At 68.3% G+C, this 57,671-nt stretch carries 43 protein-coding genes, 1 tRNA gene and 1 pseudogene (1 of these 45 running past the window's edge); 21 read left to right on the top strand and 24 right to left on the bottom strand.

The genetic code is table 11. The features are described 5' to 3' along the window. Positions 1 to 255, bottom strand: the 5' portion of a protein-coding gene (locus ACP93_RS08900) for a hypothetical protein (protein ID WP_048490339.1). 18 nt of this gene lie to the left of the window's left edge; only the first 255 of its 273 coding nucleotides appear in the window; its start codon is at positions 253 to 255; the stop codon falls past the left edge of the window. 203 nt (positions 256 to 458) lie between these two features. Between ACP93_RS08900 and ACP93_RS08895 the strand changes: the two genes are divergently transcribed. After that, entirely contained in the window at positions 459 to 797 is a 339-nt protein-coding gene (locus ACP93_RS08895; RefSeq protein WP_048490338.1) for a Rieske (2Fe-2S) protein, read from the top strand. Positions 798 to 827: 30 nt separating this feature from the next. On the opposite strand, the gene ACP93_RS08890 is transcribed toward ACP93_RS08895, so the two are convergent. From ACP93_RS08890 to thiS, 4 genes are all read right to left on the bottom strand, one after another. Continuing rightward, on the bottom strand, positions 828 to 2,696 hold the full coding sequence (locus tag ACP93_RS08890; protein ID WP_048490337.1) for an SLC13 family permease: 1,869 nt from the start codon (positions 2,694 to 2,696) through the stop codon (positions 828 to 830). 122 nt (positions 2,697 to 2,818) lie between these two features. After that, positions 2,819 to 3,571, bottom strand: a complete 753-nt coding sequence (trmB, locus tag ACP93_RS08885) for a tRNA (guanosine(46)-N7)-methyltransferase TrmB (protein WP_048490336.1) — start codon at positions 3,569 to 3,571, stop codon at positions 2,819 to 2,821. Positions 3,572 to 3,581: 10 nt separating this feature from the next. Beyond that, positions 3,582 to 4,376 carry a thiazole synthase gene (locus ACP93_RS08880; protein ID WP_017910410.1) on the bottom strand — a complete coding sequence of 265 codons (795 nt, stop codon included), beginning with the start codon at positions 4,374 to 4,376 and terminating at the stop codon, positions 3,582 to 3,584. Positions 4,377 to 4,440: 64 nt separating this feature from the next. Further along, the gene (thiS, locus tag ACP93_RS08875; RefSeq protein WP_017914741.1) at positions 4,441 to 4,641 is read right to left on the bottom strand and encodes a sulfur carrier protein ThiS; all 201 of its coding nucleotides are present in this window, start codon (positions 4,639 to 4,641) and stop codon (positions 4,441 to 4,443) included. 172 nt (positions 4,642 to 4,813) lie between these two features. Here thiS and ACP93_RS08870 point away from each other — a divergent pair, with 172 nt between their 5' ends. Further along, positions 4,814 to 6,634 (top strand): autotransporter domain-containing esterase, encoded by a 1,821-nt coding sequence (locus tag ACP93_RS08870; protein WP_048490335.1) that lies wholly within the window; start codon positions 4,814 to 4,816, stop codon positions 6,632 to 6,634. Positions 6,635 to 6,899: 265 nt separating this feature from the next. Beyond that, positions 6,900 to 6,973: transfer RNA gene (locus ACP93_RS08865), tRNA-Gly, on the top strand. A gap of 242 nt (positions 6,974 to 7,215) precedes the next feature. Here ACP93_RS08865 and ACP93_RS08860 read toward each other — a convergent pair. Beyond that, positions 7,216 to 7,836, bottom strand: coding sequence for a histidine phosphatase family protein (locus ACP93_RS08860; protein WP_048490334.1), 621 nt, complete (start codon positions 7,834 to 7,836; stop codon positions 7,216 to 7,218). Between the two features lie 229 nt (positions 7,837 to 8,065). On the opposite strand from ACP93_RS08860, the gene ACP93_RS08855 reads away from it, so the two are divergent. Continuing rightward, positions 8,066 to 10,090, top strand: a complete 2,025-nt coding sequence (locus ACP93_RS08855; protein ID WP_048490333.1) for a phosphocholine-specific phospholipase C — start codon at positions 8,066 to 8,068, stop codon at positions 10,088 to 10,090. A 255-nt stretch (positions 10,091 to 10,345) separates the two neighbouring features. Here the strand turns inward: ACP93_RS08855 and ACP93_RS08850 are convergent, their stop codons facing one another. Then, complete coding sequence (locus ACP93_RS08850) at positions 10,346 to 12,655, bottom strand: TonB-dependent receptor family protein (RefSeq protein WP_048490332.1); 2,310 nt, start codon at positions 12,653 to 12,655, stop codon at positions 10,346 to 10,348. A gap of 281 nt (positions 12,656 to 12,936) precedes the next feature. On the opposite strand from ACP93_RS08850, the gene rimK reads away from it, so the two are divergent. The 4 genes from rimK (at position 12,937) to ACP93_RS08830 (ending at position 16,558) form a co-directional block, all read left to right on the top strand. Further along, positions 12,937 to 13,830: a 30S ribosomal protein S6--L-glutamate ligase gene (rimK, locus tag ACP93_RS08845; RefSeq protein ID WP_048490380.1), complete on the top strand. Its 894-nt coding sequence runs from the start codon at positions 12,937 to 12,939 to the stop codon at positions 13,828 to 13,830. A gap of 262 nt (positions 13,831 to 14,092) precedes the next feature. After that, complete coding sequence (locus ACP93_RS08840; protein WP_048490331.1) at positions 14,093 to 14,539, top strand: hypothetical protein; 447 nt, start codon at positions 14,093 to 14,095, stop codon at positions 14,537 to 14,539. A gap of 14 nt (positions 14,540 to 14,553) precedes the next feature. Then, complete coding sequence (locus ACP93_RS08835) at positions 14,554 to 15,231, top strand: response regulator transcription factor (RefSeq protein WP_010340533.1); 678 nt, start codon at positions 14,554 to 14,556, stop codon at positions 15,229 to 15,231. Beyond that, entirely contained in the window at positions 15,224 to 16,558 is a 1,335-nt protein-coding gene (locus ACP93_RS08830) for a sensor histidine kinase (RefSeq protein WP_048490330.1), read from the top strand. The genes ACP93_RS08835 and ACP93_RS08830 overlap by 8 nt, the downstream gene beginning before the upstream one ends. Positions 16,559 to 16,644: 86 nt before the next feature. Here ACP93_RS08830 and coaE read toward each other — a convergent pair whose 3' ends face one another. The 3 genes from coaE to ACP93_RS08815 are packed head-to-tail and all read right to left on the bottom strand — an operon-like array spanning position 16,645 to position 19,411. Continuing rightward, positions 16,645 to 17,268, bottom strand: coding sequence for a dephospho-CoA kinase (gene coaE / locus ACP93_RS08825; RefSeq protein ID WP_048490329.1), 624 nt, complete (start codon positions 17,266 to 17,268; stop codon positions 16,645 to 16,647). Positions 17,269 to 17,281: 13 nt separating this feature from the next. Beyond that, the gene (locus ACP93_RS08820; RefSeq protein ID WP_010342233.1) at positions 17,282 to 18,145 is read right to left on the bottom strand and encodes a prepilin peptidase; all 864 of its coding nucleotides are present in this window, start codon (positions 18,143 to 18,145) and stop codon (positions 17,282 to 17,284) included. Between the two features lie 6 nt (positions 18,146 to 18,151). Further along, on the bottom strand, positions 18,152 to 19,411 hold the full coding sequence (locus ACP93_RS08815) for a type II secretion system F family protein (protein WP_048490328.1): 1,260 nt from the start codon (positions 19,409 to 19,411) through the stop codon (positions 18,152 to 18,154). Positions 19,412 to 19,769: 358 nt separating this feature from the next. Between ACP93_RS08815 and ACP93_RS08810 the strand changes: the two genes are divergently transcribed. Continuing rightward, the gene (locus ACP93_RS08810) at positions 19,770 to 20,177 is read left to right on the top strand and encodes a pilin (RefSeq protein WP_048490327.1); all 408 of its coding nucleotides are present in this window, start codon (positions 19,770 to 19,772) and stop codon (positions 20,175 to 20,177) included. A 200-nt stretch (positions 20,178 to 20,377) separates the two neighbouring features. Then, positions 20,378 to 22,108 carry a type IV-A pilus assembly ATPase PilB gene (gene pilB, locus ACP93_RS08805; protein ID WP_048490326.1) on the top strand — a complete coding sequence of 577 codons (1,731 nt, stop codon included), beginning with the start codon at positions 20,378 to 20,380 and terminating at the stop codon, positions 22,106 to 22,108. A 158-nt stretch (positions 22,109 to 22,266) separates the two neighbouring features. On the opposite strand, the gene ACP93_RS08800 is transcribed toward pilB, so the two are convergent. Together ACP93_RS08800 and ACP93_RS08795 are read right to left on the bottom strand one after the other, a co-directional pair. Continuing rightward, positions 22,267 to 23,655, bottom strand: a complete 1,389-nt coding sequence (locus ACP93_RS08800) for a sigma-54-dependent transcriptional regulator (RefSeq protein WP_048490325.1) — start codon at positions 23,653 to 23,655, stop codon at positions 22,267 to 22,269. An 82-nt stretch (positions 23,656 to 23,737) separates the two neighbouring features. Next, positions 23,738 to 25,351 carry a sensor histidine kinase gene (locus ACP93_RS08795; protein WP_048490324.1) on the bottom strand — a complete coding sequence of 538 codons (1,614 nt, stop codon included), beginning with the start codon at positions 25,349 to 25,351 and terminating at the stop codon, positions 23,738 to 23,740. Positions 25,352 to 25,741: 390 nt separating this feature from the next. Between ACP93_RS08795 and sucC the strand changes: the two genes are divergently transcribed. From sucC to ACP93_RS08775, 4 genes are all read left to right on the top strand, one after another. Beyond that, positions 25,742 to 26,911, top strand: a complete 1,170-nt coding sequence (gene sucC / locus ACP93_RS08790; RefSeq protein ID WP_010342227.1) for an ADP-forming succinate--CoA ligase subunit beta — start codon at positions 25,742 to 25,744, stop codon at positions 26,909 to 26,911. A 24-nt stretch (positions 26,912 to 26,935) separates the two neighbouring features. Beyond that, positions 26,936 to 27,811: a succinate--CoA ligase subunit alpha gene (sucD, locus tag ACP93_RS08785; protein ID WP_026144653.1), complete on the top strand. Its 876-nt coding sequence runs from the start codon at positions 26,936 to 26,938 to the stop codon at positions 27,809 to 27,811. A 377-nt stretch (positions 27,812 to 28,188) separates the two neighbouring features. Continuing rightward, the gene (locus tag ACP93_RS21090; protein WP_048490323.1) at positions 28,189 to 30,246 is read left to right on the top strand and encodes a pyrroloquinoline quinone-dependent dehydrogenase; all 2,058 of its coding nucleotides are present in this window, start codon (positions 28,189 to 28,191) and stop codon (positions 30,244 to 30,246) included. Positions 30,247 to 31,012: 766 nt separating this feature from the next. Continuing rightward, on the top strand, positions 31,013 to 32,650 hold the full coding sequence (locus ACP93_RS08775) for an NAD+ synthase (RefSeq protein ID WP_048490322.1): 1,638 nt from the start codon (positions 31,013 to 31,015) through the stop codon (positions 32,648 to 32,650). A 196-nt stretch (positions 32,651 to 32,846) separates the two neighbouring features. Here ACP93_RS08775 and egtD read toward each other — a convergent pair whose 3' ends face one another. Further along, positions 32,847 to 33,830 (bottom strand): L-histidine N(alpha)-methyltransferase, encoded by a 984-nt coding sequence (gene egtD / locus ACP93_RS08770; protein WP_048490321.1) that lies wholly within the window; start codon positions 33,828 to 33,830, stop codon positions 32,847 to 32,849. Further along, entirely contained in the window at positions 33,827 to 35,116 is a 1,290-nt protein-coding gene (egtB, locus tag ACP93_RS08765) for an ergothioneine biosynthesis protein EgtB (RefSeq protein WP_048490320.1), read from the bottom strand. Before egtB ends, egtD begins: the two co-directional genes overlap by 4 nt. A 70-nt stretch (positions 35,117 to 35,186) precedes the next feature. Here egtB and ACP93_RS08760 point away from each other — a divergent pair, with 70 nt between their 5' ends. Further along, positions 35,187 to 36,395, top strand: a complete 1,209-nt coding sequence (locus tag ACP93_RS08760) for an aminotransferase class V-fold PLP-dependent enzyme (RefSeq protein ID WP_228135982.1) — start codon at positions 35,187 to 35,189, stop codon at positions 36,393 to 36,395. A 251-nt stretch (positions 36,396 to 36,646) separates the two neighbouring features. Here ACP93_RS08760 and ACP93_RS08755 read toward each other — a convergent pair whose 3' ends face one another. The 4 genes from ACP93_RS08755 to ACP93_RS08740 all read right to left on the bottom strand — a co-directional run bounded on the left by ACP93_RS08755 (position 36,647) and on the right by ACP93_RS08740 (position 41,098). Continuing rightward, positions 36,647 to 38,113: an ABC transporter permease/substrate-binding protein gene (locus ACP93_RS08755; protein WP_204243662.1), complete on the bottom strand. Its 1,467-nt coding sequence runs from the start codon at positions 38,111 to 38,113 to the stop codon at positions 36,647 to 36,649. A gap of 32 nt (positions 38,114 to 38,145) precedes the next feature. After that, positions 38,146 to 38,883 carry an ATP-binding cassette domain-containing protein gene (locus tag ACP93_RS08750; RefSeq protein WP_048490379.1) on the bottom strand — a complete coding sequence of 246 codons (738 nt, stop codon included), beginning with the start codon at positions 38,881 to 38,883 and terminating at the stop codon, positions 38,146 to 38,148. Positions 38,884 to 38,935: 52 nt separating this feature from the next. Then, a complete protein-coding gene (locus ACP93_RS08745) occupies positions 38,936 to 39,886 on the bottom strand; it encodes a glycoside hydrolase family protein (protein WP_106407079.1) in 951 nt (316 codons plus the stop codon). 336 nt (positions 39,887 to 40,222) lie between these two features. Next, complete coding sequence (locus ACP93_RS08740) at positions 40,223 to 41,098, bottom strand: outer membrane protein assembly factor BamD (protein ID WP_048490317.1); 876 nt, start codon at positions 41,096 to 41,098, stop codon at positions 40,223 to 40,225. A 116-nt stretch (positions 41,099 to 41,214) separates the two neighbouring features. Between ACP93_RS08740 and rluD the strand changes: the two genes are divergently transcribed. The 5 genes from rluD to ACP93_RS08715 all read left to right on the top strand — a co-directional run bounded on the left by rluD (position 41,215) and on the right by ACP93_RS08715 (position 45,067). After that, positions 41,215 to 42,222: a 23S rRNA pseudouridine(1911/1915/1917) synthase RluD gene (gene rluD, locus ACP93_RS08735; protein WP_048490316.1), complete on the top strand. Its 1,008-nt coding sequence runs from the start codon at positions 41,215 to 41,217 to the stop codon at positions 42,220 to 42,222. Positions 42,223 to 42,334: 112 nt separating this feature from the next. Continuing rightward, positions 42,335 to 43,108 carry a peptidoglycan editing factor PgeF gene (gene pgeF / locus ACP93_RS08730; protein ID WP_048490315.1) on the top strand — a complete coding sequence of 258 codons (774 nt, stop codon included), beginning with the start codon at positions 42,335 to 42,337 and terminating at the stop codon, positions 43,106 to 43,108. Further along, positions 43,093 to 43,635, top strand: coding sequence for a DUF4166 domain-containing protein (locus ACP93_RS08725; RefSeq protein ID WP_048490314.1), 543 nt, complete (start codon positions 43,093 to 43,095; stop codon positions 43,633 to 43,635). Before pgeF ends, ACP93_RS08725 begins: the two co-directional genes overlap by 16 nt. Further along, on the top strand, positions 43,622 to 44,065 hold the full coding sequence (locus ACP93_RS08720) for a thiol-disulfide oxidoreductase DCC family protein (RefSeq protein WP_048490313.1): 444 nt from the start codon (positions 43,622 to 43,624) through the stop codon (positions 44,063 to 44,065). Before ACP93_RS08725 ends, ACP93_RS08720 begins: the two co-directional genes overlap by 14 nt. Positions 44,066 to 44,314: 249 nt before the next feature. Next, complete coding sequence (locus ACP93_RS08715; RefSeq protein WP_048490312.1) at positions 44,315 to 45,067, top strand: hypothetical protein; 753 nt, start codon at positions 44,315 to 44,317, stop codon at positions 45,065 to 45,067. A gap of 37 nt (positions 45,068 to 45,104) precedes the next feature. On the opposite strand, the gene ACP93_RS08710 is transcribed toward ACP93_RS08715, so the two are convergent. The 6 genes from ACP93_RS08710 to ACP93_RS08685 form a co-directional block, all read right to left on the bottom strand. After that, a complete protein-coding gene (locus ACP93_RS08710) occupies positions 45,105 to 46,961 on the bottom strand; it encodes a methyl-accepting chemotaxis protein (protein WP_048490311.1) in 1,857 nt (618 codons plus the stop codon). A gap of 319 nt (positions 46,962 to 47,280) precedes the next feature. Then, complete coding sequence (locus ACP93_RS08705; protein WP_204243661.1) at positions 47,281 to 49,713, bottom strand: membrane-bound PQQ-dependent dehydrogenase, glucose/quinate/shikimate family; 2,433 nt, start codon at positions 49,711 to 49,713, stop codon at positions 47,281 to 47,283. A gap of 342 nt (positions 49,714 to 50,055) precedes the next feature. After that, the gene (otsA, locus tag ACP93_RS08700; protein WP_048490309.1) at positions 50,056 to 51,426 is read right to left on the bottom strand and encodes an alpha,alpha-trehalose-phosphate synthase (UDP-forming); all 1,371 of its coding nucleotides are present in this window, start codon (positions 51,424 to 51,426) and stop codon (positions 50,056 to 50,058) included. Continuing rightward, on the bottom strand, positions 51,423 to 53,204 hold the full coding sequence (locus tag ACP93_RS08695) for a glycoside hydrolase family 15 protein (RefSeq protein ID WP_048490308.1): 1,782 nt from the start codon (positions 53,202 to 53,204) through the stop codon (positions 51,423 to 51,425). The genes otsA and ACP93_RS08695 overlap by 4 nt, the downstream gene beginning before the upstream one ends. Before the next feature lie 76 nt (positions 53,205 to 53,280). Continuing rightward, positions 53,281 to 54,033 carry a trehalose-phosphatase gene (otsB, locus tag ACP93_RS08690; RefSeq protein ID WP_048490307.1) on the bottom strand — a complete coding sequence of 251 codons (753 nt, stop codon included), beginning with the start codon at positions 54,031 to 54,033 and terminating at the stop codon, positions 53,281 to 53,283. Positions 54,034 to 54,451: 418 nt separating this feature from the next. Next, entirely contained in the window at positions 54,452 to 56,890 is a 2,439-nt protein-coding gene (locus ACP93_RS08685) for a TonB-dependent receptor plug domain-containing protein (protein ID WP_048490306.1), read from the bottom strand. A 244-nt stretch (positions 56,891 to 57,134) separates the two neighbouring features. On the opposite strand from ACP93_RS08685, the pseudogene ACP93_RS08680 reads away from it, so the two are divergent. After that, positions 57,135 to 57,506 (top strand): annotated as a pseudogene (locus ACP93_RS08680) (DUF3574 domain-containing protein); the annotation flags it as partial. Positions 57,507 to 57,671 lie beyond the last annotated feature (165 nt).

The following is a 57,671-nucleotide window of genomic DNA, read 5'->3' as shown; positions in this document are numbered from 1 at the left end:
CTTGCGCACCACGCGGTACTCGCCATTGACGACATGGCGGCGCGAGGTGGCCGGGCGCTTGCCGCGCTGGCTCAGCAGCTTCATGGCGATGCCACCCAGGATCATCGCCGCGCCGACGAACACGCTGACGAACACCAGCCCGGCGAGGATCGCCAGGCCGAGCAGGCCGACCGCCAGCTTGACCAGCGGGTGGCGCGGCTTGCGCGGCGCGAAGACGTGCCGGAATTGGTCGAAATTGAAGAGGCGAGCACGCATGGCAGAACTCTGTTTCAGTTTGAACCGAAGGGGCGCAGTATCGGCGCTGTTTTATGTGACGGAGTGAAAACTTCGTTAAGCGAAAAATTAACACTTTGCGTTCAACCGCTTGCATGTCCTCACGAAGTGAAGCATCGCGCCGGCGCGGGCCACGCGGGTCCGTGCCAGAATTGCGGCCCCATCGCCGTGCGTGCCCGTAAGCCATGACCGAATCTTCCGCCGTGCTGGCGTCCTTGCACGACCTCGTTTCCGGCGAACTGGCCGAGGCCGAGGCGCTGATCGGCGGCGAATCCGAGTCGCTGCTGCTGTACCGGGAGGGCGACAGCGTGCGCGCGTGGTTGAACGTGTGCCCGCACGCCGGGCGGCGCCTGGACTGGGCGCCCGGGCAGTTCCTGAAGAGCCGCGAGGGCCACGTGGTGTGCGCCGCGCACGGTGCCGCGTTCGAACTGCAGGGCGGCGAGTGCGTGTCCGGCCCGTGCCGCGGCCAGAGCCTGCATGCGGTGTCGGTGGAGGTGCGGGCAGGGCAGGTGGTGCTGGTCTAACGCGTAGGCAGAGGCTTGCGGGACGGCGCGCTACAGCGCGTGCCACCAGCTCATCGACATCAGGTTGACCATCAGCACCACCACCAGGGTGTAGACCAGCGACAGCGGGCCGCCGACGCGCCACAGTTCGCGCGGCTGGTAGTTGGCCGGGCCGGTGATCATCGAGATCACCGGATTGGAGGCGGTCATCAGGTTGTTGGACGCCGACAGCGCCACGATCAGCGCGAATGCGGTGGGGTTGCCGCCGGCCGCCAGCGCCAGGTTGACCGCGATCGGCACCATCACGATGGTCGCGCCGACATGGCTGATCACCAGCGAGAACGCGGTGGTCAGCAAGCCCAGTGCGATCTCCAGCGCCCACACCGGAATGCCCTCGGGCAGCCGCGCGATGGTGTGGCCGGCGACCCAGGCCGCCGCGCCGCTGCTGTCCATCGCCCAGCCCAGCGGGATCAGCCCGGCCATCAGGAACACGGTCTTCCAGTTGATCGAGGCGTAGGCCTCGTCCATGCGCAGCACGCCGGTCAGCAGCATGCCGGCCACACCGGTCATCAGGGTCAGCGCCACCGGCAGCCTGGAGGTGAGCGCGATCAGGATGGTCAGGGCGAAGATCGTCATCGCGATCTTGAACTTGTGCGGACGGTGCTCGCCCTTGGGGTAGTCGGTGACCACCACGAAATCGCGGCTTTCCGAGGCCTGCGCCAGGTCCTGCCAGATGCTGTGGAACACCAGCATGTCGCCGGCGCGCAGCGGCACCTTGCGCACGTCCTCGCGGATCACCTGCTTGTCGCGGTTGATCGCCAGCAGGCTGATCCCGGCCTGCTTGCGCAGGCGCAGTTCGGCCGCGCTCTTGCCGATGAAGCGCGAGGTCGGCGGGATCACCGCCTCGGAGATGCCGGCGCGGCTGGGATTGAACAGGTCGCCGAGGTTGCGCAGGCGCGAGGACAGGCGCAGGAACTGGTTCTGCGCGAAATCGGCCACCTGCTGGCGCGCGCCCATCACCCCGAGCACGCTGCCGACCCAGATGCGCATGTCCGCCGGCGGCGCCAGGCGGGTGTCGTTGCCGGTCTTCAGGGCGAGCAATAGCGGTGCGTTGTGCACGGTCTCGGCCTCGCCCAGGGTCATGCCGACCAGCGGGCTGTCGGCGCTGACGATCAACTCGAACACGTCGCCCTCAATGCCGTAGGTGCGGGCGAAGTAGCTCTCGGTGCGCGCCGGGGTGACGCCGTCGTTGATCAGCCGCTCTTCTTCGGCCAGCGCCTTGTCGCCACGCACGCGGAAGTAGATCAGCGAGGCCAGCAGCAGCGCCACGCCGATCGGCAGCGGCGCGAACATGCGCAGCGGCTCGATGGTGGCCATGCCCGAAGGCAGGTTGTTGTTGGCCGACTGCAGCAGGTCGTTGAGCAGGATCAGCGGCGAGTTGCCGACCATGGTCAGCGCGCCGCCCATCACGATGGCCGCGGCGATCGGCAGCAGCAGCCGCTGCAGCGTCAGCCCGGTGCGCCCGGCCAGGCGCGAGGCCACCGGCAGGTACAGCGCCATCACCGAGGGGTTCTGCATGAACGAGGAATTGAGCCCGGCGATGGCGGTGGTCAGCAGCATCAGCCGTTCCTCCACCCCGCGCGCACGGCGCAGCAGCCACGACGCCAGCCGGTTCAACGCGCCGGTGCGCTCGAGCCCGGCGCCAAGGATGGTGGTGGCGATGATGCTCATCACCGCGTTGCCGGAGAAGCCGCTGAACAACTCCTCCGGCGCGATCAGGCCGGTCACCCCCAGCACCACCAGCACCACCAGCGCCACCACGTCGGCGCGGATCCGCTCGAACACGAACATCGCCATGGTGAAGCCGACCAGCCCGAGCACGAGCTTCATATCGGTGGTCAGCGTCAGCGCGGTATCCATTGGCGGCCGGGAGTGGGGATTGGGGATTGGGGATTAGCTGACAGCGGCAATCGGGGCCGGCTGCCGCAATGGCGTGCCGTGGATGCATCTGCTGCGGATGGTGGCAGATTCGCTCCTCATCCCTAATCCCCAATCCCCAATCCCGGCTTGTCATACAGCAAATCCCACACCCCATGCCCCAGGTTCTGGCCGCGGGTCTCGAAGTGGGTCTGCGGGCGCCAGTCCGGGCGCGGTACGTGGCCGCGCGGGCCGGCGCGGTTGACCAGGCCGGGGGTGGCGTCGAGCACGTCCCACATCTGCTCGGCGTAGTCGGCCCAGTCGGTGGCGCAGTGCAGGCGGCCGCCGTCGCGCAGCTTGCGCACCAGCAGCGCGGCGAAGGCCGGCTGCAGCAGGCGCCGCTTGTTGTGGCGCTTCTTGTGCCAGGGGTCGGGGAAGTAGATGCGCACCTCGTCCAGGCTGCCGTCGGCGATCTCGTGCTGCAGCACCTCCACCGCGTCGTGGTGGTACAGGCGCACGTGGTCGGCGCCGTCCTCGGCCAGCGCGTTGAGCAGACGGCCCACGCCGGGCGCATGCACCTCGATGCCGATGTAGTCGCGGTCCGGGTCGTGCTGCGCAGCGTGGCGCAGGGCCGCGCCGTTGCCGAAGCCGATCTCCAGCACCTTGGGCGCGTTGCGGCCGAAGGTGGCATCCAGGTCGCGCGGCTGGCCGCTGTAGTCCAGACCGAAGCGCGGCCACAATGCATCGAACGCGCGCTGCTGGGCCGGAGTGAAGCGGCCCTGGCGCAGCACGAAGCTGCGCACCTGGCGGTGGCCTTCCTCGACGGTGAAGGGTTTCGGCGGGGTCTTGGCGCCGGCGCTGGAGAACGGATCGGTCATGCCTGCGGCCTCACCCGATCAGTCCGTCGACCGGCGAGGAGGCGCTGGCGTAGCGCTTGCGCGGGATGCGCCCGGCCAGGAACGCCTCGCGGCCGGCCTCCACCGCCTTGCGCATGGCGCTGGCCATCAGCACGGGGTTGCGCGCGCCGGCGATCGCGGTATTCATCAGCACGCCGTCGCAGCCCAGCTCCATCGCGATCGCCGCGTCCGAGGCGGTGCCGACGCCGGCGTCGACGATGATCGGCACCTTGGCGTTGTCGATGATCTCCAGCAGGTTGTAGCGGTTCTGGATGCCCAGGCCGGAGCCGATCGGCGCGGCCAGCGGCATCACCGCCACGCAGCCGATCTCTTCCAGGCGCTTGGCCAGGATCGGGTCGTCGCTGGTATAGACCATCACCTCGAAGCCGTCGGCGACCAGGATTTCGGCGGCCTTGAGGGTCTGCACCACGTCCGGGAACAGGGTGCGCTGGTCGCCCAGCACTTCCAGCTTGGTCAGGTTGTGGCCGTCGAGCAGTTCGCGCGCCAGCCGGCAGGTGCGTACCGCGTCCTCGGCGGTGTAGCAGCCGGCGGTGTTGGGCAGGATGGTGTACTGCTCCGGCGGCAGCACGTCGAGCAGGTTGGGCTCGCCCGGGTTCTGGCCGATGTTGCTGCGGCGGATCGCCACGGTGACGATCTGCGCGGCGGCGGCCTCGGTGGCCAGGCGGGTCTGTTCGAGATCGGCGAACTTGCCGGTGCCGGTGAGCAGGCGCGAACGGTAGGGTTTGCCGGCGATCACCAGCGCATCGTGGGGGGCGGGAGCGTTCATCGGCGGATTATCGCCCATCGCACCGGCCCTGCCGAGTCCGCGTACCTGCGCGCGGCGGCGCGATTCAGCCGCCGCCCAGTGCGTGCACGATCTCGACCCGGTCGCCGGCGTGCAGTTCGTGTTCGGCGTGCGCGCCGCGCGGCACGATCTCGCCGTTGACCTCGACCGCCACCCGCCGCTGTCCCAGTCCTTCGGCCTGCAGCAGTGCAGCCACCGTGGTGGCCGGCGCCAGCGTGCATTGTCTGCCGTTCAATTCGATGTTCATGCCATCATTGTGCAATGCGCGCCGTGGGCGTGCGAGTCGCAATCTTGCGGCAGTGCAACGTGAGCGTGTCCGGCAGAGGTGGAATGATGTCGGCCATGCGGCTACGTATGGTGCGGCCGCTTCCCCGTTTCCCTGCATTTCTCGTGTTCCATTTCTGCCCGGGAGGGCTTCCATGACGTCGTCTATCCGTCCGCTCCGCTCGCTGCTCGCCGCCGCGATCGTGCTCGCCGCCGCGCCTGCATTCGCGCAGTCCACCTACAGCCGCACCGTGTTCTTCGGCGACAGCCTGACCGACGCTGGCTACTACCGTCCGCTGCTGCCGGCCTCGGTGCGTGCGGTGACCGGCCAGTTCACCACCAACCCGGACTTCGTCTGGGCGCAGTACGTGGCCGAGTACTACGGCACCAACGCCGCCGCCAACGGCAACGGCCAGATCGGCGACGACTATGCCGCCGGCAACGCCCGCGTCGGCGTGGCCAACCCGAGCGCGCTGGGCGTGGCGCCGTCGCTGGCGACCCAGGCCAGCAACTACCTGGCCGCCAACGGCGGCAAGGCCGACCCGAACGCGCTGTACTCGGTGTGGGGCGGTGCCAACGACCTGTTCGCCATCGCCGGCGGTGCGCCGGTGCAGGCCACCATCGGCAATGCCGTGACCGCCGAAGTGGGCATCGTCGCCAGCCTGCAGAACGCCGGCGCGCGCTACGTCATGGTCAACAACCTGCCCGACGTCGGCATCACCCCGCGCTTCCGCGCCGGCGGCGCCGCGGCGATGGCGCAGGGCACTGCCCTGGCCACCGCCTACAACACCGCGCTGTTCTCCGGCCTCAAGAGCGCCGGGCTGCGGGTGATCCCGGTCGACACCTTCCACCTGCTGCAGGAAGTGGTGGCGAACCCGGGCACCTACGGCTTCACCAACGTCACCGGTACCGCCTGCCAGCCGCAGATCACCGCGCAGTCGCTGACCTGCAACCCGACCAGCTACGTCAGCGCCGATGCTGCCGACACCTACGTGTTCGCTGACGGCGTGCACCCGACCGGCCGCACCCACGAACTGCTGGCGCAGTACGCGCTGTCGATCCTGGAAGGCCCGCGCACCCAGCAGATCCTGACCCACTCGGCGCAGATGGTCGGCCGCTCGCGCGCCGACCAGGTCGCCTGGCACGTCGACGGCCGCCCGGAAGCGGACGGCGTGCGCTGGTGGGGCAACCTGCGTGGCGACATGCAGCGCTACCAGCACGGCGACCTGTACGACGGCATGGCCCCGGCCGGCCTGTTCGGCGTGGACTGGTCGCGTGGCGAGTGGGTGTTCGGCGGCTTCGGCGGCTTCGGTCGCACCGATGCCGACTTCGGCAACCGCGGCGGCGACTACACCCAGGACGACAGCACCCTCGGCGGCTTCGCCGGCTGGTACGGCGAGCATGCCTGGGTCAACGCCCAGGTCAGCTACACCTGGCTGAGCTACGACGTCACCCGCAAGGTCAACCTCGGCCCGGCCACCATCGAGCACAAGGGCTCGCCGGACGGCAGCAACCTGACCGCGGCGCTGCAGGGCGGCTACGAGTTCGGCGAAGGCAGCTTCAAGCACGGCCCGGTGGCCGCGGCGATCTGGCAGAAGGTCAAGCTCGACGGCTACACCGAGAGCAACCCGAACTCCAGCGCGCTGGGCTACAGCGACCGCGACGTCGAGTCGATGGTCGGCCGCATCGGCTGGAAGGCCAGCATCGATGCCGGCATGGTGAAGCCGTACCTGCAGGCCACCTACGACCACGAGTTCAAGAAGAACCAGGAAGCCACCGCGTGGCTGCAGACCATGTCCGACCTGGGCGAGTACGCGGTGCCGGGCATCAACTTCGACCGCAACTACGCGTCGGTGGTGCTGGGCGCACGGACCAAGCTGTGGGGCTTCGAGAGCAACGTCGGCATCGCCACCACCACCGGCCAGTCGCGCGCCCACGACACCTCGCTGTTCGTGAACTTCGGCGGCAGCTTCTGAGCACCGCCCGACGTTGCCTGCCTTGTCCGGCTGCATGCCGGGCGGGGTAGGGCAGAGAGGGCGACGTAAACCAACGGCATTGGATGCCAGTTGTGGGAGGGGCTTCAGCCCCGACGCCTCGGAGTTCGAGCCGTCGGGACTGAAGCCCCTTTCGCATTCGGCGGGTCATGACCGCCGGCCGCTTCGGGAACATGGCGCGCTGCAACCCGCATCGCGCCGATTTCTTGCGCAACCCCCGGCCCAGCGCATAGACTGCACCGGCAACGCGGGCGTAGCTCAATGGTAGAGCTGTAGCTTCCCAAGCTACTGACGTGGGTTCGATTCCCATCGCCCGCTCCACGTCCTGCGAGCGTCTCGGCTGATTTTCCCGCTCCGCAATATCCTCGCCGCTCCGCAATTGCGCGTCGGTGTTGTCTTGGCGCCACTGCGCTTACGTAGGTAGATCGCGGTCGTCGTGACCGACTTGTGTCCCCATTGCGCCCGGGCTTGGCGGATGTCGCCGGCCGTACCGGCCTTCGCACTGCCTGCAGTTCTGCTCCTGCTTTCTTTCGGCAGTGTCGCGTGCACAGCACTCATCAAAGCTAAACGCGAAGCCCGAGCGTGTGATGGGTTTCGTTGAGGCGATGCAGGGTGAAGTCGCCTGCTTCGATCGTGATTTCATTTACGCAGCAAGGCTCCTGCTTGATGCGCCAGTAGCGCGCCAGCGGCAGCCCGAGGCATTGCAGGAGGATGATCCGATTGATGCTGTCGTGGCCAACCAGGACGACGGTCTGGCCGCTGTGATCATGCAGGATCGTGTGCAGCACCTTCATCGCGCGAACCAGCACGTCCGCCAGCGTTTCGCCTCCTGGAATCACGGCGAAATCCGGCGTCGCAGCCCAAGCCCGTGCGAGATCGGGCCAGCGCGCAGTCACCTCCTCGTGCGTCAGCCCCTGCCATTGGCCGTAGTCGATGTCGGACAGGTCGTCCAGGATCTTGGCCGGCACACCGGTTGCCTGCGCGATCGCATCGCCGGTTCGGATGCAGCGCGATAGTGGGCTGGTGTAGATCGCGTCCGGCGTCCAGCTTTGTGCCACACGCGTTGCCAAGGCCGCGGCCTGCAGTTCGCCGAGCTTCGATAGCGGCAGCTCCGCACGCCCACGGAACCGCTCGGGCGCAATCCAGTCGACATGCCCATGGCGGGCGAGGATCAGGGTGGTCATGACGCCTTTCTCTCATTGTCTTGTCGAACCAACGCTGAGCGCCACGAGCCAGTCGCGAAAGCCGGCTGTTCGACTGCCGCCGCAAGACTGTCAAGCCAGCTTCATTGACCAGCGCTAGGCTGGCCGACGCCTGAGCGTTCGCTCGTTGCCGGTGCTGCGTCCCGTGGTCGAACATAGCCGTCGTCGTTTTCTCGCCCGTGCGTCCCTGGCCCTGGGGGCCGGCGCGGCCATGCCGCTGCTGCCGGGCGTCATCCGCAGTGCGCTGGCGGTGCCGCCGGCGCGGGTCACCGGCACGCTGCAGGACGTGCAGCACGTGGTGATCCTGATGCAGGAGAACCGTTCCTTCGATCATTATTTCGGCTGCCTGCGCGGGGTACGTGGCTATGGCGATCCGCGGCCGCTGCGGCTGCCCAGCGGCAAGCCGGTCTGGTACCAGCCCGAGCGCAAGGGCGGCGACCGCTATGTGCTGCCATTCCGGCTCAACAGCCAGACCAGCAGTGCGCAGTGGATGAAGGATCTCAACCACGACTGGAAGGGTTCGCACGAGACCTGGAAGCATCACGACGCCTGGATCGCGCAGAAGAGTGCGATGAGCATGGGCCACTTCCAGCACGAGGACATTCCGTTCTACTACGCACTGGCCGATGCCTTCACCCTTTGCGACGGCTACCACGCCTCGCTGTTCGGCCCGACCAATCCCAATCGCATGTACATGTTCACCGGCACCAGCGGCCTGAGCGTCGGTAACGATGGCGAGCAGGCGGTGAACAACCGCGACGACGGCAACTGGACCGCGGACATGGCGCGCGACAATCCGCGCTTTCCCGGCTACACCTGGAGTACGTATTCCGAGCGCCTGCAGCAGGCGGGCATCAGCTGGCAGGTGTATCAGGAGTTCGACAACTACGGCGACAACAGCCATCCGTACTTCGCCAACTTCCGCAAGCTGGACCGTGCCTCGCCGCTGTACCGCCGTGGCCGCGCCATCGTGCCCGGCTCCACCGCCGACAATGCCAAGGCCTCGCGTGGCGAGCACTTGGTGGCAGCGTTCGCGCGCGACGTGCGCGCCGGCACGCTGCCGCAGGTGTCGTGGATCGTCGCGCCGTACCTGCTCAGCGAGCATCCCGAGGCGACGCCTGCCTATGGCGAATCCTTGAGCGCGCGTCTGCTGGAGGTGCTGGCGGCCGCGCCGGAGGTCTGGTCGAAGACCGTGTTCCTGATCAACTACGACGAGAACGATGGTTTCTTCGACCACGTGCCGCCGGCGTTGCCGGCGATCCGGCCGGAGCTGGGCGCCAGCAACGTGGACCTGCGTGGCGAGGACTATCACGGTGTGCCGGTCGGGCTGGGGCCGCGGGTGCCGATGCTGGTGGTGTCGCCGTGGAGTCGCGGTGGCTGGGTGAACTCGCAGGTGTTCGACCACACCTCGGTGCTGCGCTTCCTCGAATGCCGTTTCGGGGTGATGGAGCCGAACATCAATCCGTGGCGCCGCGCCGTCGCTGGCGATCTGACCTCCACGCTGGATTTCGTCGGCCACGATCCGGCGCCGGTGGCGTTGCCGGACACCCGCGACTACATCGCCCGCATCGACGCGACTGCGACGCTACCGCCGCCGCAGCGACCTGCACAGCAGGCACTGCCGGTGCAGGAGCCCGGGCAGCGCCCGGCGCGCGCGCTGCCCTACGATTTCGACGTGCGGCTGCAAGTGGATGCGGATGCGCGCATCCTGCGCATGCGCAACCGTGGCACTGTGGGCGTTGCGCTCAATGCCTATGCCGACGAGGGTGTGGCCGGACCCTGGTTCTACACGTTGGCTGCCGGCAGCGAGCTGCAGGATGCGCGTGCGTGGCGCGGTGATGCCAACGGCACGGGCTATGCGCTGCGCGTGCACGGGCCCAATGGCTTCCTGCGCGAGTTCCATGGTGACGGTGTCGGCGATGCCGGTCTGCAGGCCGAGGCCGACTACGATGCCGCCGCGCAATGCCTGCTGCTGACGCTGGACAATACTGGTGCGCAGCCGTGCGCACTGCGCGTGCGCGACGGGTACCGCGACGATGGCGGCGAGCAGGCGCTCACGCTGGCCGCTGGCGCCCGCACCGTCCTGCGTCTGCCGTTGCAGGCGCAGCACCACTGGTACGACCTGACCATCGACAGCGTGGCTTTCCCGCAATGGCGACGACGCCTGGCCGGACACATCGAGACCGGCCGCCCCAGCATGAGCGATCCGGCGATCGGCCGGGCGGTCGACGCGTAGCGATCGCCGCGGTGCAACGCGGGTAGCGGTTTTTGGCTGTACATGGTCGCGGCTGAAGCCGCTCCTACGGGCCATGCGGCTGTCGTAGGAGCGGCTTCAGCCGCGACCGCTTCTAACCCATGCGATCCGAAACGCCGGTCCATCCTGTCTGGCTACCTGTCGCGCAACACGTATTTGCCTAGCCCAAAACGCACACGCCGCCGCTGCGTGAGCAGCGGCGGCGCGCGGTGCCTTCCCTGGCGCTGTCGCGTCGGCTCAGAACTTGCCGTTGAAGGTGACGAAGAACTGGCGCGGCGCGCCGGCCATCAGCGTCTGGTTGTAGCCGTTGGGGTCGGAGACGACGTAGCCGTTGGTGCCGACGGTGGCGAAGTAGCGCTTGTCGAACAGGTTGGTCACGTTCGCGCTCAGCCCCAGGTTCTGGAACATGCCGACCTGGCCGAAGTCGTAGCCGGCGCTCAGGTCGAAGCGCCAATAGCTGGGCACCGACGAATCGTTGAGGTAGCTGATGTAGCGGCGGCCGGTGTACTTGCCGTCCAGCGAGGCGTGCCAGCCGGCGTTCTCGTAGGCCAGGCTGCTGGAGAACATCCACTCGGGGATGCCGACCACGCGCTTGCCGGAGGTGGCCACCACGCCGCCGTTGAGGTAGTCGTCCTGGTAGGTGGAATCGTCGTAGGACAGCGAGTTCAGCCAGCGCAGCTGTTCGATCGGGCGCCAGATCACCGCCAGGTCGGCGCCCTGGCTGCGCACCGAGCCGACGTTGTTGAGCGTGGCCGAGCAGGTCTGGATCGCGCTGCACGGCGAGGTCACCAGCAGGCGGTCGTCGAAGGTGGTGTGGTACAGCGCCAGCGACGCTTCCACGCCGCCGCCACGCACGCGGTAGCCCAGTTCGTAGGTCTGTGCGGTCTCCGGCTCCAGCGAGCCCTTGATCGCGTTGAACGCGGCCTGCGATTCCTGGAACGGGGTGAAGCCGAAGCCGGCCATGTTCTTGTTGTAGGAGGCGTAGACCTCCTGGTGCTCGTCGATCTTGAAGTTCACGCCCACCTGCGGCAGCAGGTCCGAATCGGCCTTGATCTCGCCGGCGGCGTTGGACGCGGAGGGCACCTGCGACTGCGCGGTGGTGTCGACGATCAGCTTCTTGGCGCCGAAGTTCAGGGTCAGGCGCTCGTCGAGCAGGCGCAGCGTGTCCTGCGCGTAGACCATGGTGGTGTCGGTGTCGTAGTGCTGGGCGAAGCCGCGCGCGAACAGGGTGCCGTTCTTGTTGAAGTAGTACAGATCGGTGAACGGGCCGTCGAGCAGGAAGTAGTTGCGCTCCTGCACGGTCTTGGCGTTCTGGTACCAGCCGCCGATCTCGATCTCGTTGCCGGCCACGGTGAAGTTCAACGAGCCGGTGACGCCGTGGCGGTTGAGTCGGTAGTCGGTGGTGCGCATCGACAGCGGCACGCTGGCCGAGGACGCGGCGTACGGCGTGGTCCACTGGCCTTCGCCGTTGTTGTCGTGGTAGTAGCCGGTCAGGTTCAGCGTGGCGCTGCCGCCGAGGTTGAACACGCCGCTGAGCGCGGCCAGGTTGTCGCGGCGCAGGCCGGCGCCGGAATAGTAGGACGCATCGGCCTTGCCGTAGTCGGCGGGCAGGCCGTTGAGATTGGCCGGGTAGCTGCCCTTGCCGTTGAGCGCGTTGGCGATCTGCACCGCGCTGTTCCAGTCCGGCATCAGGTAGTCCCAATCCCAGCCGAGGACCCGCTGCGAGGTCAGCGACAGGTCCATGATGTCGTATTCCTTGCGGTGCGAGCTGTCCAGGTACAGGCTGACCCGGTTGCCGTCGCCCCACTGGTACAGCGCCTTGGCGTTGGCCTGGTTGTACTCGTTGTTGCCGTAGCCCTTCCACTTGTCCATTTCGCCGTGCACCAGCGAGGTGTACAGGGAGAAGCCGTGGATGTCGCCGGTGTCGCCGCGCAGGTAGGTGCGGCGGGTGCTGTCGGAGCCGAGGGTCTGGCTGAAGCGGAAGCCGGCGTCGGCATCCGGATCGGCGGAGTAGTAGCGCACGGTGCCGCCGAGGTTGCTGCTCGAGGGTGTGCCCAGGCCGCCGGCGCCCTGCGCCAGTTCCACCGAGGCCACGTTCTCGGAAATGATCGCGCGGGTCACCTGCAGGCCATCGGTGACGCCGTAGCTCATGTTGCCCAGCGGCACGCCGTCTAGGGTGAAGCCGAGCCGGCTCTGGTCGAACCCGTGCAGGCTGATCGCGGTGGACCATTCGTAGGCGCCGAACGGGTCGGCCGACTGGAACTGCACCCCGGGCAGCTTGTCCAGCACCTTCAGCGCGCTGGTGCCGGGGGCGGCGATTCCGATGTCCTCACGGGTGATGCGCTGCACCTGGCGGGTGGTGCCGCTGGACACGACGGTGATCGCGTCGAGCATCGTCGCATCGTTGCCGCTCGCGCTGGCCGCCGCATCGGCGGTTGCGGTGGCGGCGGCCGGCGCGGTCTCGGCCAGCGCGGCGAAGGCCGGCAGGGCGGACGCGACGGCGAGCACCAGCGCGTGCGGGCGCAAGGATCTGGAAGTGGGGGTCATCGAAAGTCACCAATCATGAGGGGGAGACGTTCCGGACCTGCCGCGCGGGGCGCGGGCAGCCGGCACCGGGCCGGTACGCGGCCCGCCCGCCACGATGCAACGGTTTTGTGAACGTTTCGGGGCGGTCCGGTGTCGGCTGTGGGACAGCGCGCGGACCGCGGGTGACGGCGATCACCGCGCATCCTGGCCTTGCCATGCAGTCGGCGCCTGCGGCGACGCGTGGCATCGCAGCGCCGGTGGCGCGACGTATGATGCCGGGCCTGCCACCGCCGCCGCCTTCGATGAAGCTCGCCATCCTGTCCCGCAACACCAAGCTGTACTCGACCCGGCGCCTGGTCGAGGCCGGCCGCGAACGCGGACACACGGTGCGGGTGCTGGACCCGCTGCGCTGCTACATGCGCATCGCCGCCGGTGCTTTCACCATGCATTACAAGGGCAAGCCGATCACCGGCTACGACGCGGTGATCCCGCGCATCGGCAACTCGGTGACCCGCTACGGCACCGCGGTGCTGCGGCAGCTGGAGATGATGGGCGTGTGCACGCCCAATCCGTCCGACGCGATCCTGCGCGCCCGCGACAAGCTACGCGCGCACCAGCTGCTGGCGGCCAAGGGCATCGACATGCCGATGACCGTGTTCGGCGACAATCCGGACGACACCGGCGATCTGCTGTCCATGCTCGGCCCGCCGCCGCACGTGGTGAAGTTGAACGAGGGCACCCAGGGCACCGGGGTGATCCTGACCGAGAAGGCCAGCGCCTCGCGCGGCGTGGTCGAGGCGTTGCGCGGGCTGTACGCCAATTTCCTGGTGCAGGAGTTCATCGGCGAGGCCGAGGGTGCCGACCTGCGCTGCTTCGTGGTCGGCAACCAGGTGGTGGCGGCGATGCGCCGCACCGCACCGGAGGGCGACTTCCGCTCCAACCTGCATCTAGGCGGCACCGCCGAGCGGACCATGGCCAGCCGCGGCGAGCAGGAGGTGGCGGTGCGCTCGGCCAAGGCGCTGGGCCTGGGCGTGGCCGGCGTCGACCTGATTCGTTCCAAGCGTGGGCCGCTGGTGCTGGAGGTCAACTCCACGCCGGGCCTGGAAGGGATCGAGACGGTCTGCGGGCTGGATATCGCAGGCAAGGTCATCGAACACCTCGAAGCCTGCTTGAAGCGAAAGAAATCAGTGGCTTAGTGGCATCTGTGGTCGCTGGTTCTGGCTTAACGCGGGTTTAATTCCACCCTGCGTAAGCTTCGTCGGACCGCAGCTCTGCCCTCCTCAGCAGGAACGGTAATCGGGATAGAAAACTTTCGGCCCAGGCAGCCCTGCTGCCTGGGTCTTTTTGTTGGGCGATCACCAGCCTGCCTTCTCCGGCCGGCTGCTTGCGGCGGTGTTTGAGCCGGGGCTACATTGCGCGGTGCGTTCAATCTGCGAGGGGAAGGGGATGAAACGATCGATGGCGTTGGTGCTGGGCATGATCCTGGCGTGCACGGCGATGGCGGCGCCCAAAGGTGAGGCGCCCATGAACGTGAAGAAAGCGTTCGCGCAGCAACTCAGTACAATTCGGCAGCAATTGAACGACGGCAAGACCTATTCCGAAATCAATGCTGACGATCGCAGCAAGGTCGAAGCCGCATTGGTGCGAATGGCTGCGATACTCGACGCCCATCAGGACGTGGAGACCTTGAAGGAAGAGCAGAAGGTCGCGTTGTTCAACGACCAGGAAACGGTGAATACGCTGCTGACCAAGGCGGCGGCGGACAGCCGGATGGTATGCAGGCGCGAGGCCGTCACCGGTTCGCTGCGCACCACCACGCAATGCAGGACCGTGGCGGAACGCCGCCGCGACAACGAGGATGCGCAGGAACTGATGCGGCGCAATCCAACTGGCAAGTACGACTGACGGGGTAAATGTTGGTGCGAATTCTAGTGATCGAAGACAACAGCGACATCGCTGCCAATCTCGGCGACTACCTCGAGGATCGCGGTCATACCGTCGATTTCGCCGCCGATGGTGTCACTGGCCTGCACCTGGCGGTGGTGCACGAGTTCGATGCGATTGTGCTCGATCTCAACCTGCCGGGCATGGACGGCATCGAGGTCTGCCGCAAGCTGCGCAACGAGGCGCGCAAGCAGACGCCCGTGCTGATGCTCACCGCGCGCGATTCGCTGGACAACAAGCTCGCCGGCTTCGATTCGGGCGCCGACGACTATCTGATCAAGCCGTTCGCGCTGCAGGAAGTGGAAGTGCGGCTCAACGCGCTGTCGCGCCGCGGCAAGGGCGTGCACACCCGGGTGCTGGAGACCGGCGATCTGGAATACAACCTGGATACGCTGGAAGTGCGCCGCCAGGGCAAGCTGCTGCAGCTCAATCCCACCGCGCTGAAGATCCTGCAGGCGTTGATGGAGGCCGCGCCTGCGGTGGTGACCCGGCAGGAGCTGGAAACGCGTGTGTGGGGCGAGGAGCTGCCCGACTCCGACTCCCTGCGCGTGCATATCCATGGCCTGCGCGCGGTGGTGGACAAGCCGTTCGACGTACCGATGATCCAGACCCGCCACGGCATCGGCTACCGCATCGCCGCACCCGATGCCTGAAACGCCGGCGTTGCCGCGGGTCGTGCGGCGGCGCGGGCGCTATCGCCGCCGCCTCCGCAGCCGCATCATCCTCTCGTTCGTGCTGTTGGGCTTCGGCCTGACTGCGCTGTTCGCGTTCGCCACCAACTGGGCACGCGCGCGCGTGGAGAATCAGCTGGTCGAGGTGGTGCTGAACCGTAACATCGATGAGTACTCGCACCGGTTCTTCTCCGATCCGTCGAAGAATCCGGATCTGCCGGTACAGCAGATGGTCGGTCGGGTTGTCAAGAGCGACCGCTTCGAGGCGCTGCGGCGCGAGCAGCCGGAGTGGTACAACTTCTCCGACGGCATCCACAACGTGTCCGGCCGCGACGAAACCGGCAAGCCGTTCTCCTACAAGGTCGCGGTGCGGAAGACCCCGAACGTCTGGTTTTTCCTCGCCTATGACATGACCCAGACCATGCAGGGCGAGGTGCAGCTCAAGCGCACCTTGATCCTGTCGGTGCTGGTGTTCAGCGCGTTGTCGCTGGTGATCGGCTGGTGGTCGGCGTCGCGGGTGATGCGGCCGGTGTCGGACCTGGCGGCGCGCTTGCGCGCCTATCGCGGCAGCAGCGATCCCAAGCCGCTGGCGCCACACTTTCCCGACGACGAGGTCGGCCAGCTGGCCGAGGCGCTGGACGACTATTCGGCGCGCCTGACCGAAGTGGTGCAGCGCGACCGCGAGTTCAATGCCGACGTCAGCCATGAACTGCGCACGCCGCTGGCGGTGATCCGCGGCGCCACCGAGCTGCTGCTGACCCGTCCCAATCTCGACGAGAAGGTGCTGCAGCGCCTGCAACGCATTCAGCGTGCCGAACAACAGTGCAGCGACCTGATCGGGTCGTTGCTGTTGCTGTCGCGCAACGAGCGCGGACAAGGCCACAGCAACGTCGCCAAGGTGGCCGAGCAGTTGATCGAGTCGCATCGCGCACAGTTGGGCGGCAAGCCGCTGCAGTTGCTGCTGGAAGGCGAGCGCAACCTCACCATCGATGCGCCGGAAGCAGCGCTGTCGGTGGCGCTGGGCAATCTGATCGGCAATGCGGTCAAGTACACCCAGGAAGGACAGGTGGTGGTGCGGGTACTGAGCGATGCGGTGCAGGTGATCGATTCCGGCCCGGGCCTGAGCGAGGAGGACGCGGCCAAGCTGTTCCAGCGCGGCTACCGCGGCACGCATGCGGGCCATTCGCAGGGCGGCGGCATCGGCCTGTCGATCGTCAGCCGGCTCTGCGATCTCTATGGCTGGCAGGTCAACGTGCGTCCGGGTGCCACCAAGGGCGTGGTGGCGACGCTGTGGTTCAAGCCGGCCTGAGGCTGGCGACGACGCGTCGACCGCCGTAGGAGCGGCTTCAGCCGCGACCGAGCCTTATCGGAAAGCCCGGTCGCGGTTGGCAGCTCCTACGAAGACGCCTTGGCTGCAGCCAACGCACGGTACTCCCGGTCCAGTCTCTCCACTGCTTCCTGCAGCTCCGCCGCGGCGCCGTCGTTGGCCACCACATCGTCGGCAATGGCCAGGCGCGCGGCGCGGGTGGCCTGCGCCGCCAGCATGCGCTGCGCCAGGTCGGCGGTGATGCCGTCGCGTTGCATCAGGCGCGCGTGTTGCAGCGCCTCGGGGGCGTCGATCACCAGGATCCGGTCGAGCCAGGGATAGGCGGCGCGTGCGCCGACCTCGGTCAACAGCGGAATGGCCGCAATCGCATACGGTCCTGCGGCCTCACGGCAGCGTTCCTGCAGCAACTGGCGGATGGCGGGATGGGTGATCGCTTCCAGATCGTGGCGGGCCGTCGCGTCCTCGAAGATGCGCTGGCGCAAGGCCGCGCGATCGAGCTGCCCATCGTCCTGCAGGATCTGCGGCCCGAACCGCGCCACGATCTGCGCCAGCGCCGGGTGGCCGGGGGCAACCACTGCGCGTGCGGCGAGGTCGGCATCGGCGACGACGATGCCCTTGGCTTCGAAGCGGCGGCTCAGTTCGCTCTTGCCGGAAGCCACGCCTCCGGTCAGGCCGACGACGAAATCAGTCAAGCCGTGGGCTCCGTTAGCGCAGTCCCGACCAGCGCATGTAGGTCTCCACGATCTCGGTGCCCCAGAAGAAGGTGATCCAGCCGGCGATGGCCAGATAGGGGCCGAACGGGATCGGCGTGGCGCGGTCGCGGCCCTTGGCGGCCAGCCACAGCGACCCCAGGATCGCGCCGACCAGCGAGGAGATCAGGATGGTCGGCAGGATGCCTTTCAATCCGCACCAGGCGCCAATCGCGGCCAGCAGCTTGAAGTCGCCATGCCCCATGCCTTCCTTGCCGGTGATCTGCTTGAACAGCCACCACACCGACCACAGTGAGAAATAGCCGACCGCGGCGCCGAGCAGGGCGGGTTTGGCCGGCATGTACAGATTGTCCATGCTGCCGATCAGGCCGAGCCACATCAGCGGCAGGGTCAATTGGTCCGGCAGCAGGCGGGTACGCAGGTCGATGCCGGACAGCGCCACCAGGAAACAACTGAACACGATCGCGCCGAAGCCCTGCCAGCCGAAGCCGAAGCGCCACACGCTGGCGACCACCAACAGGCTGGTGAGCAGCTCCACCAGCGGGTACTGCGGTGAAATCGGCGCATGGCAGTAGCGGCACTTGCCGCGCAACGCCAACCAGCTGAACAGCGGGATGTTTTCGAACCAGGCCAGCTTGTGCTTGCAATGCGGGCAGTGCGACGGCTCCACCACGATGCCCGGCGGCGGCGGATCGTAGATGTCCGGTAACTCCAGGATCTCGCGCGAATCGCGCTTCCACTGCCATTCCATGCGCTTGGGCATGCGCAGGATGACCACATTGAGGAAGCTGCCCACCAGCAAGCCGAGGCCGGCCGCGGCCGGGAAGCCGAGGCCGGGGTGTTGATCGAGAAATGCCATTAATGCTTATCCAACGACGGAGGCCAGCTTGAAGATCGGCAGGTACATGCCGATGACCATGCCGCCGACGATGGTGCCGATGAACACCATGATCAACGGTTCCAGCAAGCTGCTCAATGCATCGACCGCGTTGTTCACTTCCTGCTCGAAATATTCGGCCACCTTGAACAGCATGGCATCCAGTGCGCCGGCCTCCTCGCCGATCGCGGTCATTTGGATCACCATGTGTGGGAACAGATTGGTCTGCTTCATCGCCATGTTGACCGGATAACCAACCGCCACGTCGTCGCGCATGCGCAGGACGGACTTCTCGTAGACGCTGTTGCCGGTGGCGCCGGCGACAATGTCCAGTGCCTCTACCAGCGGTACACCAGCGCGGAAGGTCACCGCCAGGGTGCGCGAGAAGCGCGCCACTGAACTGTTGTGCATGATCTGGCCGATAATCGGCACCTTCAGAATCAGCCGGTCCATGCCGTGTTGCATCGCTGGCGACCGCTTATAAGCAAAGGTAAAGCCGACGATGGATCCGATTAGCACAAACAGCAGCAGCCACCAATAGGCCACCATGAAGCGTGAGGCGGCCACGATCATTTGGGTGAATGCAGGAAGTTCGGCGCCGAAACCTTTGAAAACGTCCTCGAACTGGGGGACCACAAACACCAGCAGGATCGAGCTGACGATCAGGGCAACGGCCATCACCATGGCCGGATAGAACAAGGCCTTCTTGATCTTGCCTTTCAGCGCCTCGATGTTTTCCTTGTAGGTAGCAACCGTTTCCAGGACTGTCTCAAGTACGCCCGCGCCTTCGCCGGCCTTGACCAGATTGCGGTACAACTCGTCGAACTGCACCGGGTGCTTGCTGATCGCCTCGTACAGCGAGGAACCGCCTTCGATATCGGTGCGGATCTGGTCGACCATCTTCTTCATGCGCGGGTTCTTGTGCCCGCTGGCGATGATCTCCAGCGAACCCACGATGGGGACACCCGATTTCATCATCGTCGCCATCTGGCGGCTGAAGAAAGCGATGTCTTTTGTGCCGATCTTGCTGCCGCTCGCCCCGAACAGTGGCTTGGGCTTGGGCTTGACCACCGAAGGCGTGATGCCCTGCCGGCGCAACTCGGCGCGCAGCAAGTTGGCGCTTTTGGCGACCTGCTCGCCTTTCATCTTGACGCCACGCTTGTCGGTCCCCTCCCAGACGAAGGGCACCTGCTGACTGGTGCTGCGTGCGACCGGCTCTTTCTTGACTGCGCTGCGCGTTGCGGACATCAGGTCGTCTCCCCCGTCCGGCCATCCCCGGGCGGACATGTCCAGCATGGTATCGGTTTCCTGGACGTCTGGCATCCGCAGCGGCCGTCATCACCCAGATCGTGCTCCAGGGGTGACGCGGGACGTCACTTTCTGCCCCGTATGGGCGGATGGTCCATCCTGTCGCAAATTCTTGATTTGCCTGCACCTTGGTCTTTTGACTCAGGCATGATGCACTTCGGTAGGGGATTGGACACGCGCGAGAAGTTGGCACGCAGTCTGCTTCACTTACCCTTACGTGGCGCTCCGCCGCGGCGCTCGGGGAGTAGGATCCGCGGGCGAGTGCCCACCACTTACATTCCATCTCTAGGGGTTTGTTATGAAGAAGCAGCAGGGCTTTACTCTGATCGAACTGATGATCGTGATCGCGATCATCGCCATCCTGGCCGCCATCGCGCTGCCGATGTACCGTGACTATGTCGCCAAGTCGCAGCTCGCCGCCGCGCTCGCCGAAGTGAGTCCGGCCAAGACCATGCTGGAATCCAAGTTGCAGGAAGACAGCACCTTCGTTCCGGCCACTGCCGCGGACGTTGGCCTGCAGACCACCTCGCCGCGTTGCACCACCTTCGGCGCCACCGCCACCACCCTGACTTGCAACACCATCAAGGGCAATGACATTGTCGCCGGCGCGACCTTGACGCTGACTCGTGCCAACACCGGTGTCTGGACCTGCACGATCACTGGCGGTGCGGTGCTCGCCAAGCACAAGCCGAGCAACTGCACCTAAGCTAGTGCTCGCGGTTTCAAGAAGAAAAGGCCCTCATGGGCCTTTTCTTTTTTGTGCTCCCGTTGGTTGGTGTGGCGGTATAGTGGCGGTCGCGTTGGTTTGAAGCTGATCTCGGCTTTGAGCATGATCGTTCCAGCCGCGCTGATGGAGTTCGAACAGTCTGTCTGCATATTCGAGTTGAGGCTTCCGGGCAGGTATTCATGAACGCAATGACGAGCAACCTTGTCGGCATCACCGGTATCGCCCGCCGCCTCGTGCAGGACGGTGCGCTGGAGGAAGCCGCGGCGCGGGCCGCGATGGCCCAGGCGGCCGAGGCCAAAGTGCCGCTGCCGCAGTGGTTCTCCGAGAAGAAGCTGGTCACCGCCGCGCAGCTGGCCGCCGCCAATGCGGTGGAGTTCGGCATGCCGTTGATGGATGTCTCGGTCTTCGACGCCAGCCAGAACGCCATGAAGCTGGTCAGCGAGGAACTGCTGCAGAAGTACCAGGTGCTGCCGTTGTTCAAGCGCGGCAGCCGCCTGTTCGTCGGCATCAGCAACCCGACCCAGACCCGGGCGCTGGACGACATCAAGTTCCACACCAACCTGACGGTGGAGCCGATCCTGGTCGACGAGGACCAGATCCGTCGGACCCTGGAACAGTGGCAGGCCAGCAACGACTCGCTCGGCAGCGCCTTGGGCGACGACGAGGGCATGGACAACCTCGATGTCGGCGGCGGCGACGAGGACATGGGCAGCGGTGGCGACACCGGCATCGACGCCAAGGGCGAGGACACCCCGGTCGTCAAGTTCGTGAACAAGGTACTGGTCGATGCGATCCGCCGCGGCGCGTCCGACATCCACTTCGAGCCCTACGAGGACGACTACCGGGTACGCCTGCGCATCGATGGCCTGCTCAAGAGCGTGGCCAAGGCGCCGGTCAAGCTCAACCAGCGCATCGCTGCACGCCTGAAGGTGATGGCGCAGCTGGACATCGCCGAGAAGCGGGTCCCGCAGGACGGTCGCATCAAGCTCAACCTGTCCAAGAACAAGCAGATCGATTTCCGCGTCAGCACGCTGCCGACGCTGTTCGGCGAGAAGATCGTGCTGCGTATCCTCGACGGCAGCGCGGCCAAGCTGGGCATCGACAAGCTCGGCTACGAGCCGGAGCAGCAGAAGCTGTTCCTGGACGCGATCCACAAGCCGTACGGCATGGTCCTGGTCACCGGCCCCACCGGCTCGGGCAAGACGGTGTCGCTGTATACCGCGCTGGGTATCCTCAACGACGACACCCGCAACATCTCCACCGCCGAGGATCCGGTCGAAATTCGCCTGCCCGGGGTCAACCAGGTGCAGCAGAACAACAAGCGCGGCATGACCTTCGCCGCGGCGCTGCGCTCGTTCCTGCGCCAGGATCCGGACATCATCATGGTCGGCGAAATCCGCGACCTGGAGACCGCCGAGATCGCGATCAAGGCCGCGCAGACCGGCCACATGGTGCTGTCTACCCTGCACACCAACGACGCGCCGCAGACCATCGCGCGCCTGATGAACATGGGCATCGCGCCCTACAACATCACCAGTTCGGTGACCCTGGTCATCGCCCAGCGCCTGGCCCGTCGCCTGTGCAACAACTGCAAGCGCCCGGCCCAGCTGCCGGAAAATGCCTTGCTGGCCGAGGGTTTCACCGAGGCGGAAATCGCCGCCGGCATCCAGCTGTACGAGGCGGTCGGCTGCGATGAGTGCACCGAGGGCTACAAGGGCCGCACCGGCATCTACCAGGTGATGCCGATGAACGACGAGATCGCCGCGATCGTGCTGCAGGGTGGCAACGCCATGGACATCGCCAGCGCCGCGCAGAGGGTCGGGGTCAAGGACCTGCGCCAGTCGGCCCTGCTCAAGGCCCGCAACGGCATCACCAGCCTGGCCGAGATCAATCGGGTGACGAAGGACTGAGGGGCGGGGATTCGGGAGTCGGGATTGGGGATTGGCAACAGCGGCGCAGCGGCTTACGCCGCCGTCTGTTGCCTAGCCACTTCGCAGAGTGATCGGGGCTTGGAATCCGCTCTTCGCTCTTGCGAATCCCCAATCCCGACTCCCTAATCCCGGCCTTCCTACTCCATCCCCAGCTTCTTCAGCTTATAGCGCAACGCCCGAAAGGTGATGCCCAGCTGCGCGGCGGTGCGGGTCTTGTTCCAGCGGTTCTCTTCCAGCGCCTTCTGGATGGCGGCACGTTCGAGCTGTTCGATGTAGGACGGCAGGGCGGAGGAGCTCGGGTCGATGTCGACCACGCCGCGCGGCAATGCCGGGGCGGCTTCGGCGGCGCTGCGGGCGTGGTTGCCGGGTTGCGGCAGGCGCAGGTCGGTGGCGCTGATCTGGTCGTCCTCGGCCATCGCCAGGGCGCGTTCGAGGATGTTCTCCAGTTCGCGCACGTTGCCGGGGAAGGCGTAGCTGCTCAGGGCGTCCAGGGCGGAGGGCGACAGCAGCGGGGTGGGCCGGCCGTGGCTCTTGGCCAGCCGCGCCAGGATCGCCGCGGCCAGTTGCGGCAGGTCGTCGCCGCGCTCGCGCAGCGGCGGCACGCGCAGTTCGATGACGTTGATGCGGTAGTACAGGTCGTGGCGGAAGCGGCCCTCGGCGACCAGGTCGGCCAGATCCTTGTGCGTGGCCGAGAGGATGCGCACGTCCACCGGCACTTCGCTGGCGGCGCCGACCGGCCGTACCGACTTCTCCTGGATCGCGCGCAGCAGCTTGACCTGCATCGGCAGCGGCAGTTCGGCGACCTCGTCGAGGAACAGGGTACCGCCGTGCGCGGCCTGGAACAGGCCGGCCTGGTCGGCATGGGCGCCGGTGAAGCTGCCCTTCTTGTGGCCGAAGAACTCGCTTTCCATCAGTTCGGCCGGGATCGCGCCGCAGTTCACCGGCACGAAGGGGCCGGCGGCGCGGGCGCCCTGTTCGTGGATGGTGCGCGCGACCAGTTCCTTGCCCACGCCGGATTCGCCGAGGATGTAGACCGGTGCCTGGTTGCGCGCGACCTTGGCGATGGTGTTGCGCAGCGCGTCCATCGCGGCCGAGGCGCCGAGCAGGCGGCTGGCCTGTTCCGGCGGCGGCTGCGGCGGCGCGGCGCGGGTTTCGTTGTTGAGTTCCAGCGCATGCTTGACCAGGCCGCGCAGTACCTGGATGTCCACCGGCTTGCTGACGAAGTCGAAGGCGCCGGCCTTCAGCGCCTCCACCGCCAGGTCCATGCTGCCGAAGGCGGTGATCATCGCCACCGGCGTGCGCGGGTAGTGCTTGGCGATCTCGCTGACCAGTTCGATGCCGTTGCCGTCGGGCAGGCGCATGTCGGTGATGCACAGGTCGTAGGGGTTGCTCGCCAGCAGTTCGCGCGCTTCGGCGAGGTTGGCGGCGGTGCTGATGCGCAGCCCCATCCGGCCCAGGGTCAGGACCAGCAACTCGCGGATGTCGCGCTCGTCGTCGACGACAAGGGCGCTTCGGGTTTCGTTCATGTGCAGGGAAGATAGCGTAGGAACCGGGGCATGCGCCAATTTACCGGCGCCGGCCGCGCGCTGGCGGAGCGATTCTCACCTGTCAGCCGCTGAGCATGGCGTGCGGACCTGGCAGGGAGACGCGGAAGCAGGCGCCGCCGGCCGGTACCGGCACGTATTCCAGCCGGGCCTGGTTGGCCCGGCACAGCTCGCGGGCGATGTACAAGCCCAGTCCGGTGCCGTGCTCGGAGGTGGTGAAGAACGGCCGGAACAACTGCGCCGCCACCGCCTCGGGGATGCCCGGGCCACGGTCCATCACGTCGACGATGGCGTTGCGTTCCTGCAGCGCCACGCGCAGGCGCACCCGCGCCGGCTCCTCCATCACCCGCCCGTACTTGAGCGCGTTGTGCACCAGCGCGCTGAGGATCTGGTGCAGGTGCTTGGGGTCGACGAGCGCATGCACCGGCTGCGGGGCGAGGATCGCCTCGAGGCTGTCGGTCTCGATCGACAGGGTCTGCCGGTGCTCCAGGACGAAGCGGCGCACGAACGCGCCCAGGTCCAGGTTCTCCGGATTGGAGCGCTCGCGCCGGGCCAGGCCGAGCACGCTCTCGACGATGCCGTTGGTGCGCTGGCACTGCTGGTGGATGATCTGCAGCAGGCGGCGGTCGGCATCGCCGATCGCCGGCGATTCCTCGAGCAGCTGCGAGGCGTAGTTGATCGCGGCCAGCGGGTTGCGGATCTCGTGGGCCAGGCTGGCCGAGAAGCGCCCCAGCGCCGACAGGGTCAGCGATTCGGCGCGCCGCGACACCACCGTGGCGTCGTCCAGGAACACCAGGGTCAGGTCGCCCTCGGCCAGCAGCCGGGCGAAGCGCGGCTGCACTTCCGGCTGGTCCGGCGACAGCTGCAACGGGCTTTCGTCTTGGTTCCAGCCGTTGCGCCAGCGCTGCAGGCGCCGGGCCAGCTCCGGCGCGGCGCTGAGCAGGTCGAGCCGGCCGCTTTCACTGTTGCCGTCGGTGTCGCCGAGCAGGGCCGACGCGGCCTCGTTGGCCAGGGTCACCCGGTTCTGCGCGTCCACCACCAGCACTCCGGTGCGCATGCGGCGGATGATCAGTTCGTTGATTTCGTAGAGATTGGCCACCTCGGCGCCGCGGCGTTCGGCCAGGCTCTGGCTGGCACGCGCGCGCTGGCCAAGGCGGTTGCAGATGTAGGCCACTGCCAGGTAGCTGGTGGCGAACATCGCCAGTTCGGCCAGGCTGCGGGTGTTGTCGGCGCCGTCCAGCACGCTCCAGACGTATTCGGCCAGCGTCGCCACCGAGGCGATCAGGGCGATGGCCAGGCCGCCGCGCAGGCGCAGCAGCATCGCCGCGGCGGCGACGTTGAACAGCAGCATCATCGCGATGCCGGCGCTGGCCGCGGGCAGGGCGTGCGCGGCCAGGGTCGCGGCGACGATGTCGGCGACCGCGCTGAAGCCGACGATCGGCGTCAGGTGCGCCTCGTTGCGCCCCCACACCAGCAGCGCCAGCGCCACCGCCAGGTAGGCGGTGGCCAGGGTGTTGGCCAGTTGCGGGTAACGCGGCTCGCCCACCAGCACGCTGAGCGGGCTGAACACCAGGGCGGCGATCAGCCCGGCCACCAGCACCCGGTACAGCGCGAAGAAGTAAAGCTCGCGGCGCGGAATGGACTCGATGCGGTCGATGAGCGAGGCGCTGGTGGGCAAGCCGGACTCCGGGCGGGCAGCGGACGGCGCGAGTATAGGGGCGACGCCGTCTACGCGGATGGCGCCAGGGTCGGCGGCGATCAGCCTGGGGCCGGTCGCCACCCACGACATCGACGTGGCGATTGCGACCGAAGGCGGTCTGGCGCCGGGTCAGTCCACGCGAAGGCGAAGGCGGCGGGATGAGGGGGCAGGGCGCGCAGCCCTGTGCCACTCCACTCGGGGGCAGGGCAACCGAGGCCTTCCCGGATGGTCGCAGTCGGGCCAGACCGCCGCCGCTTTTGCGCCGCCGCCCTGGGTCGGCGACAATAGGCGTCCCGTCCGTACCGCTCCCGGCCGCCACTCAGGGCCCGGATCGCTGCGGGACGGCCGTTCCTTTTCCCACGGTGACGCATGAATTTCCACGAATATCAGGCAAAACAACTGCTTGCCGAGTACGGCATCCCGGTCCCGGCCGGCAAGGTCGCGGCGACTCCGGAAGAAGCGGTTGAAGCCGCCAAGTCGCTGGGCGCCGGCCCCTGGATGGTCAAGGCGCAGATCCACGCAGGTGGCCGCGGCAAGGCCGGCGGCGTCAAGTTCTGCAAGACCACCGACGATGTGAAGGCCGTTGCCGAGAAGCTGCTCGGCACCAAGATGGCCACCTACCAGACCGCCGGCGTCGAGCTGCCGATCAACCTGGTGCTGGTGACCACCGCCGGCGAGATCGTCAAGGAGCTGTACCTGTCGGTGCTGGTCGACCGCGGTACCCGCACCATCAGCTACATCGCGTCCTCCGAGGGCGGCATGGAGATCGAACAGGTCGCCGCCGAGACCCCGGACAAGATCCACACGCTCAACGTCGACTTCGTCGAGGGCGTGCAGGGTTACCACGGCCGCGACATCGGCTTCAAGATGGGCCTGACCGCCAAGCAGGCCGGGCAGTTCGCCAGCATCATGGTCAACCTGTACCGCATCTTCAACGAGAAGGACCTGGCGCTGGTGGAGATCAATCCGCTTGCCATCCTGGACGACGGCAACCTGTACGCGCTGGACGGCAAGTTCAACAGCGACGACAACGCCAACTTCCGCCACAAGGAACTGGTCGCCATGCGCGACAAGTCCCAGGAAGACGAGACCGAAGTGACCGCTTCGGAGCTGGACATCAACTACGTCACCATGGACGGCAACATCGGCTGCATGGTCAACGGTGCCGGTCTGGCCATGGCCACCATGGACGTGATCAAGCTCAACGGCGGCGAGCCGGCGAACTTCCTGGACGTGGGCGGCGGTGCCAACAAGCAGCGCGTGATCGAGGCGTTCAAGCTGATCCTGTCCTCGGACAAGGTCGAAGGCATCTTCGTCAACATCTTCGGTGGCATCGTCCGCTGCGACATGATCGCCGAGGGCATCATCGCGGCGGTCAAGGAAGTGGGCGTCAAGGTTCCGGTCGTGGTGCGCCTGGAAGGCACCAACGTGGAAGAAGGCAAGCAGCTGCTGCGCGACAGCGGCATGGCCATCATTCCGGCCGACAACATCAACGACGGCGCCAAGAAGGTCGTTGAAGCTGTCAAGAACGCCGCCTGATCCACGACACCGAAGGAACTTTCCATGTCTGTTTTGATTAACAAGAACACCAAGGTGATCGTGCAGGGCTTCACCGGCCAGCAGGGCACCTTCCACGCCACCCAGATGATCGAGTACGGCACCCAGGTCGTCGGCGGTGTCACGCCGGGCAAGGGCGGCACCACCCACATCGACCTGCCGGTGTTCAACACCGTGGCCGATGCCGTGCAGAGCACGGGCGCCGACGCCTCGGTGATCTACGTGCCGCCGCCGTTCGCGGCCGACGCGATCCTGGAAGCGGCTGCGGCCGGCATCAAGGTCATCGTCTGCATCACCGAAGGCATCCCGGTGCTGGACATGCTGCGCGTCAAGAACGTGCTGACCCGCTCCTTCCCGGAGACCGTGCTGATCGGGCCGAACTGCCCCGGCGTGATCACCCCGGGCGAGTGCAAGATCGGCATCATGCCGGGCCACATCCACAAGCCGGGCAAGATCGGCATCGTCTCGCGTTCGGGCACGCTGACCTATGAAGCGGTCAAGCAGACCACGGAAGTCGGCCTGGGCCAGTCCACCTGCATCGGCATCGGCGGCGACCCGATCAACGGCCTGAACTTCGTCGACTGCCTCAAGCTGTTCAACGAGGATCCGCAGACCGAAGGCATCATCATGGTCGGCGAAATCGGCGGCGACGCCGAGGAAGCCGGTGCCGAGTACATCGCCAAGCACGTCAAGAAGCCGGTGGTCGGCTTCATCGCCGGTGCTTCGGCGCCGGCCGGCAAGCGCATGGGCCACGCCGGTGCGATCGCTTCGGGTGGCAAGGGCACGGCCGAGGGCAAGTTCGCGGCGATGGAAGCCGCTGGCGTCAAGACCGTCCGCTCGCCGGGCGACCTGGGTGCGGCGATCGCCTCGCTGGTGAAGTAAGCCGTCAGCGCCGCGGCAGCGATTCGCCTTCGGGTGCGTCGTTGTCGCCGCCGCTGTCCGCAAGGGCCTCGCGCAAGCGAGGCCTTTTTCGTTTCGAGGATCCGGTGCGCGGCACCGCGGCGGCGTCCCGGGTGCGACGTTGCTGACGGGACTGCTGTGCGATATGGCAGGCCCGCTCCCTGCGCAATCAAGCATTTGCGCCATCCCAGCAGTCGTCATTCGTCCCTGCCGCCCCGCCATTGGTCCCCTGGTGGGGCGGTGCCGTCACTTGTGGGTGACAGGGTGCGGCGAAGCCCAAACACTGGCGCACTTTCTTCGGCAGCAACAGGAGTGGATGCGTGATCAGGCGATGGCGGGCAGTGGTATGCGGGGCGGGCATGGCGATGGGCATCGGTGGCCTCTGTGCGGCGGCGCCGGGCGACTGGGCCAGTTACGCCGGCGCGCCTGGCGGCGGGCAGTACTCGCCGCTGACCCAGATCACGCCCGACAACATCGGCCGGCTGCGCATCGCCTGGTCGTTCCGCACCGGCGAACTCGGCGCGGGCCTGCCCGATCCGGAGCGGCGTCGCTTCGAAGCCAATCCGCTGGTGCTGGGCGGGCGCATGTACCTCACCACCGGGACCGGCATCGCCTTCGCCCTGGATGCGGCCAGCGGCCGCGAACTGTGGTCGTTCGATGCCAAGGTGGCGCGCAACAAGCACTACAGCGACCCGGCGTCGCGTGGAGCGAGTTTCTGGCGCGACACGCAGGCCGCGGCGGGTCCGTGCCGCGAGCGCATCGTGTACGGCACCCTGGATGCGCGGCTGATCGCGTTGGATGCCGTCGACGGCAAGCCCTGCGCCGGGTTCGGCAAGGACGGCACGATCGACCTGCACGCCGGGGTCGATGTGCACGATACGGCCAGCGATGCCTGGTCCAACTATGCGGTGACCTCGCCGCCGGTGGTGGCCGGCGACGTGCTGGTGGTCGGCAGCTCGATCGGCGACAACCGCGGGCATGCGCTGGAGCAGGGCGTGGTGCGTGGTTACGACGCGCGCAGCGGCCGCGAGCTGTGGCGCTGGGATCCGGTGCCGCGCGATCCGGCCAAGGCTGCCGCTGCCGGCTGGCAGCCGGAGCAGGCGGCCACGGTCGGCGGCGGCAATGCCTGGGCGCCGCTGTCGGTGGATCCGGCGCTGGGTCTGGTGTACGTGCCGACCGGCTCGGCCAGCCCCGACTATTACGGCGGCGAGCGCTTGGGCGACAACCGTGACGCCGACTCGCTGGTGGCGCTGGACCTGCACAGCGGCCGCCGGGTGTGGGCGCAGCAACTGGTGCACCACGATCTCTGGGACTACGACCAGGCCTCGCAGCCGGTGCTGACCACGGTGCAGACCGCGCAGGGACCGCGCGCGGCGGTGCTGCAGGCGACCAAGACCGGCTTCCTGTTCGCCTTCGATCGCCGCGACGGCACGCCGCTGTTCCCGATCAGCGAAGTGCCGGTACCGGCCTCCGACGTGCCGGGCGAACGTACCTCGCCGACGCAGCCGATGCCCGAACCGGGTCTGCGTCTGGCACGGCATACGCCGCTGACCGCCGCCGATGCATGGGGGGCGACGCCGGGCGCGCGTCGCGAATGCGAAGCGCTGATCGCCGGGCTGCGTTCGGAAGGCTTGTTCACCCCGCCCAGCGTGCGCGGCACGATCGCGCTGCCGGGCTGGGCCGGCGGCGTGAACTGGGGCGGCATCGCGGTGGATCCGCAGCGCCAGCTGGCGATCCTGCCGGTGTCGGACCTGCCGATGCAGGTGGCGCTGATCCCGCGCGAGCAGTTCAGCGAGGCCGAGCGCGCGCGTCATCCGGACCAGCAGTTCAACGACATGGAAGGCACGCCGTACTACATGCGTCGCGGCATGCTGAGCTCGTCCGGCGGTATTCCCTGCGTCAAGCCACCGTGGGGGCGACTGGTGGCGGTGGATCTGCGCACGCGCAAGATCGCCTGGGAACGCCCACTGGGCACCCTGGAAGAGAAGCTGCCGTGGTTGCCACTGGACGTGGGCACGCCGCTGCTCGGCGGCGCGGTGACCACTGCCAGCGGCCTGACCTTCATCGCCGCGGCCGCCGACGCGCGCTTGCGTGCACTCGACAGCGCCACCGGCAAGACCCTGTGGGAGGCCAAGCTGCCGGCCGGCGGCCAGGCCACGCCTTCGGTCTATGCGGTGAACGGCAAGCAGTACGTGGTGATCGCAGCGGGTGGGCGTGAGGGCATGGGCACGATGGGCGACTACGTGGTCGCCTATACGCTGGACGGCGAGGGCAAGGAAGTGGTGTTCCAGCACGGCGTCGGCGTGCGCATGGCGGTGCTGGGCGTTGCTGCGCTGGGGCTGTGCGCGGGAGTAGTGTTGCTGGTGCGGCGTTGGCGCCGGCGGCGCCGTGCGCGGGCTGGCGCTGGCGCCCGCTGAAGCGCATGGTGGAGGCTGGCGCTGAGGGAGCGATGTGATCGGGATTGAAGTCCCTCCCACAGCGCCTGGCCAGCACGCCGTCTTCTGTGCCTGTGCTGTGTTTGTAGGAGCGGCTTCAGCCGCGACGCGGGATGCTGCAGTACCCGGCGCATCGTCGGGAACCGCTGCTGTAGGTATCGGCTGGATTGCATCCGTGTGTCGCGGCGCAGTGCGGGCAACGCAGTCTGGGGGGCGAAGACGAACCAACGGCCAGCGCTGAGCGGCACCTCGCGGCGATTGCCTTCAAAACGCAAGCACACGCTTTCGTAGGAGCGGCTTCAGCCGCGATGGGCGTTACCGGGAATGCCCGTCGCCGCTGAAGCCGCTCCTGCGAGTGTCACGACATGTCGCGCTGAGCCGCGGCAAAAGCACGTTGTTCGAGCTGCCCTGAAGTTCTTCGACAGTGCATCGGCCAGCACTCGGCATGCCGCCCCTCGTAGGAGCGACTTCAGTCGCGACGCGGGGTGCCTGACTAAGCGGCTCTCTCGGGGGCGCGCGCCAGAGGGAGCGTCCTTTGGCATCGCCGCTGCTGCCGCCATGCGCTCACCAAGATGCCGCCTGCCCGGGCCACATGCCGCATTCCAACGTGGCGGCATGTGCATCATCGGCCGCAACCCGGCACAGCGCTACACTGCGCATGGCGGCACGCGAAGCAGCGGCGCCGCGGCAGGTGCGATGCGCTCGCGTGGCGCCTGCGTGTCTCCTACTCGTTCCTGCAAGGTTGCCTATGTCCGCCTCCCTCCGCCTCGCCATGGCCCAGTTCGATTTCCCGGTGGGCGCCGTCGCCCAGAACACCGACCGGATCATTGCGTTGATCGAGGAGGCGCGCGACGCGTACGGCGCCGACGTGGTGCTGTTCCCGGAACTGGCGGTCAGCGGCTACCCGCCGGAGGACCTGCTGTTGCGGCCGGGTTTCCTGGCCGATTGCGAGCGCGCGGTGCAGCGCATCGCCGCGCAGGTGCACGGTATCGTCGCGGTGGTGGGCTGGCCGCAGAGTGCCGGCAGCGTGGTCTACAACGCTGCCAGCGTGCTGCGTGGCGGGCGCATCGAGCGCACCTACCGCAAGCGCGAACTGCCCAACTACGCGGTGTTCGACGAGCGCCGCTATTTCGACGTCGATCCGGACGGCGAGAACTGTGTGTTCGAGGTCAAGGGCACGCCGGTCGGCCTGGTGATCTGCGAGGACCTGTGGTTCCCGGAGCCGCTGGCGGCGACCGTGCGGGCGGGCGCGGAACTGGTGCTGGTGCCCAACGCCTCGCCCTACGAGCGTGGCAAGCACGCGCAGCGCGATGCCTTGCTGGCCGAGCGCAGCCGCGAGAGCGGGGCGGCGCTGGCCTATCTCAACGTGGTCGGCGGCCAGGATGCGCTGGTGTTCGACGGCGCCTCGGTGGTGGCCGACGGCGACGGCACCGTGCATCCGGCCGCGGCCGCCTTCACCGACCAATGGCTGGTGGTGGAGTACGACACCGCCGCGCGCCGCTTCGCGCCGCTGCGCTGGACCGACGACGGCGACGAGAGCATGGATGCGCTGGCCTGGCGCGCGGTGGTGCGCGGGCTGCAGGACTACTGCGCCAAGAATCGCTTTTCCAAGGTGTGGCTGGGCCTGTCCGGCGGCATCGATTCGGCACTGGTGCTGGCGATGGCGGTGGACGCGCTGGGCGCCGACAACGTCACCGCGGTGCGCTTGCCGTCGCGCTACACCGCAGATCTCTCCAACGACCTGGCTGCCGAACAGTGCCGCACGCTGAGGGTCAAGCTGGAAACCGTGGCGATCGAGCCGGCCTTCGAAGGCCTGCTGAGCGCGCTCGGCCCGCTGTTCGCCGGCACCGAACCTGACGTCACCGAAGAGAACCTGCAGTCGCGCAGCCGCGGCGTGATCCTGATGGCGCTGGCCAACAAGTTCGGCGGCCTGTTGCTGACCACCGGCAACAAGAGCGAGTACGCGGTGGGCTACGCCACCATCTACGGCGACATGTGCGGCGGCTACGCGCCGCTGAAGGACCTGTACAAGACCGAGGTGTTCGGCCTGGCGAAGTGGCGCAACACGGTCGGCGGCACGCCGGTGATCCCGCCGGCGGTGATCGCGCGGCCGCCCTCGGCGGAACTGCGCGCCAACCAGACCGACCAGGACTCGCTGCCGCCCTACGACGTGCTCGACGGCATCCTGTACCGCTACGTCGACCAGGAGGAATCGCGCGACGAGATCGTCGCCGCCGGGTATGCGGCGGACGTGGTCGACCGCGTGGTGCGGCTGGTGCGTATCAGCGAGTGGAAGCGCCACCAGGCCGCGCCGGGGCCGAAGGTGTCGCGCCGCGCGTTCGGCCGCGAGCGGCGTTATCCGATCAGCAATGGGTATCAGGCCTGACGCGGTAGCCGACCTGGCAGATGGCGTATATGGCGTAGGAGCGGCTTCAGCCGCGACAGGCTTTTCTGGGAAGGCCCGTCGCGGCTGAAGCCGCTCCTACGAGGAATGTAACGCGGGTGCTGTTGACAGGAAGCTGCTCAGCGCGCGCTGTATCCGCTTTTGCGAATCCCTAATCCCGATTCCCCAATCCCAGCCTTCAGACCACCTGCAGCAACCGCAGCCCGAACGCATCGTCCTGCGCATTCCAGCCGTGGCTGACGCGCAGGCCGGCTTCGGCGGCCATCGCCGCGAAGCTCTGGTCGGTGTACTTGTGGCTGTATTCGACCTGCATCGCTTCGCCTTCGGCAAAATCGAAGCGGCGCCCGGCCACGTGCACCTGCTGCGCACACTGGCTGACCAGGAAGGTCTCGATGCGCTGGCGCGTTTCCGAATAGACCGCACGATGGCGGAACTGCGCCAGGTCGAAGTCGCCGCCGATCTCGCGGTTGAGCCGGCGCAGCAGGTTCAGGGTAAACGCGGCGGTGACGCCGGCAGCGTCGTTGTAAGCTGCTGCCAGCAGCGCCGTGTCCTTGACCAAGTCGATGCCGATCAGCGCGCAGCCGTCCGCACCCATGGTCTGGCGCATCGAGCGCAGCAGGGCGATGCCGTCCTCGCGGGTGAAGTTGCCCAGGGTCGAGCCGGGGAAGAACACCAGGGTGCGGCGCGCGCCGCGCAGCGGCGCCGGCAGCGCCACCGGCGTGGTGAAGTCGGCGCATACCGGCAGCATCTGGATGTGCGGGAAGCGCTCGGCCAGCCGCGCGGTGCTGGACATCAGCATGTCGCGGGAAATCTCGATGGGCGTGTAGGCCACCGGCATGCGCAGGCCGTCCAGCAGCAACTGGGTCTTGCGGCCGCTGCCGCTGCCCAGTTCCACCACGTGCGCGCCGGTGCCCACCGCCTGCGCGATCGACGGCATCCGCGCCTCCAGCAGGTCCAGCTCGGTACGGGTCAGGTAGTACTCGGGCTGGCGGGTGATCGCCTCGAACAGGCGCGAACCCTCGGCGTCGTAGAAATACTTGGACGGCAGTTGCTTGGGGCTGCACGACAGCCCGGCGATCGCATCGGCGGTAATGTCGTCCGGCTGCGGATGCAGGTCGGTCAGGGCGGCTTCGGTCAGGGCACGGGCGGTTGCGGCATTCATGCGGAATCCTTGGCCAGGCGCACGCCGGCGAACTGCCACCGCGCATCGGAGGGGAAGAAGTTGCGGTAGCTGGCGCGGATGTGATCGTGCGGCGTGGCGCAGCTGCCGCCGCGCAACACCCACTGCGCATTCATGAACTTGCCGTTGTATTCGCCCAGCGTGCCCGACCATGGGCGGAAGCCGGGATAAGGCAGATAGGCGCTGCCGGTCCATTCCCAGACATCGCCGAACAACTGTTGCAGACCGGTGTCGGCCGGCGCGGCCGGTTGCGGGTGCAGCGCATCGGTCTCGACGAAATTGCCGGCGATGGCGACGCCGGTGGCGGCCTGTTCCCACTCTGCCTCGGTCGGCAGGCGCGCGCCGGCCCAGCGCGCAAAGGCATCGGCCTCGAACAGGCTGAGATGACACACCGGCGCATGCGGATCGCGCTCGCGCCAGCCGCCGAGGGTGAATTCGCGCACGCCATCGGCATGCCAGTACAGCGGGCGCTGCCAGTCCTCGGCGCACCGTTGAGCCCAGCCGTCGCTGAGCCATAGCCCGACCGTGCCATAGCCGCCGTCGGCGATGAATTCGGCGTATTCGGCATTGCTCACCGGTCGGCTGGCCAGCGCATGCGCCGGCACCAGCACGCGATGTCGCGGCGATTCGTTGTCGTAGGCGAAGGTCGTCTGCGCCGGCCAGGCGGCAGCTCCGATCTCGCTGATCTGTTCGTCGCGCTGCAACCAACGCAGCGCAGACGCCGGCGCGTGTTGTGTCGCCAGGTCCGCGCGATACGCCGGACCCAGCGGATTGCGCCAGAACGCATGCTTGATGTCGGTCAGCAGCAGTTCCTGGTGTTGCTGCTCGTGCTGCAGGCCCAGCTCCAGGATCTGCAGGGTCTGCGGCTCAAGCGCGCCTGCCTGCAACTGCGCCAGCACGCGCGTGTCGATCTCGCTGCGGTAGTCCAGCACCTGCGCGAGCGAGGGCCGCGACAGCAAGCCGCGATGCGGCCGCGCATGCGCCGGGCCGATGCTCTGGTAATAGCTGTTGAACAGGTAGTCCCACTGGGGATCATGCGCGCGGTACGCCGGATCGGCGCCGAGCACGAAACGCTCGAAGAACCAGGTGGTGTGCGCCAGATGCCATTTGGCCGGGCTGGCGTCGTCCATGCTCTGCACCATCGCGTCTTCTTCGCTCAACGGCGCGGCGAGATGACGGCTGCGTGCGCGCACGCGGCGCAGGCGGTCCGCCAGCGTCGCGACGGATGCGATGGGCGAGGGCGGTGACGCCGGAGAGATCGCTTGCATCAATGCAGTCTTAGCGCAGCGGCGTGAACGGACCGTCACGCGTCGCGGACCACGGCGTTACCCTAGCCACATGTCTACGACCACCTTGCACCACCCTGCCGGTTCGGGTTCCGCCGGCGACCCGGTCGACCTCGATGCCGCGGCGGAAGCGTTCGCACTGCCGACCGGCGTGCGCTACCTGGACACCGCCAGCAAAGGACCACGCCTGCACCGTGCCCTGGCCGCCGGGCATGCGGCGCTGGCCGATGCGATCGCGCCGTGGACGCTCTCCTTCGATGCCTGGCGCGCGCAGATCGAAGACCTGCGCGCGCTGGCCGCAGCGACCGTGTTCGCCGGCGACAGCGAGGGCGTGGCGATGGTGCCGTCGGCCGCCTACGGCCTGGCCATCGCGGCGCGGCAGGTGCCATTGGCGCCAGGCGATGCGGTGTTGCTGCTCGACGGCCAGTTCCCCTCCAACCTGCTGGCGTGGCAGCAACGCTGTGCCGAGAGCGGCGCGCAGCTGGCAGTGGTGCGGCGCGCGCCTGGGCAGGACTGGACCGCCGCAGTGCTGGCGACACTGGACGCTCAGCCGCGCGTGCGCGTGGCGACCCTGCCCAACACCTACTGGCGCGACGGCAGTCTGCTGGATCTGGATCGCATCGCACCGCGCGTGCATGCGGCCGGCGCGATGCTGGTGCTGGACCTGAGCCAGAGCCTGGGCGTGCTGCCGGTGCGGCTGGACGTCTGGCGGCCGGATTTCGTGGTTTCGGTCGGACACAAATGGCTGCTCGGGCCGATGGGGCTGGCGTGGCTGTGGGCCTCGCCGCACTGGCGCGTGCACGGTGTGCCGTTCGAGCAGCACTGGCAGGCGCGCGATCCGGGCGGTGACTGGCAGTTCCCGGCCGAGGCACCGCCGCCGTATCGCAGCGGCGCGCGCCGCTTCGATGCCGGCGGCGTGGCCGATCCGCTGCGGCTGGCGATGGCCAGCGCGGCGCTGCAGCAGCTGCAGCAATGGCAGCCGGCACGCATCGCGCAGCGGCTCGGCGCGCTTGGCGCGGCGTTCGACGCGGAGCTGCACGCACTGGGGGCGGGCGACTGGATCGCGTCAGGGCATGCGCCGCATTTGTACGCGCTGCGTTCGCCGGCGTCGACGATGCCGGCCTTGCTGCCGTGGCTGCAGCACGCGCAGGTGATCTGCACCCATCGCCATGGTGCCCTACGCATCGCGCCGTATCTGCAGTTGACGCCGGAGGCGATGCGCGGCCTGGCGCGAGAGATGGTGGCGGTGGTGCGTGCTTGAAGGCACGCGTGTGCGATCGCGTCTTTCGCCAGTTTCCATGAGGAAGGCAGCCGACGACCGATCCGGATCGTCGATCACGTCGAGGTGCACGCCTTCGTGCGTCGCGGCTGAAGCCGCTCCTGCAGGATGCATGCCGCTTCTCTCGTAGGAGCGGCTTCAGCCGCGACCCTCACGTCGGCGTGATCGTCTCGTGTGGGTGCCCGGGCTGCTAACGCTCGGCGCACATCTGATTCGCAGGCGCGGAGCCAGATTCACCGCCGTGCCGCCAGACGCAACCCGCGCGGCGCCAGCACCCGCTCCAGCAGCTCGAACAGGCCCTGCACCAGCAGCGCCAGCAGCGCCGCCGGCACCGCGCCTTCCAGGATCAGGCCGAGGTCGTCCAGGCGGATGCCGGTGAGGATCGGCTGGCCGTAGCCGCCGGCGCCGATCAATGCGCCGAGGGTGGCGGTGCCGACGTTGATCACCGCCGCGGTCTTGATGCCGGCGAGGAGGGTGCGCAGTGCCAGCGGCAGTTCGATCCGCCACAGCCGGGTGCCCGGCGGCAGGCCGAGCGCGGCGGCGGTCTCGCGCAGGTCACGCGGGATGCCGGTAATGCCGGCATGCGTGTTGCGCACGATCGGCAGCAGGCTGTACAGGAACAGCGCCGCGATCGCCGGTTTGGCGCCGATGCCGAACAACGGGATCATGAACACGAACACCGCCAGCGACGGCAGCGTCTGCAGCACGCCGGTCAGCGCCAGCACCGCTTGGCCGAGCCGTGGCCGGTGCGCCGCCAGGATGCCCAGCGGCAGCGCCACCAGCAGGGCCAGGCCCAGCGACAGCCCGACCAGCGCCAGGTGCTCGCGGGTGCGCTGCAGCAGCCGTTGCAGGCGCCCGTCCTCGACCGGCGCGGCGATGCCCAGCCAATGTGCGGCGATGGCGCTTTCGGCGCGCTTGTCGAGCTTGGCCTCGGCGTTGAGCCGTTGCATGGTCGCTGCGTCGATGCGCCCGCCCAATCCCTGCAGTGCCTGCACGAAGTGCGGCGCGCGCTGCGCCAAGTCGGCGCGGTACAGGAACACCGCGGCGTAGCGCGGGAAGTAGTGCTTGTCGTCCTGCAGCACCAGCAGGTCATGCGCGGGGATCTCGGCGTCGGTGCTGTACAGGTCGGTGAGGTCGATCGCGCCGCTGTCCAGCGCGCGGTAGGCGAGATCGTGGTCCAGGCCGGTCGGGGTCTGCGGCAGGCGGTAGGCGTCGCGCACGCCGGGCCAGCCGTCGGCGCGCGAGACGAACTCGTTGCTCAGCCCGAATTTGAGCGTCGGATGCGCGGCCAGATCCGACAGGCGCACGATGCCCAGCGCCTGCGCACGTTGCCGGCGCATGCCGAAGGCATAAGTGTTGTCGAAGCCCAGCGGCGCGCTCATCGCCAGGCCGCGCTGCGCCAGCGCCTTGCGCAGTGCGTCGTCGTCGGCGCCGGGCATCTGCAGCAGTTCGGCGGCCAGGGTGCCGGTGTACTCGGCATAGGCGTCGATCGAACCCTGCTCCAGCGCACGCCACAGGATGCGGGTGCCGCCGAGCTGGCGCCGATGCTCGACCTCGACCCCGGCCTGGCGCCCGGCGCCAGCGGCGATCTCGCCCAGCACCACCGCTTCGGTGAAGTTCTTCGAGCCGACCATGACCTTGGCGTCGGCCGCAGCGGCCGGCAGGCCCAGCAGGCTGGCCAGGCCGCCCAAGGCGACCAGCGCGATCGTGCGCCAGCGCGCGCTTGGCGACGTCACCGCGCATCCTCCAGGGTGCGCTGCGCCAGCAGGAACTGGCTCACGAACGGATCGGCCGGCGCCTCCAGCATGGTGCGCGCGCTGCCTTCCTGCAGCACGCGGCCGCCGCGCATCAGCACCAGGGTATCGCCGAGGTAGGCGGCCTCGGCGACATCGTGGGTCACCAGCACCACGGTCTTGCCGAGCAGCGCGAACAGCTCGCGCATCTGCGTCTGCAGTTCGTGGCGCACGATCGGGTCGAGCGCGCCCAGCGGCTCGTCCAGCAGCAGCACCGGCGGGTCCAGCAACAAGGCGCGGATCAGCCCCACGCGCTGGCGTTGGCCGCCGGACAGCTCGGCCGGGTAGCGCCCCAGCAGCGCTTCCGGCAGGCGGCACAACGCCGCGAGCTCATGCAGGCGCGCCTCGATGCGCGGCCGCGCCCAGCCCAGCGTGCGCGCCAGCAAGGCGGCGTTGTCGCGGGCGCTCAGGTGCGGGAACAGGCCGCCCTCCTGGATCACGTAGCCGATGCGCCGGCGCTGCGCCAGCAAGGTGGCGCGGCGCAGCGGCTCGCCCTGGAAGCGCACCTCGCCGCTATCGGGCCATTCCAGCCCCAGCAGCAGGCGCAGCACGCTGGACTTGCCGGCGCCGCTGGGGCCGATCAGGGCGGTGGTGCGGCCCGGGGCGATGCAGAGATCGACCCGGTCCAGCGCCAGCATGTCGCCGTAGCGGCGGGTGACCCGATGCAGTTCGAACATCGCCGCAGCATAGCCGCAGGCGGCGACCACGCCATGCGAAGACGCGGCACGCTCAGCGCACGGCGCCGGTCAGCAGGTCCAGGGTCGGTTTCGGCCGGCTCAGGTCGTACATCAGGCCGAAGTGCGCCTCCGCACCCTGCTGGTCCGGCTGGTCGAGCAGTTCGTAGAGATTGATCTCGGCGACCACGTCGGCGTAGTCGTTGCGCAGCGTCTGCAGCAGGTCCGCCACGCTGTCGTAGCAGGCGCCGTCGCCGGCATGGCCGCCATCGGTGTTGCCGGTGTACACCTCGGCGCAGTTGAGCTCGTTGACGTAGACCTTGGTGCCGTACTTCTGCGCGGCGGCGCGCAGTTGTCCGAGATACAGATCCATCCAGTAGCCGCGTTCGCCGTGGAAGGCGTAGTAGTGGAAGCTGATGCGGTCGAAGTCGAAGCCGGCGGCCTTCGCCTGGTCCAGGAACCAGAGCGAGCCGTTGCGGTCGCCGGGGCAGCGCGCGTTGGCCGAATGGTCGTCGCTGTTGCAGGCGGTGATGTTGATGGTGAACTGCAGGCCGGCACCCAACTCGTCGGAGGCCTGTTTCATGCCGCGGTACATGGTGGTCATCGCCGCGATCCGCGCCGGCGCGGCGGCACGGTCCAGGTCCTGCTCGTTGCCGATTTCCCACACCTTGATGTCGTTGGCATAGCGGCGCGCCAGCGCGTAGCCGATCTCCCGCGACATCGGATACACCATGGGCCGCAGCGCGATGTTGTACTCGCGCGAGAGCTGCACCAACTGGTCGAGCACGGTGAAGTTGCGCGGGTCCACGTCGAACCGGTAGCTGCGCAAATTGCGCTGGTCGAGCAGGCGGAACACCGCCTCGCTCTGGCTGAGCGGGTAGGTCGGGCGGCCGTCGTGGCCGTTGACCCCGTACACGATGGCGGGCGCGGCGATGGCGGGTGCGGCAGCGATGACGAGCAGGGCAGCGAACAGGCGCAACAGCGGGCGCAGCAAGGGCAGGGGCATGGCGTTCCCGGCGGAAGCGGCCCGGGGCGGGCACGGGACCAGCCTAACAAGCCCGGCCACCGGCGTTGGCGCCAATGCCCGGGACTGCGGTGCGGGTCGCACTCCGCCGGGATCGGTCCGGAAGCGCCCGCCATGCTGCGCGCCCTGACGCCTGGGCTGCCCGGCGTTGCCCTGGCCGCGCACGGGCCTTGTGTGCCTCTGGATGTCGCCGCCCTGGCGACCCGTAGAAACCGTACGCCTGCCGTCTACCGGTCGACAGGAACCGATCGGCGATACCCGGAAACGCGACAGGGGCCTCGCGGCCCCTGTCGGTGTGCATCCTGCCGGCGCGGTGGATCAGCGCTGCATCTGCGAATTGGACTGCCCGGTGGCGGCGGACTTCTCGCCGGCGAACGGATTGAGCTTGCGGATCATCCACGGGTACTTCGGCCAGTTGCCGGTCAGCCACGGATGCTGCGGATCGTTGAGCTCGAGCACGCGGCGTGCGTCGGCGGCCAGAGTCTTGTTGCCCAGGTGGGTGTAGGCGTCGGCCAGCACTGCCACCGCGTCGTACTGGTACGCGCTCTGCGGGTAGGTTTCCAGCAGGTAGGTGGCGCGCGAGGCGGCCGACACCCAGGCGTCGCGGCGCAGGTAGTACAGCGCGTTGTCCAGTTCGTGCTGTGCGAACACGTTGCGCAGGGCGATCATGCGCTCGCGCGCGTCGGCGGCGTAGCGGCTGTTCGGGTAGCGCTCGGCCACGGTGTTGAAGTCGGCGTAGGCCTGCTGCGGGGTGGACAGGTCGCGGCGGCTGGGATCCAGCGACCACACCCGGCGCAGGAACACCGTGTCGCGGTTGGAGTTGGACAACCCGCGCAGGTAGTACATGTAGGCGATGTTGCGCTGGGTCGGGTAGGTGCGGATGAAGCGGTCGATGGTCGACACCGCGTCGTCGTGCTTGCCGGCCTTGTACTGGGCGTAGGCGCTTTCGATCATCGCCTGCTCGGTGTAGTTGCCGTACGGGTACTGTGCGATCAGCCGCTTGAAGCTGCTCTCGGCACCGGCCCAGTTGCCGGTCTCCATCTGCCCGTGCGCCTTCTGGTAGAGCTGCTCCACCGGCATGCCTTCTTCGGGGTTCTTCTTCGAACGGTGGCAACCCGTCGCCACGACCAGCGTGACCAGCAGCAGGGCGATGAAACGGACGTGCGCGGACAGCGGGACGGAGCGTCGGATCATGGGTTCGGGCGCGGCAGGGCAGGAATACGAAGGGGCGATGATAGCCTAGTGGCCTGTCCTGCGACTGACTATGGCCGCCGCGACCCCCTTTTTCCGACCCAAGCCGTGCCTCTGCCATGCCCCATACCCCCCCGGATCTCCCCGAGGACGCCGTCAGCGACGGCCCGCGCCAGGCGCGCGTCCCCGATCACGCCGCCGGCCGCCGCTTCGACGCGGTGCTGGCCGAACTGTTCCCCGAATACTCGCGGTCGCGCCTGGCCGAATGGATCAAATCCGGTGACGCCTTGCTCGACGGCGCCCCGGCGCGGCCGCGCGATCCGCTGCGCGGCGGCGAGATCGCCAGCCTGCACGCGGTGCTGGACACCCAGACCCATGCCCTGCCCGAGGACATCCCGCTGGAGGTGCTGTACGAGGACGACCAGGTCATCGTGCTGAACAAGCCCGCCGGACTGGTGGTGCATCCGGGCGCCGGCAACCCCAGCGGCACCCTGGTCAACGCCTTGCTGTATCGCGATCCGGGGCTGTCGGCGCTGCCGCGCGCCGGCATCGTGCACCGCCTGGACAAGGACACCAGCGGCGCCATGGTGGTGGCGCGGACCCTGCAGGCGCACACCTCGCTGGTGGCGCAGCTGTCCGCGCGCGACGTGCACCGCCAGTATCTGGCGGTGGTGGTCGGGGCGCTGGTCTCCGGCGGCACCGCCAACGCGCCGATCGACCGCCATCCGCGCGACCGCCTGCGCATGGCGGTGCGCGAGGACGGCCGCGACGCGGTCACCCACTACCGGCTGCGCGAGCGTTTCCGCGCCCACACGGCCCTGGAATGCCGCCTGGAGACCGGCCGTACCCACCAGATCCGCGTGCACATGGCGCACCTGAAGCACCCCATCGTCGGCGACCCGCTGTACGGCGGCCCGCTGAAGCTGCCCAAGGGCGCCAGCGAGGAGCTGATCGGCGAACTGCGCGGCTTCAAGCGCCAGGCGCTGCACGCCGAGACCCTGGAGTTCAAGCACCCTTCGAGCGGCGAGCCGGTGCGCGCGACCGCGGTGGTGCCGGCCGACCTGCAGCAGTTGATGGCCGCCCTGCGCGTGGATGCGCAGGCGGCCGCCGAGCGGGCGCGGCGCTGAGCATGGCCGGGGTCCCGGTTTCCCACGCCCTCGCGCGCGACTGCGTTTCACGCGGCGGCCGGGGGCGCCAGGCTGGCGGCATGACGCCCGATGCCGGGCGAGGGCGTGACCGATGAGCGACGTCGCCTTGCCGGCCGACTGGCCGGCACCGCCGCGGGTCCACGCCCTGACCACCCTGCGCCATGGCGCAGGCGCCTCGCGGCCGCCGTTCGACCGTTTCAACCTGGGCAACCGCAGCGCCGCCGATGGCGACGACCCGGACACGGTGCAGCGCAACCGCGACGAACTGGCCGCGCGGCTGGCGCTGCCGGCGCCGCCGCATTGGTTGCGTCAGGTGCACGGCGTGCAGGTGCTGCGCTTCGATGCGCCGCCGCACGGGACCGGCATCGACGCCGAGCCGACCGCCGATGCCGCGGTCACCGCCGCACCGGGCGTGGTACTGGCGATCCTGACTGCCGACTGCCTGCCGGTGGTGTTCGCCGCGCGCGACGGCAGCGAGGTCGGTGCCGCGCATGCCGGCTGGCAGGGGCTGGCCGGCGGCGTGCTGGAAGCCACCGTGGCCGCGCTGCACACGCCGCCGGCACAGCTGCAGGCCTGGCTGGGGCCGGCGGCCGGACCGCAGCATTACGAGATCGGCGTCGAGGTGCGCGAGGCGTTCCTGCGCCACGATCCGGCGGCCGCCGCGGCGTTCGTGGACACCCGGCCCGGACACTGGCGGGTGGACCTGTACGCACTGGCGCGGCAACGCCTGGTCGCGGCCGGCATCGCGCCGGAGCAGATCCACGGCGGCGGCCTGTGCACCATCGCCGATGCGCAGCGCTTCTATTCCTATCGGCGCGACCGCCGCAGCGGGCGCATGGCGACCCTGGCGTGGATCGCCCCCTGACCCCGCCGCTGTTCGCGCAGGTGCTCGGCCCGGCGTTCGCGCACTTGCCACCGGTGCTGCGCGCGCTGCACACGCCGCCGTCGCGGTCGCGCTATGTCGGCCAGGCCATGGTGCAGCGTGGCCGTCATCCGCTGTTGCCGCTGTGCGCGTGGCTGGTGCGGCTGCCACGCACCGGGCCGGCGACGCCGGTGGAGGTGGTGTTCCGTGCCGATGCGCGCGGCGAGCGCTGGGAGCGCCGCTTCGGCACGCATGCCATGCCCTCGCGGCTGTGGCTGCACCGTGGCCGGCTGCGCGAACGCCTGGGCGCGGTGGTGTTCGAATTCGCCCTGCGGATCGATGGCGCCGGCATCGAATGGCGCGCAGCGCGCGCCTGGGCCTTCGGCGTGCTGCCGCTGCCACGGCGCTGGCTGGCCGGCGTGCATTGCCGTGGAGACCAGCGCGACGGCCGCTACGCGTTCGTGATCGCAGTGACCCTGCCGTGGATCGGCCCGTTCATCCGCTACGAGGGCTGGCTTGCGCCGGCCTGAGCCGTCGCCGGTCGCGGCACCGACGGCGCCGGAGGGTGCGGCCGTCGTCGTGTTCGACGGGGTATGCGCGCTGTGCAGCCGCTGGGTGCGGTTCCTGCTTCGCCATGACCGCCGCGGCCGCTATCGCTTCGCGGCGATGCAGTCGCCGCGCGGGAGCGCGCTGTTGCGCGAGCACGGGCTGGATCCTGCCGATCCGCTGTCGTTCCTGCTGTTGACCCGGCAAGGCGCTTTGACCGATTCGGACGCGGCGATCGCGGTGGTCGCCGGGCTCGGCGGAGTGTGGCGCAGCATCGCGCTGCTGCGCCTTCTGCCGCGGCGCTGGCGCGATGTCGGCTACCGGGTGCTGGCGCGCAACCGCCATCGCTGGTTCGGCACCACTGCGCAGTGTTTCCTGCCCGAGCCGCAGCAGCGCTCGCGCTTTCTGGAGTGAGGGTGGCGCGCGTGGCGCGCCCGAGCGGCTGTTCCCTCGCGCGAACCCATTGCTGTGGGTTCACAAGCGCTTACAGCGACCGTTCTTGAAGGACGGGCCTCACACGCGATCGGATTGGCAACGATGGAGATTCCTCTGCTGTTTCTGCTGGCACATCGCCGGCAGCGGCGTCGGTCAGCCTCCTTGTCAGAGAGCGCCGTGGTGCCTGCCGCTTCCACGCGCCCACACCCGCTCGAGAGGAGTTCCGCCATGGCCAGTCCTACACCTGCGCCGCTGATTCATCCAAGCAATTGCCTGTTCGGCACGATCGATATCGGGAACTGCAGATTCGTTGGCGAGCAGTTGCCCAGTACCTACTACATGAGCGGAAAAGGCCCGTTCATCCGCTTGCGTCCATTGCATCGATCCGGTTTCGCCATCTATGAAAGGCCGACCCGTGTGGTGGGGCTCTATGCGGGCGACTGGGACCGGGACGACACCTTCGCGCAGAACATCCAGACTGTGGATCTGTATCGCGAACTGGGCGCAAGCGCGGCCGACATCGCCGCCAGCATCGAACACCTGAAACTGGTTGCGCGTCGCACCGACGAGATTATCCAGCAGAATACCGCCCAGCCACTGGAGTTGAACGACGCGGTCGTCTTCGTCAATGAGGGGGCGTTGGCCGGAACGGTGTGGGGCGGCGACAAGCAAAAGACCGGCAACGTGTACAAGCCGTTGAAGGTGGCTGATGCGACCAGCCCCAACAGGAAGGCGCATGCCGGTCATGCCTTCGCCACGCGCGAGGCGGTGGAGCGGTTTTATGCGGATTACTATCCGCATGTGCTGGGTCAACTGATGCTGCTCGGGCAGGCCCAGCAATCGTTCGTTTCGCAAGCGCCCAATGGCGATGAAGTGGTGACAGTGATCAATACCGACACCGGGTACTTTCCTCAGAGCGAGTTTCCCAATCGCGCCAGCCAGTTGCAGTTCCTGCTCCAGCAATTCATGCGTTTTGCCTGATCCTGGAGGCAAGAGGGCAGTCGTGGCGTGCGTCGTCTCAGTGCGTGCGGCGCAGCATCGGGGTGACATTGCTGCCGCCCGGCTGCCCTTGTCCCGTCTCGATCCGGAACACCGCAACCGCCGCAGCCAGCTCGCCGGCCTGCTCCTCCATGCTGCGCGCCGCTGCGGTGGCTTCCTCGACCAGGGCGGCGTTGCGCTGGGTGACTTCGTCCAGTTGCGTCACGGTGCGGTTGACCTGTTCGATGCCGCTGGATTGCTCGCCGCTGGCAGCGCTGATCTCGCCGATCAGGCCGGTCACGCGCTGCACCGAGCCGACGATCTCGTGCATGGTGGCGCCGGCGCGGTTGACCAGCGCGGCGCCTTCGCCGACGGTGCGCGTGGAGGCATCGATCAGGTCCTTGATCTCCTTGGCCGCATCGGCCGAGCGCTGCGCCAGCGAGCGCACCTCCGAGGCGACCACGGCGAAACCGCGGCCCTGTTCGCCGGCGCGCGCCGCCTCCACCGCGGCATTGAGCGCCAGGATGTTGGTCTGGAAGGCGATGCCGTCGATCACGCCGATGATCTCGCCGATGCGCTGCGAGGACGCGCTGATCGCGCGCATCGTCGCCACCACCTCGTCCATCACCTGGCCGCCGGACCGGGCGACCTCGCCGGTGTTCTGCACCAGGCCGTTGGCCTGCTGCGCGTTGTCGGCGTTCTGCTTCACTGCCGAGGTCAGTTCCTCCATCGAACTGGCGGTCTCTTCCAGGCTCGCCGCCTGCTGCTCGGTGCGGTCGGACAGATCGGTGTTGCCCGCGGCGATTTCCGAGGCGGCGCGGCGGATCGTTTCGGCCGAGTCCTGAATGCCGACGATGATCTCGGTGAGCTTGGCGACGGTGCGGTTGGTGTCCTCGCGCAAGCGCGCGAACACGCCCTGCGCCTGGCCGTCGACGCGATGCGTGAGGTCGCCTTCTGCCAGCGCCGTCAGCGCCCCGGCCAGTTCCGCCAGGTTGCTCTCCACCGCATCGGCGATGCGGTTGACGCCTTCGGCCAGCGACTTGAGCACCCCGTCCATCGCCGCGGTATCGATGCGCTGGCTGAAATCGCCGTGCGCGGCAGCCTCGATCACCGTGGCCAGCGCCTGTTCGGCGTTGACCTGCGCGGTCACCTCTTCCCATTGCGCGATGGTGCCCAGGCGGCCGCCGTCGGCGTCGTCGATCGGGCTGTACACGAAATCGATCTGGCGGCCGAAGAACGGCGCACGCACGCGCTTGGAGCCGGTCAGCGCGCGCATGCGGTCGATCGCGGCCTGGCTGTCCGGGTAGATGTCGCCGATGCTGCCGCCGACGAACTGTTCGGCGCGGAATTCCGGGCGGAAGCGCTGCACGTCCGGTTCGATGGTCTTCAACATCTGCAGCAGCTTGCGGTTGGCGAAATGCACGCGGCCATCGTCGTCGGCGATGCGCACCATGGTGTCGAGATCGTCCAGTGCCTGGATCACGAAGCGGCCATGGCGCAGTTCCGCCTCGGCCTGCGCCTGGCGTGCGGCCAGGGCCTGTTGCGCGTTCTGTACCGCGCGCAGCAGCGCCAACTCGGACGCGTCGCCGGCCAGGTCCACGCGCTGCTCGAAGCGGCCTTCGCCGAGCGCCTGCAGCGCCTGGGTGGCTCGCTCCAGCGAGTGCGGCGCGCTGCGTCTGCCGACCCATACCAGCGCCGCCGCCACGGCCGCGGCGGCCAGCAGTGCCGGCAGCAAGCGCGGCAGCGCCGATCCGCTCGTCCCGATCGTGCGGCCGACATGCACGGCATAGCCGGCCAGCGCCAGCAGGACCAGCACATGGGCGAGGGCGAGCAGCGCCGAACGCGGGCGCAGCCAGGAGGGGGAGGTCGGGCGGAGAGCGGCGGATGGCGAGGGCATGGTGTGCACCGGCTGGGAAACAACGGGCAACGCCGCGGGGGCGACGCGATCTCGCGGGGGTACACCCAGTATCGGCGCATCGCCAGGCGTGCTTGATCGCAGGCGCCTGCCGTTCGTCGGAAACTTCGAATGGCCTGGACGCCAACGCCAAGCGCCGGCTGGGCGAGGCGTGCTGGCGTGCTGCACTGCAACGAAATGGGCACCGTGAAGCGGGCGCGCGGTCGGCCAGGCGGGCGCGTCGGCCCGGCCGTGGCTGGATGGGCCGTCATCGCCACCGGCCGCATGCGCGGCCGGTGGCGGGGTAGTGCGGGACGGCTGCTTACTTCGCCGGTGCCGCCGCGTCGGGCAGGGTCCAGGCGATCACGCTGTCGCCGGCCTTGGTTTCCATGCGGTCATGGCCGCCGATCGCGGCCACGATGTACTGCTTGCCATCGACGGTGTAGCTGAGCGGCGCGGCCTGCGGACCGGCCGGCACGCGCACTTCCCACAGCAGCTTGCCGGTCTGGGTGTCGTAGCCGCGCAGGAAGTTGTCCAGCGCCGCGCCGATGAAGGTCACGCCGCCTGCAGTGGCCAGCGAGCCGCTGTTGTTGGGCGTGCCCAGTTCGAACTTCATCTTCGACGGGATGCCCATCGGCCCCTGGTCGTAGCCGGTGCCCAGCGGACGCCGCCAGATCACCTGCTGGGTGCGCAGGTCCACGCCGGAGATGTAGCCCCACGGCGGCGCCACGCACGGGGTGTTGAGCGGCGACATCCATGGCTCCTTGCGTGCGCCGTACGGCAGGCCTTCCTGAGCCATGTAGCCCGGCGTCCTGCTCTTGCCGTTGAACACCGACACCACGCCCAGCGCCTGCATTTCCTGCCGGGGATACACGTGCTCGGTGTAGGGCAGGCGATTGCTGTTCATCACCATGATGCCGCGCTGCAGGTCCACCGACACGCCGCCCCAGTTGATGCCGCCGTGGTTGCCGGTGAAGGCCAGCGAACCACCCAGGCTGGGCGGGGTGAACATGCCCTCGTAGCGCAGCCGTTTGAACTGGATGCGACAGGCCAACTGGTCGAACGGGGTGATGCCCCAGGCATCGGATTCGACGAGGGTCTCGTAGTCCTTGCTCGGCGCGCCGACGGTGTTGGGCATGCCCGGCGACACCGGCTGGGTCTTGGCGGTCCAGTCGCCGTGGTCGGTGCCCTGCGGCACCGGGATCTGCTGCACCGGCATGATCGGCGCGCCGGTCTCGCGGTCGAGCACGAACACCTGGCCGGACTTGGTGGCCTGGATCACCGCCGGGCGGGTACCGCCACCGGGGACAGGGAAATCCACCAGGTTCGGCTGCGGGCCGATGTCATAGTCCCACAGGTCGTGGTTGATGGTGCGGAAGTGCCAGCGTTCCTTGCCGGTGGCCGCATCCAGCGCGACCAGCGAGGCGGTGTACTCCTCTTCCTGCGGCGTGCGCTGCTTGCCGAAGAAATCGCCGGAGGCGTTGCCGGTGGGCAGGTAGACCAGGCCCAACTGGTCGTCGGCGGCCATCAGCGACCACACGTTCGGGGTCGAGCGGGTGTAGGTCTGGCCGGCCGGTGGCGCCGCGTCGATCGCCGGATTGCCGAGGTCCCAGGCCCAGCGCAGCTGCCCACTGATCGCGTCGAAGGCGCGCACCACGCCGGACGGCGCGTCGCGTTCCTGGCCGTCGCGGATCTGCCCGGTGGGCTGGATCACCACGCCGCGCATCACCACCGGCGGCGAGGTGGGGCCGACGAAGCCGGGCTTGGTGTTGCCGGTGTCCTTGTTCAGGTCGACATAGCCGTGCGTGCCGAAGCTCTCGCACAGCTTGCCGGTCAGCGCATCGAGCGCGCCCAGGCGCCCGTCCACCATCGGCCAGAAGATGCGCTTGGCGCATTCGGCGACCGGCGTGGTGGCCTCGAAATAGGACACGCCGCGACAGGTGGTGGCGGCGACGCCGGCCATGGCCTTGGGATCGGTGTGCGGATCGAAGCGCCAGCGCTCCTTGCCGGTGGTGGCCTCCACCGCGATCACCTTCTGCGTGGGCGTGCAGATGTAGACCAGATCGCCGACCTTCAGCGGGGTGTTCTGGAACGCGTAGCCGAGCTTGGAGCCGGCCGGCTTGAGATCGCCGGTGTGGAATTCCCAAGCGATCTTCAGGTCCTTGACGTTGTCCGGGGTGATCTGCGCGCCGGGACTGTAGTGGTTGGACAGGTTGGACCCGGCATAGGCGGTCCAGTTGCCGGCGTCGTGGTTGCCGGCGACGTTGCCATCGGGGCTGTTCACCGTGGCGCGGCTGAAGGCCGCCTGCGGGCGCTGCGCGGCGAGGCTGGGGTCGGCCAGTTCCACCGTGCGCGGAAACAGCAACGGCACGAACACCAATGCCGCGCCAAGGACCGGCAGTACGCCGGCCACCAGCAGGTAGCCGATGCCGGAGACGGGCGCCAGGCGCCAGCGCGCGACCTTCCAGAACGGCAACAGCAGCAGACCGAGCACCGAGACCATCGCCAGGCGCGGGATCAGCGCCCAGCCGTCCAGGCCGACCTCGGCCAGGGCCCAGGCGATGGTCGCGGCCAGGGTGACGCCGAACAGCCACAGGCCGACGCGGCGGCCGAGCACCAGCAGCACCCCGGACACGGCCAGTGCCACGCCGGCGATCAGGTAGTACCAGGAGCCGCCGACGGCGACGAGTTGCCCGCCCATGACGGCGAGGGCGACGCCGATCACGGCGATGAGGAGGGCATAGCCGGCGAACAGCCAGCGTCCGGCTGCATTCGGTGGTGAAGAAATAGTCATGAGCGAAACATCCGACGAGGATCCCTGGCGCGTGGCACGAATGGCGGCGGTGCAGGCGGATCGTGGGGGGAGAGACGAGGTCAGGGCCGCAAGCGCGGCACATAGCGCAAGACAATCATCGTGCTGCCGCGTTCTCGGTAGAGCGCGGAACGGACACAGTGCGTGTTGCCTATTTTAGGCGGTGCAGGTGGTCGAGCCGTGACGGCATGCGGAACACTGCGTCGTGCGGCGCGGTGGCGCTCGCCGTGTGGCGGCGCCGCACCGCGCGCGGGTTGTCAGCACCGCAGGGTGCGAGGAGCGCGACTAGCGCAGGCTTTCCAGCGCCTGCAGATAGCGCTGGCGCCAGGCATTGATGTCGTGCTTGCGAAGGTGATCCATCATCGCCTGCCAGCGCTCGATGCGCTTGGCCTTGGGCAGCGAGGCGCCGGTGGCGATGGCGTCGGCGACGCCGTCCAGGTCGTGCGGATTGACCAGCAGCGCTTCCTTCAGTTCGTCGGCGGCGCCGGCCAGCAGCGACAGCACCAGCACGCCGGGATTCTCCGGATCCTGCGCGGCCACGTACTCCTTGGCCACCAGATTCATGCCGTCGCGCAACGGCGTCACCAGACCGACCTGTGCGGCACGGTAGAAGCCGGTCAGGGTGGCGTGGGTGAAGTTGCGGTTGACGTAGCGCAGCGGCGTCCAGTCCGGCTCGGCATGGCCGCCGTTGATGTGCCCGGCGATCTGTTCGAGCTGGTTGCGCAGCTGCTTGTATTCGGTGACGTCGCCGCGCGAGACCGGCGCGATCTGCAGGTAGGTGAGGCTGCCGCGCTGGTCCGCATGCCGTTCCAGGTAGCGCTCGAAGCCGAGGAAGCGTTCCGGCAGGCCCTTGGAGTAGTCCAGCCGGTCCACGCCGATCGCCAGTTGGCGATCGCGCAGGCTGCTGCGCAGGTCGCGCACCGCCGGCTTGGACATCGCCGCGCGCGCCTGCTGCGCGATCAGTTCGGTGTCGATGCCGATCGGGAACATGGCTGCGCGGAACCGGCGCCCGCCCGGCGCTTCCAGCAGCCCGTCCTTGATCACCTTGCCGCCGCCGAACAGGCGCACGTAGGCCTGGAAGCGGTCGACGTCGCGGCGGGTCTGGAAGCCGATCAGGTCGTAGGCGTAGAAGCCGGAGAACAGCCGCGCGTGATCCGGCAGCGCCTGGATCAGGTCGGCCGAGGGGAACGGCACGTGCAGGAAGAAGCCGATGCGGCAGCCGATGCCGCGCTCGCGCAGCAGCGAGGCCAACGGAATCAGGTGATAGTCGTGGATCCACACCGTGTCGGCCTCGCGCAGCATCGGCGCGAGCTTGTCGGCGAACATGGCGTTGACCCGGCGGTAGCCCTCGCGCGTGGCGCGGTCGTAGTCGACCAGGTCCAGGCGGAAGTGCAGCAGCGGCCACAGCGTACGGTTGGCGAACCCGTTGTAGTAGGCATCAAGGTCGGCGCGATTCAGGTCCATGGTGACGAAGCGGATGTCGCCCTGGGTCTGTTCGTGCATGGCGCCGCTGTCGCCGCGCACGGTCTTGCCGCTCCAGCCGAACCATACGCCGCCGCGCTCCTTCAGCGCCGCCAGCAAGCCCACCGCCAGGCCGCCGGCACGGTTCTCGCCGGGCAAGGCCACACGGTTGGATACCACCACCAATCTGCTCATGATGCCTCCTGCCAACTGCGCGACAAGCGCATGGCGGCGATGATCAGGCCGACATGCGAATAGGTCTGCGGGAAATTGCCCCAGGCCTCGCCGTTGTCGAAGGCCAGATCCTCCGACAGCAGGCCCAGATGATTGCGCCGGGCGAGGATGCGCTCGAACAGCTCGCGTGCCTCCTCCTTGCGGCCGATCGCGGCCAGGGCGTCGATGTACCAGAACGTGCAGATGGTGAAGCTGGTTTCCGGTTCGCCGAAATCGTCCGGTGCCACGTAGCGGTACAGCGCATCGCCATGCTTGAGGTCGCGGCCGATCGCCTCGACCGTGGCGATGAAGCGCGGATCGTCCGGGGCGATGAAGCCGATGTCGGCCAGCAACAGCAGCGAAGCGTCCAGCCGGTGGCCGTTGAAGGTGTCGGTGAAGTGTCCCAGCTCCGCGCTCCAGGCCTCGGCCAGCACGCGCGCGTGGATGCGGTCGGCGCGCTCGCGCCAGTGCGCCACGCGCTCGTCCAGGCCCAGCCGTGCGGCGATCTTGGCCAGGCGGTCGCAGGCGGCCCAGCACATCGCGCTGGTGTAGGTGTGCACCTCGGCGCGGCCGCGGAATTCCCACAGGCCGGCGTCGGGCACGTCGTGCAGTTCGAACGCGCGCTCGCCCAGCGGCTCCAGGCGCAGGAAGGTGTGGGTGTCGCCGGGATCCTTCAGGCGCAGATCGAAGAACAGCTGGGTGGAGGCCAGCACCACGCTGCCGTACACGTCGTGCTGCTTCTGGATCCAGGCCAGGTTGCCGCGCCGCACCGGGCCCATGCCGCGGTAGCCGGCCAGCGACTCGACCTCGTGTTCCTCCAGCGCCGCCTCGAAGCCGATGCCGTACAGCGGCTGCAGGCTGCCGTCGGTGGTGGCGATGTTGAAGATGTAGCCGAGGAATTGCTCCATGGTACGGGTGGCGCCGAGCCGGTTTAGCGCGCGCACCACGAAGGCGGCGTCGCGCAGCCAGCAGTAGCGGTAGTCCCAGTTGCGCGGGGTGTCCGGCGCTTCCGGAATGGAGGTGGTCATCGCCGCGATGATCGCGCCGCTGTCCTCGTACTGGCACAGCTTCAGGGTGATCGCGCTGCGGATCACCGCGTCCTGCCAGTCCAGCGGCACCGACAGGTAGCGCACCCATTCGCGCCAGTATTCCTCGGTGCGTTCCTGCGCTTCCTGGATGTAGCCGGTGAGCGAGCGGGTCAGCGATTCGTCCACGCCCAGCATCAGGTTGACCGGGTGGTTGAGCACGAACGGCAGTTCGTCGCGGATGAAGCGCACCGGCACGTCGGTGGTCAGGCGCAGGGTGAAGTCCGGCAGCAGCCAGCGCACGTGGTTGCTGCCCCAGGTGCTCTCCGGCTGGCGCGCGCCCCAGTCGGCCAACGGCCGGGCGCGCACGCGGATGCGCGGGTTACCGGCCAGCGGCCGCACCTGGCGGATGATGCTGACCGGGCGGTAGAAGCGGCCGTGGTTGCGCCAGCGCGGCGCGAAGGCGATCACCTCCACCGCACCGCCATGGGCGTCGCGCAGCACCGTGCGCAGGATCGCGGTGTTGGCCAGGTAGTGCTGGTCGCTGTCGACGAAGTCTTCCAGCTCGATGCTGAAATCGCCGCCGGGATGCGCGCGCGGCGAGAGCAGGGCGCAGAACGCCGGGTCGCCGTCGAAGGCCGGCAGGCAGCTCCACACCACGCTGGCCCGTTTGTCGATCAGGGCGCCGAAGCTACCGTTGCCGATGACGCCGAGGTCGAGATTGGGGGAACTCATGGAGCGGACGGGTCCTTGTGCAGAAGCAGTGGGGGAAGCGGCCTCGGGGCGCAGGCGGGTGGGCGCGGCGGCGCCGTCATCCGGCGTTATCGCGCAGCCAGGCGTGTACGCCGCGTGGATCGGGCAGCGCATAGGTGGCGACGCTGTCGGCGCGGGTGCCGACCAGCACGCTCCAGCCGCCGGCCTGGTTGGCCGCGGCGAAGCCGAATTCGTCGGTGAGATCGTCGCCGACGAACACCGGTCGGCGGCCCCGGAACGGCGGCTGCTGCAGCAGCGTGGCCAGCGCCACGCCCTTGTCGCTGCCCTCGGGCACGAACTCGACCACGTGGTCGCCAGGCTGCAGGCGGTAGCCGGGCAGGTCGGCGATCTGTTCGCCCGCGAACGCCAGCACCGCCTCGGCCGCGCTTGGCGCCGCACGCCAGTGCAGGGCCACGCTGGCGCCCTTGTCTTCGACCAGCACGCCCGGATGCGCCTGGTGCAGATGCGCGGCGCGCGCATGCAGCGCATGGAGGAACTCGGAGGTATCGGCGGGCATCGCCGCCTGTGCGTCGGCATCGCTGCGCAGCTCGTGGCCGTGCAGGCCGGCGGCGGGCAGCCGCAGCGGCGCGAACAAGGCGTCGAGCTGCGTCAGCGGACGTCCACTGACCAGCGCCACCGCGCCACCGAGGCGCTGGTGCAGGCGACCGATCGCCTCACGCACCTCGGGCAGCAACTGCACCTGGTCGGGGCGTTCGGCAAAGGCGATGAGGGTGCCGTCCACGTCCAGGAACAATGCGCAGGCATCGTCCAGACGCGGCGGCGGCGGTCGGAGGGGGAGCGCGTCTGCCATCACCCCATGATGGGGTAACGGGCGTTAGCGTCAGGTGGATTGGGAGCTGGGAATGGGGAATAGGGAATCGGGAATGGGAAGAGCAAAAGCGGGGCCTGCGCGCGCGGCTGTCGCTTTTCCCCATTCCCGATTCCCGTCTCCCCATTCCCCACACCTTCGTCAGAAGGTGTTTGGGGCCGGGAAACGGGAATGGGGACACGGGAATGGGAGGAGCAAAAGCGGGGCCTGCGCGCGCGGCTGTCGCTTTTCCCATTCCCGATTCCCGTCTCCCCATTCCCAACACCTTCGTCAGAAGGTGTTTGGGGCCGGGAAACGGGAATGGGGAAACGGGAATGGGAAGAGCAAAAGCGGGGCCTGCGCGCGCGGCTGTCGCTTTTCCCCATTCCCGATTCCCTTCTCCCCATTCCCCACACCTTCGTCAGAAGGTGTACCGCACCCGCCCATAGTAGTAAGCGCCATTGCTGCCGATCGGCGACAGCACGTCGTAGGGCAGGTTGCCGAAGTAGGCGATGTCCGGCTTGGAGCGGTCGGCGTAGGCGTCGGTGAGGTTCTGTCCGCCCACGGCCACGCTCCACTGCGGGGTGAGGTGGTATTCGACCTCGGCGTCGAGTTGCCACTTGGCGCTGTAGGTCTGTTCCGGGGCGAAGCCGCCGCCGAAGTCGAACACGCGGGTGGCGCTGCCGTAGCGGGTGACGCGGGTCTGCAGCGACCAGCGCGCGTCGCTCCAGTTGGCCGCCAGCTGCGCGCGGGTGCGCGGGGTCGCCTCGGTCAGGGTGTTGCGCTCTTCCACGCCGAACAGCACGTAGTCCGGATTCAGCGCCAGCAACTGCGCCGGCGTGGCCACCACGTTCTCCAGCTCGGTCTTGGCGTAGCTCCAGGTGCCGGTCAACTGCAGTTGGCCCTGGCCCAGCGCCTGCCGCCAGTTGCTGACCAGTTCCGCGCCGCGGGTGCGGGTGTCGGCGGCGTTGACGAAGAAGCTGGCGCTCTGCAGGCCGGCGATGCCGAAGCGCTGTGCGACGAAGTCGGTCAGGGCGTCGCCGTCGATGCTTTCCGACAGCGCGATGCGCTTGTCGATGTCGATCTGGAACAGGTCCAGCGACAGGTCGAAGTGGCTGCCGACGCGGCTGGTGAAGCCCAGGCTGTAGTTGCGCGACTTCTCCGGCTGCAGCGTGCGGGCGGCCAGCGCCTGCGCGATCGGGTTGTCGACCGAGAGCAGGCGGCCCTGCAGCAACTGCCCGTTGGCGTTGTAGCCGGTGGAACTGGCCTCGTAGCCGATCTGGCTCAGCGACGGCGCGCGGAAGTTGTTGGAGATCGCGCCGCGCAGGGCGAACGCCGGGACGAACTCGTAGCGCGCGGCCAGCTTGCCGGTCAGTTCGCCGCCGAAGTCCTGGTAATGCTCGTAGCGCGCGGCCAGGTCGGTGGAGAGCTTGTCGCCGAACTGGCTGGACACGCTGGCGTAGACGCTGGCGACGTTGCGCGACAGGTCGGCCGCATCCTGCGGGGTCAGGCCGCCGCCGGCCTGGGCGCCGGTCGGGCGGTCGGTGTAGGGACCGGCGGCGTAGCTGGCTGGGTCGCCCGGACGGGTGCGGTAGTGCTCGCGGCGCAGTTCCACGCCGGTGCCCACGGTGTGGGTGGCGACGGCCGCATCGAAGCTGCGGCTCAGATCGAGGTTGGCCACGCCTTGCTCGAACGCGTAGTCGCCGGTCTTGAAGCGGGTCGGGCTGCCCGGGCCCAGCGAGGCGTTGAGCGAGTGCTTGAGCCGGTAGGTGAAGTCGTTGCGGCCGTAGTCGAGGCTGGCATCGTAGGCCCATTCGCCCCACTGCCCGCGCGCACCGAGCACCGCCTGCAGGTCGCGGTTCTCGCCCAGCGACACCGGGCGGTAGCCTTGCGGATACACCTGGGTCCAGTTGGCGGCGCCGTCGGGGTAGCGGAAGTAGTTGGCGCCCTGCGTGTCGCGCTGGTTGTAGGTGCTGAAGGCATAGACCTCGCTGCCCTGGCCGAACGGCAGCTTGCCGTTGATCCAGGCGTTGAGATCCTTGCTGGCGCCGTCGCCGAGTTCATAGTTGCGCTTGCCGGCCAGTGCCAGGTTGGCCGGGGTCTGTTCCTCGAACGGCGGGATCTGGTCGAAGCCGGCGCGGTTGGTGGCCTCGTGGTTCTTCAGCTCCAGGCCGACCTTGAAGAAGCCGCCGTCCTCGCCCAGGCGCGTGCCGACCTTGCCGCTGGCATAGCCGGTCTGGCCGTCGGTGAGGGTGCGGTGAATCGGCTTGACGTCGGTGTGGTTGGCGCCGTAGCTGGCCTCCAGCGCGCCGCTGTCCGGGTCGTCGTCGAGGATCACGTTGATCACTCCGGCCACCGCGTCGGAGCCGTACTGCGCGCCGGCGCCGTCGCGCAGCACTTCGATGCGCTTGATCGCGCTGATCGGAATGGCATTGAAGTCCACCGGGGTGGTGCCCTTGCCGATCTTGCTGTCGGTGTTGACCAGCGCCGAGGTGTGGCGGCGCTTGCCGTTGACCAGCACCAGCACCTGGTCGGGTGAGAGCCCGCGCAGCTGCGCGGCGCGCACGTGGTCGGCGCCGCCGGAATTGGACTGGCGCGGGAAGTTGAAGGAGGGCAGCAGCGCCTGCAGCGCGCTGCCCAGTTCGCCATTGACCACGCCGGCCTTGCGGATGTCCTCGGCGCTGAGCACGTCCACCGGCGCGGTGGATTCGAGCACGGTGCGGCCGCTGGCGCGGGTGCCGGTGACGATCACCGTGTCCAGATTGGTCGCGGTGGCCGGGGCGGCGTCCTGGGCGAAGGCGGGGGCCGCCAGGGCCAAGGCGATGGCCAGGCTCAGCGGCCTGACGAACGGGGACGACATGGGGGTTCTCTCCTGAAACGATGACCATCAAGACCGGCCGCGCCGGCCATGGCGGCGACTGAGGTCGGCAAAGGTTGCTGCATCCATCCGGATGAAGCGATATATTAGCCCGACGTTAAGGCGATGTGCGAGCCGCGTGTTCGGTGCCGTCCGGCATGAGCTCATGCCCGGTGGTTATCCGGCGCCGCACCGCGCCTGGCCTACGATCATCTGTTCCCTTCCTGTTCCGACCGAGACCTTGCCGATGCTGCTGCGTGCCCCGTTGATCGCCGTCCTCCTGGCCCTGAGCGCCTGCGCCAGCGTTGCGCCGTCCGCGCCCCCCGCGTCGAGCAAGGTCAGCGCAGCGCTGCAGGGCGATACCGCGCGGCCGGCGCAGGCCAGCGGCTGGGTGCGCAGCGAGCTGTACTTCGGCGTGGGCGAAGAGAGCGGCCCGGCCGACCGCCCGCAGGCCGAGCCGATCAGCGAGGCGCGCTGGCGCGCGTTCCTGGACAAGGAGGTCACGTCGCGCTTTCCCGACGGCCTGACCGTGTTCGACGCCTACGGCCAGTGGCTGTTCCGCGGCGCCAAGGAGCCGAACCGGCTCAACACCAAGGTGTTGGTGATCCTGCACGAGGACCCGTCTCTTACACCCATCTGACGCTGCCGACGACTCCTCACGTGTAGACCTCTGGCGTCCACGTCTGATTACACAAAATAAATCTCGTAAGTTGACACATCATGACATAACAACTAGACACATCACACACTCCAACAACAACTAAATTATCATAACACAAACCCC

It is taken from the genome of Xanthomonas sp. NCPPB 1128 (assembly GCF_001043115.1).
Taxonomy (GTDB): Bacteria; Pseudomonadota; Gammaproteobacteria; order Xanthomonadales; family Xanthomonadaceae; genus Xanthomonas_A.
This window is presented reverse-complemented; position numbering and strand designations above follow the sequence as displayed.

What these genes read in the sequence shown, in the direction of transcription:
- ACP93_RS08695 (WP_048490308.1), bottom strand. Translation starts at nt 53,204, where the DNA reads ATGAGTTCCCCCAATCTCGACCTCGGCGTCATCGGCAACGGTAGCTTC.
- ACP93_RS08740 (WP_048490317.1), bottom strand. Translation starts at nt 41,098, where the DNA reads ATGATCCGACGCTCCGTCCCGCTGTCCGCGCACGTCCGTTTCATCGCC.
- ACP93_RS08750 (WP_048490379.1), bottom strand. Translation starts at nt 38,883, where the DNA reads ATGTTCGAACTGCATCGGGTCACCCGCCGCTACGGCGACATGCTGGCG.
- ACP93_RS08830 (WP_048490330.1), top strand. Translation starts at nt 15,224, where the DNA reads ATGCCTGAAACGCCGGCGTTGCCGCGGGTCGTGCGGCGGCGCGGGCGC.
- sucD (WP_026144653.1), top strand. Translation starts at nt 26,936, where the DNA reads ATGTCTGTTTTGATTAACAAGAACACCAAGGTGATCGTGCAGGGCTTC.
- rluD (WP_048490316.1), top strand. Translation starts at nt 41,215, where the DNA reads ATGCCCCATACCCCCCCGGATCTCCCCGAGGACGCCGTCAGCGACGGC.
- ACP93_RS08850 (WP_048490332.1), bottom strand. Translation starts at nt 12,655, where the DNA reads ATGACCCCCACTTCCAGATCCTTGCGCCCGCACGCGCTGGTGCTCGCC.
- egtD (WP_048490321.1), bottom strand. Translation starts at nt 33,830, where the DNA reads ATGAATGCCGCAACCGCCCGTGCCCTGACCGAAGCCGCCCTGACCGAC.
- ACP93_RS08870 (WP_048490335.1), top strand. Translation starts at nt 4,814, where the DNA reads ATGACGTCGTCTATCCGTCCGCTCCGCTCGCTGCTCGCCGCCGCGATC.
- ACP93_RS08855 (WP_048490333.1), top strand. Translation starts at nt 8,066, where the DNA reads ATGCCGCTGCTGCCGGGCGTCATCCGCAGTGCGCTGGCGGTGCCGCCG.
- ACP93_RS08895 (WP_048490338.1), top strand. Translation starts at nt 459, where the DNA reads ATGACCGAATCTTCCGCCGTGCTGGCGTCCTTGCACGACCTCGTTTCC.
- rimK (WP_048490380.1), top strand. Translation starts at nt 12,937, where the DNA reads ATGAAGCTCGCCATCCTGTCCCGCAACACCAAGCTGTACTCGACCCGG.
- ACP93_RS21090 (WP_048490323.1), top strand. Translation starts at nt 28,189, where the DNA reads ATGGCGATGGGCATCGGTGGCCTCTGTGCGGCGGCGCCGGGCGACTGG.
- egtB (WP_048490320.1), bottom strand. Translation starts at nt 35,116, where the DNA reads ATGCAAGCGATCTCTCCGGCGTCACCGCCCTCGCCCATCGCATCCGTC.
- otsB (WP_048490307.1), bottom strand. Translation starts at nt 54,033, where the DNA reads ATGGCAGACGCGCTCCCCCTCCGACCGCCGCCGCCGCGTCTGGACGAT.
- otsA (WP_048490309.1), bottom strand. Translation starts at nt 51,426, where the DNA reads ATGAGCAGATTGGTGGTGGTATCCAACCGTGTGGCCTTGCCCGGCGAG.
- sucC (WP_010342227.1), top strand. Translation starts at nt 25,742, where the DNA reads ATGAATTTCCACGAATATCAGGCAAAACAACTGCTTGCCGAGTACGGC.
- ACP93_RS08840 (WP_048490331.1), top strand. Translation starts at nt 14,093, where the DNA reads ATGGCGTTGGTGCTGGGCATGATCCTGGCGTGCACGGCGATGGCGGCG.
- thiS (WP_017914741.1), bottom strand. Translation starts at nt 4,641, where the DNA reads ATGAACATCGAATTGAACGGCAGACAATGCACGCTGGCGCCGGCCACC.
- trmB (WP_048490336.1), bottom strand. Translation starts at nt 3,571, where the DNA reads ATGACCGATCCGTTCTCCAGCGCCGGCGCCAAGACCCCGCCGAAACCC.
- ACP93_RS08745 (WP_106407079.1), bottom strand. Translation starts at nt 39,886, where the DNA reads ATGCCCCTGCCCTTGCTGCGCCCGCTGTTGCGCCTGTTCGCTGCCCTG.
- ACP93_RS08715 (WP_048490312.1), top strand. Translation starts at nt 44,315, where the DNA reads ATGGCCAGTCCTACACCTGCGCCGCTGATTCATCCAAGCAATTGCCTG.
- ACP93_RS08890 (WP_048490337.1), bottom strand. Translation starts at nt 2,696, where the DNA reads ATGGATACCGCGCTGACGCTGACCACCGATATGAAGCTCGTGCTCGGG.
- ACP93_RS08820 (WP_010342233.1), bottom strand. Translation starts at nt 18,145, where the DNA reads ATGGCATTTCTCGATCAACACCCCGGCCTCGGCTTCCCGGCCGCGGCC.
- ACP93_RS08800 (WP_048490325.1), bottom strand. Translation starts at nt 23,655, where the DNA reads ATGAACGAAACCCGAAGCGCCCTTGTCGTCGACGACGAGCGCGACATC.
- ACP93_RS08860 (WP_048490334.1), bottom strand. Translation starts at nt 7,836, where the DNA reads ATGACCACCCTGATCCTCGCCCGCCATGGGCATGTCGACTGGATTGCG.
- ACP93_RS08710 (WP_048490311.1), bottom strand. Translation starts at nt 46,961, where the DNA reads ATGCCCTCGCCATCCGCCGCTCTCCGCCCGACCTCCCCCTCCTGGCTG.
- ACP93_RS08685 (WP_048490306.1), bottom strand. Translation starts at nt 56,890, where the DNA reads ATGTCGTCCCCGTTCGTCAGGCCGCTGAGCCTGGCCATCGCCTTGGCC.
- ACP93_RS08810 (WP_048490327.1), top strand. Translation starts at nt 19,770, where the DNA reads ATGAAGAAGCAGCAGGGCTTTACTCTGATCGAACTGATGATCGTGATC.
- ACP93_RS08775 (WP_048490322.1), top strand. Translation starts at nt 31,013, where the DNA reads ATGTCCGCCTCCCTCCGCCTCGCCATGGCCCAGTTCGATTTCCCGGTG.
- ACP93_RS08760 (WP_228135982.1), top strand. Translation starts at nt 35,187, where the DNA reads ATGTCTACGACCACCTTGCACCACCCTGCCGGTTCGGGTTCCGCCGGC.
- pilB (WP_048490326.1), top strand. Translation starts at nt 20,378, where the DNA reads ATGAACGCAATGACGAGCAACCTTGTCGGCATCACCGGTATCGCCCGC.
- ACP93_RS08815 (WP_048490328.1), bottom strand. Translation starts at nt 19,411, where the DNA reads ATGTCCGCAACGCGCAGCGCAGTCAAGAAAGAGCCGGTCGCACGCAGC.
- pgeF (WP_048490315.1), top strand. Translation starts at nt 42,335, where the DNA reads ATGAGCGACGTCGCCTTGCCGGCCGACTGGCCGGCACCGCCGCGGGTC.
- ACP93_RS08880 (WP_017910410.1), bottom strand. Translation starts at nt 4,376, where the DNA reads ATGAACGCTCCCGCCCCCCACGATGCGCTGGTGATCGCCGGCAAACCC.